Raw genomic sequence first — 57,671 nt, forward strand, 5'->3', positions numbered from 1 at the left:
TAAAGAAAGTGTTATCAAATTTGGTCACTCAGTTCATTGAACCCAATTTGTTTCCGAAGAAACAGTCTTTGCCTAAGCAAAAACTTATTGGATTATCATCAACGAGTGCCCACACAGATTGATAGGTTTATATTGTTAAAGAGCTTTTCCGCCTTTGAGCCTTGCTCAAATCGGACGGCCATTTTAGCGATTTAAGTTTTAGTGTCAACCACTTTTTTCAAAACTTATTTCAAGCATTTGCTTGGCTTAATGACCTCACCAACTCGGTAGCTTTTCTTTCGAAACCAAAGCCTCGAAGCGCTCCGTGTCAGTGAGGTCGCATTATAGAGATCACCGTCACATTGGCAACCCCTTTTTTCGCCTTTTTGACCGTTCGGTTACTATTCACCCAAAAACCGGTGAAATAGGTCATTTTACTAGCATAGTCCCAAATTTATTGGCGAATACGGTGACTTTTTCCCAATTTGTGTACTCAACTTCTTTGTTTGTATCCGTTTCTCCACCAGTCATCGACATAATGAACTTAATCATTGTACGGTCAAACCAAGAATAACGTGGGTAATACAGAGCTCCAGCAAAAACCCCGATCAAGGATGGCTGCCAAGGAGAGAGTTTTAAGAACTTCTGAACGTATACACTCCCTTGAGGGGTATCTTTACCTTGCTCTTCTTTTCTTGCTGTCAAATTGACGCAAAAAAATGCAGCCTGTCGCTCTTTTAACTGCTGTTGGTACTTAGTCACAAATTGATAGAGTTTCTTGTTCAATTTCCCATAACGAATAGACGCACCGATGAGTACCTTATCATAGCGAGAAAAATCGATTTCATTGTCCTCATGGAGATCAACAATCTCACATTCGAAATCAGGCAATGCCTTCTCTATATATAGAAGGATTTTTTTTGTCTGCCCTTCACGGGAAGAATATAGAAAGAGAGCTTTGTTCACGTGATTTCCTTAACTACGCCAAAAAGTCGGTGTTAGTAATATAAGAAGAGTAAAGATTTCAAGTCGACCAAACAACATAGAAACGACCAACACCCACTTAGCTTTATCATTTACATCGCCAAAATGCAGAGCGACCTCTCCTAAGCCAGGACCGAGATTATTTAATGTCGCAGCTACAGCAGAAAAAGCACTAAGCTCATCCATACCTGTGGCTATTAAAGCCAACATACACACGACAAAGACTAAAGCATAGGCAGAAAAGAATCCCCACACAGCATCAACAACTCTTTGTGGTAACGCCGTTCCACCCAATTTAATGGTATAGACAGCTCTTGGATGAACAAGTCGTTTTAGTTCACGCGCTCCTTGAAGGGTCAGCAGTAAAATACGAATAACTTTCATGCCCCCACCTGTAGATCCAGCGCACCCACCAATAAACGAAGAAAAAAGAAGTAAAACAGGTAGAAACAATGGCCAATCAGAAAAACCTGTTGTGGTAAAACCAGCCGTCGTTGATATTGAAACCGTCTGAAAAAGTGCCTGATCAAACGCGTCATACACAGTGTCGTATGAATGGTGATTAAGTAATATCAGAAAACAGACTAATAGCAGTAATGCCTGAATAAAAAGAAAAGCGCGAAATTCAGGATCTTTCCAATAATACTTAGGATGCACCCCACCAGATGCGAAAGCAGCAAAGTGCAGTGAATAATTACACGCGGATATCAACAAGAACACGACCGTTATCATATTAATCGCGTAGCTATCAAAATACCCCATACTGGCATCGTGAGTAGAGAAGCCACCAATAGCAATCGTCGAGAAACTATGGCTAATGGCATCAAATGGCGTCATTCCCGCTAACCAAAAGGCCAATGCGCAAGCAATAGTCAGACTTAGATATATGTACCAAAGAGCTTTTGCGGTCTCCGCTATTCGCGGAGTCATTTTACTGTCCTTTACCGGCCCGGGTATTTCTGCTCTATATAGCTGCATTCCCCCTATACCAAGGATAGGCAAAATAGCAACGGCTAGAACGATAATCCCCATACCACCAAACCACTGTAATAACTGGCGATAAAACAAAATAGCTTTAGGTAATTCATCAAGACCAACAATGACTGTCGCTCCTGTTGTCGTCAATGCCGAAAATGATTCAAAAAAGGCGTCTGGCACTGAGACACTAGGGTTATCTGCAATAAGAAATGGCAGAGAGCCGGCACTTCCTAGAACAGTCCAAAAAAGAACAACAATTAAAAAACCATCCCGCGATTTTAATTCTTGCTTATGCTGACGATTGGGAAACCAACAAACACCACCACAAAATAGTAAAACCAAAAATGTCGTCACAAAAGGGACGCCGGCACCATCACGATAGATCAACGCAACTAAAGCAGGCGCGAGCATAGTGACACTAAATAAAGCGAGCAACAGCCCGACGATTCGAATAATTGAACGAAATTGCATGAATAGACTGAGTATTAAAGCTGCGCTTTGACTTCCTAATTGAGTTTTATTTCCCAGTAAATGGGGTAATGATGGCTCTAGCACCACTTTTATTGATCATATTTTGCGTAAAGCTTTCGACTTCACGAACTTCAATTTCAATAATAAGCACAACATCTACGCCATACTCTGCATTCACTTCAAAAGCACCATATTGTGCGATTAACGACTGAGCGATAGGCATAAATCCATAGTCTAACTCCACTCTAAGTTGGGTGGTTATTTTTTTCTCAATTGTTTGAAGTTGCTTGAGAGCTTGTTGAACCCCTCCACCATAAGCTTTAACCAATCCACCAGTGCCAAGCCGAATTCCACCATAATAACGAGTGACGACTGCAGTAATTTCTCCCACACCAGACCCAGATAACTGTGCCAATATTGGTTTTCCTGCAGTACCAGAGGGCTCGCCATCATCACTAAAACCCCATTTCATAGAATCTTCAGGTCGGCCCGCAACAAACCCCCAGCAATTATGACGAGCATCGCTATGGATACTTTTAATTTTATCTACAAACTGCTTTGCCTGATCCACCGTTGGTGTATGTGCCAAATAGGTAATAAAGGTACTCTTCTTTATTTCCTCTTCAAACTGAATAGGATGAGCAGGGATTAAATAAGGTTGAATGTTCATTGTTTAACATTTCCATTTCTAATGAGCTTCAGTTTACCACGAGAACACATTCCAATGACTGAAGATCAACCCAAACGCACAATGTTAAACACTTGTTTGAAAAATGTATTGAAATTGTCCAACACTACGTCCAAACTCAAATACCTGGTCTAACCAGAAAAGAAATAGGACGACTTCCCTCTATATCCATAGTGCGACTTAATCATAAGAGAAAAGGTCAGCACACAAAGTGGATATACACACAATCCAGGATTGTATGTCACGGAGATAGACAATGATTTACCAAGCTAACACCCTACAGGTAAAAGAAATACAAGACGGAATAGCAGAATTAACTTTTTGTGCTCCGCAATCCGTTAACAAGCTAGACTTAGCAACTCTTGAGTCTCTTGATAAAGCCCTCGATGCGCTGAAAGCCCACCAAGGCCTGAAAGGCCTAATGCTCACTTCTGATAAAGACACGTTTATTGTTGGTGCAGACATTACAGAGTTCCTAGGTCTTTTTGCCAAAACTGACGCTGAACTCGATCAGTGGCTACAATATGCAAACAGCATTTTTAATAAATTAGAAGACTTACCCATCCCTACTATTTCGGTCTTAAAAGGCCATACACTAGGTGGTGGTTGTGAATGTGTACTGGCAACCGACATGCGTATTGGTGACAAGACCACCAGCATTGGCCTGCCTGAAACCAAACTAGGTATAATGCCCGGCTTTGGTGGGTGTGTGCGTTTACCTCGTATCATTGGCGCAGATAGCGCAATGGAAATTATTACGCAAGGTAAGGCATGTCGAGCAGAAGAGGCTCTGAAATTTGGCCTATTGGATGCGGTTGTTGAAACAGATGCATTGTACGAATCTGCATTGAAGACCCTTACACAAGCGATCAATGAAAAACTCGATTGGCAGGCTCGACGTAAACAAAAAACCTCAGCCTTAACGCTGAGTAAACTCGAAGCCATGATGAGCTTTACGATGGCCAAAGGCTTAGTTGCACAAAAAGCAGGGCCGCACTATCCAGCGCCAATGACTGCCGTTGTCACTATTGAAGAGAGTGCACGCTTTTCTCGTGATGAAGCATTGAATATAGAACGTCGCTATTTCGTTAAACTGGCAAAATCAGAAGAAGCAAAATCGCTTGTCGGTTTATTCCTTAATGACCAATACATCAAAGGTCTTGCGAAAACAGCAGCACAATCAGCGAATAAAAAGACACAACGAGCAGCGGTTCTTGGTGCTGGAATTATGGGCGGTGGTATTGCTTATCAATCGGCACTAAAAAATGTACCGGTCTTAATGAAAGACATTGCACAATCCTCTCTCGACCTCGGGATGGATGAAGCTTCAAAACTACTAAACAAACGTCTCTCTCGTGGTCGTCTAGATGGTTTCAAAATGGCCGGCATTCTTTCATCCATCACACCAAGTCTGCATTACGGCGGAATCGAAAACTCAGATGTTATTGTTGAGGCTGTGGTTGAAAACCCGAAAGTAAAAGCGGCAGTGCTAAGTGAAGTGGAACAGCATGTTGGCGATGACACCGTCATCACCTCCAACACCTCAACTATCCCTATCAACCTATTAGCAAAATCTCTTAAGCGACCAGAAAATTTCTGTGGTATGCATTTCTTTAACCCAGTACATCGCATGCCATTAGTAGAGATCATTAGAGGTGAACACACTTCGGATGAAACGATTAATCGAGTTGTTGCTTACGCTGCAAAAATGGGTAAATCCCCTATCGTTGTCAATGATTGTCCGGGCTTCTTTGTTAACCGCGTACTGTTCCCATATTTTGGTGGTTTCAGCATGTTGCTTCGCGATGGCGCCGACTTCACACAAATAGACAAAATTATGGAGCGTAAGTTTGGTTGGCCAATGGGCCCTGCATACTTACTCGATGTGGTCGGTATCGATACAGCTCACCATGCCCAAGCCGTTATGGCACAAGGTTTCCCTGAGCGTATGGGGAAAAACAGCCGAGATGCTATTGATGTACTATTTGAAGCGGATAAATACGGTCAGAAAAATGGCAGTGGTTTCTACAATTACACCGTGGACAAGCGCGGCAGACCAAAGAAAACATTCTCCAATGATGTCCTACCTATTCTTGCACCTGTGTGTGCAGAGCAAACCGTCTTTGATGAGCAAACCATTATTCAACGTGTCATGATTCCGATGATTAACGAAGTGGTTTTGTGCTTACAAGAGGGCATTATCGCGAGCCCACAAGAAGCTGATATGGCGTTAGTTTATGGCCTAGGATTCCCACCATTCCGTGGCGGCGTTTTCCGTTATCTTGACAGCGTAGGCATTGCTGAATTTGTTGAAATGACCAAGCAATTCTCAGATCTAGGCCCAATGTACCAGGCTCCGCAAATGCTGATAGATATGGCAGCCAACGGTGAAAGTTTTTATGGCACACAACAGCAAGGTTCTATCTAAGGAGGGATTCCCAAAATGACTAATCAAACAAGAAATGTCGTGGTTGTCGATTGTCTAAGAACACCAATGGGTCGCTCTAAAGGTGGGGCTTTTCGTCATACCCGTGCCGAAGATTTATCAGCTCATTTGATGAAAGGGATTTTAGCTCGCAATCCACAAGTTAATCCTAGTGATATCGAAGATATTTACTGGGGTTGTGTACAACAAACGCTAGAGCAAGGCTTTAATATTGCGCGAAATGCGGCCCTGCTTGCCGGTCTACCGATTGAAATCGGTGCTGTGACTGTGAACCGTTTATGTGGATCATCAATGCAAGCTCTCCATGATGGTACGCGTGCCATCATGACTGGTGATGCTGAAATCTGCCTAATTGGTGGTGTTGAACATATGGGCCATGTTCCTATGAGCCATGGTGTTGATTTCCACCCTGGTATGTCAAAAAATGTTGCAAAAGCTGCTGGTATGATGGGTTTAACCGCGGAAATGCTCGGTAAATTACATGGTATCACTCGCCAGCAACAAGATGAGTTCGCTGCGCGATCTCACGCTCGAGCTCAAGCTGCAACCTTAGAGGGGCGCTTTAAGAATGAGATCCTTCCCACTGAGGCTCATGCTGAAGATGGAACCTTATTTACTCTCGATTATGATGAAGTGATTCGTCCTGAAACTACAGTTGAGGGATTGTCACAGCTTCGTCCAGTATTTGATCCAGTCAACGGAACTGTCACTGCAGGAACATCCTCAGCCTTATCAGATGGTGCTTCAGCAATGCTTATTATGAGCGAGGAAAAAGCCAATGAACTAGGTTTAACGATTCGCGCTCGAATTAAAGGCATGGCCATTGCTGGTTGCGATCCATCAATAATGGGATATGGCCCAGTTCCAGCGACCCAAAAAGCACTAAAACGAGCAGGTTTATCGATTGAAGATATGGATGTGATTGAGCTGAATGAAGCATTTGCAGCCCAATCTCTACCTTGTGCTAAAGATCTAGGACTACTCGAGGTAATGGACGACAAAGTTAATCTTAATGGCGGAGCTATCGCTCTTGGTCACCCATTAGGTTGTTCTGGTTCACGCATTTCCACCACACTGATCAATCTAATGGAAGCAAAAGAGGCTAAATATGGCCTAGCGACTATGTGTATCGGCTTAGGTCAAGGAATTGCGACAGTCTTTGAACGACCATAACGTATCGCTTTACTCCTACCTTAATAAACGCCCTATTCATAATGGGCGTTTATTACTTTATTTACATTGGTTACTTTGCCTGTAACCAGTCTTGGAATAACTGCTGACTGTTTCCTAGATACTCCACCATCCAATCAATCATCTTATGATTGTCATCTTTGCGCCAAACTAAACAACACTGACTCAATGGGTTCTCTTCAGGTAACGTCCGTTCAATTACAACATCCTGCTCAATGAGCACTTGAGCAATATGCCTTGGCATATAACCTACCCCTAACCCATTTTTTAAACACTCGATAGCCGTTTGCCAATTAGGTAATAGTAAGCGACGTTGCTTTGGGTAATGCACGTTATGTCTTTTTGGCAAAATATTCGACGTATCATCAAGGCCAATCGCAGGAAACTGACTGACTAAGTTTTCTGTCAGTGATGACTCTTGAGCACAAGGATGATTTGGAGACATAACAAAAGCCCACTCCAACACGCCCATATCTCGCACTTCAAAATCACCACCAACAGGAACGGCGGATGTTGCCCCGATCACGATGTCTGTCCGACCTTGTGAGATCGCCTCCCAAGATCCATTATAAACTTCCATATTGATCTGTAGTTCAGCATGAGGGAAAGTGCGATAGAAATCTTCGATCAATGGTTTTATCTTATCGAGCTTCACCACATTATCTAACGTCAGCCTTAGTGTTCTTTGCCAACCATGAGCGGCTCTCCGTGTTTGAGCTGTTATCTCTTCCATTTGCCTTAACATTGCTCGAGCCTCAACAATAAAAAGCTCACCCGCACTCGTCAGCTCCACTTTTCTTGGTAAGCGCTTAAATAGAACAACCCCTAAATCTCGTTCTATTTGACGGACTCCATAACTGATTGCCGACGGAACCTTATGCAAAACTTCAGCTGCTGCTGTAAAGCTCCCCAAACGAGCAACCGTATCGATCATCTCCAAAGACGATTTTGAAAACATGACCTCTCCCTGTTAAACGAAAGCCTGTGATGAACATCAGCCTATCGTGCATCATTCTTGCTTTCAAATTTTTTGATTGATAACCGCAAAATTTAGCGTTTCATTTTCATTGAGCTGGAAAATAGAATACCTAGGTTAATAAAAGCGTAGAAAAACACTCCCATTAATTGTGAAATTTTTTGAAGAATAAAAATGAAAGTAACTAAAATCCAACTATTTTACCTCGCAGCTTTGTCTATGCTCGGCTTTGTTGCAACGGATATGTATCTTCCAGCATTCAAAGCGATGGAAGTTGATTTTGCGACAGGCCCAGAACAGATTGCGCTATCACTGACTGTATTCTTAGTGGGTATGGCAAGTGGTCAACTATTGTGGGGACTAGCTTCTGATAAATACGGTCACAGAAATACATTATTCGCCGGGATGGTGGTGTTTACTTTAGCTTCTCTTGGTTTGGCATTTAGTGAACAAGTTTGGCAACTATTGACCCTGCGTTTCATTCAAGCGCTTGGTGTATGTGCCCCTGCCGTTATCTGGCAAGCTATGGTTATCAAACGCTATGATGCAAGCACCAGTCAGCAAGTTTTCGCGACTATCATGCCTTTGGTTGCGTTATCTCCAGCTCTTGCACCTCAATTAGGTGTTCTGCTTGCTGATAATTTTGGCTGGCATTCAATTTTCGTATGTCTAACTTTTGTGGGTGTCTTACTTGCTGCAGCAACACTAGCTCAACCAAAAGAGCAAATAGAAGTAAAACAAACATCGATTAAAAATGACATTAAAGCACTGCTGAGCTCAAAAACTTATCTTGGTAATGTCATGATGTTTGCTACCGCATCAGCTGCATTTTTTGCCTACCTAACGGGTATGCCAGAAATCATGGCAAAGCTTGGTTACGATGCAAAAGATATCGGCTTGAGCTTTATTCCTCAAACTATTGCATTTATGGCAGGCGGCTACTTCGGTAAAGTTGCGGTAGCTAAATATGGTGATGATAAAGTTCTTCGTCAGCTTATCGCACTATTTAGTATTGCATCGGTACTTATTTTTATCGCATCACAATGGCAACTAAGTTCTATTTGGCCAATTCTGGCTCCATTCTGCTTAATCGCCGTCGCGAATGGTGCAATGTACCCTATTGTTGTTAACCGTGCTCTCGGCAGCGCGAAACAAAGCCCTGCTACTGCTGCTGGCTTACAAAATAGCCTACAAATTTGTGTTAGTAGCCTTGCCAGTGCACTGGTTGCGGCACTAGCAAGCCAAGTACAGGTAGTGACAGGTATTGCTATTGTTATTTGCATGGTGGGTATGTGGATAGGTTATATTGTATCTAACCGAGACCTATCAACACCGTTTACAACGCCAGATAATGCACGTGTCGTGAGTGATAAGTAACGATAGAAAACCACACCAATAAAAAAAGAGCCGCATAATGCGGCTTTTTTTTTATTATTCGACTATTTTATTTCTTTTTCACAGGACGCTGCCAGCCAGCGATTTTGCGCTCTTTCGCACGAGTAATCACAAGCTCACCTTGAGCAACATCTTTCGTCAATGTCGTACCCGCACCAACAGTTGCGCCATCACCAATCGTTACTGGTGCAACTAATTGGCTATCTGAACCAACGAATACATCATCGCCGATAATCGTTTTGAATTTATTCGCACCGTCGTAGTTACAAGTGATCACACCTGCACCAACGTTAACTCGTTGACCAATTTCGGCATCACCTAAATAAGTTAAGTGGTTCGCTTTTGATCCCTCGCCAATACGAGTATTTTTAACTTCTACGAAGTTCCCAACATGGGCATCATTTCGAAGCTCTGCGCCAGGACGAAGACGAGTAAACGGACCAACGGTACAATCCTCACCAACCGTCGCTCCCTCAATCACGCTATACGGGCGAATGATAGAGTTATCATCAATCTCACAGTCTTTAAGTACACAACCGGCACCAATCACGACGTTATCACCGATTGATACTTTACCCTCGATGATCACGTTAACATCGATTTCAACATCTAAGCCGCACTGCAACTCACCACGTAAATCAAAACGTGCTGGATCACGTAACATTACGCCTTGTTCTAAAAGCTTCTGAGCTTGCATAGCTTGATAAGCACGCTCTAAACGAGCCAATTGAGCGCGATCATTAACACCTTCAACTTCAATAGGGTTCACTGGATGAACCGCTTCAACCGCACGACCTTCATCATGAGCGGCTGCGATAACGTCAGTCAGGTAATATTCGCCTTGAGCATTTTGGTTGTTCAAACCAGATAACCAACGTTTAAGATCGCCACCCGTTGCGACTAAAACACCAGTATTACATTCTTTAATTAATTTCTGTTCGTCCGTTGCATCTTTTTGTTCAACAATCGCAACCACTGGGCCATTTTTACGAACGATTCGTCCGTATCCCATCGGGTTATCCAAAACAACCGTTAATAGCGCGATGCCACCATTGGGTTGTGCATCTAATAAATTTTCAATCGTTTCAGTTGAGATAAGTGGTACATCACCATAAAGCACTAACACTTTCTCATCATCTTCAAACTGATCTGACGCTTGATCAACAGCGTGTCCAGTACCTAATTGCTCCGCTTGCAGAACCCAATTAACTGGCTCTTCAGCCAATGTTGCTTTCATTTGATCACCTGCATGACCAAATACCAAGTGAACATTTTGAGCACCAAGGCCTACACATGTATCGATGACATGTTTTGCCATTGGCTTACCTGCTAAGGTATGCAATACCTTAGGCATATTGGAATACATGCGAGTCCCTTTACCCGCAGCAAGAATTACGGCACTGAATTTCATTGTTAAACCTGTCGACGTCAAAGTTATTTTGAGCATATTCTAAACGTGAATATGCTATTAGTTAATGCGAAGAACGAACTTCTAATACAAAACAAACAAAAAGGCGGTCTAATGACCGCCTTTCTTATATATAAAACATCGAAATAAATTAACGACGTTTCTTTGTCAGCTCGATAACACGTAGCTGAGCAATGGCTTTAGCCAACTCACTGGCCGCTTGCGCGAAGTCCATATCGCCATGCTGATTTTGAATATGCTCTTCAGCGCGACGTTTAGCTTCTTCTGCTTTTGCTGCGTCTAGTTCTTCGCCACGGATAGCTGTATCAGCTAGTACAGTCGCTGTACCAGGCTGAACTTCTACCATACCACCAGAAACATAAATAATTTCTTCGTGGCCGTTTTGCTTAACAATACGCACCATACCAGGCTTAATAGCGGTCAGCAGCGGTGTATGACCATGGAAAATACCAAGCTCACCTTCGCTACCGGTCACCTGAAATGTTTCAATTAGACCTGAAAATAATTTTTTTTCAGCACTAACAACATCTAGGTGGAAAGGTATTGTTGCCATATCGCCTCCTATTTAGCCTTATAGCTTCTTGGACTTCTCAATAGCTTCGTCGATTGTACCGCAGTACATGAACGCTTGCTCTGGGATGTCATCGTATTCACCAGCTAGAAGACCTTTGAAGCCACGTAGAGTCTCTTTAAGAGCTACGTAAACACCTGGGTCACCAGTAAATACTTCCGCTACGTGGTAAGGCTGAGTAAGGAACTTCTCAATCTTACGAGCACGAGATACAACTTGCTTATCATGTTCTGATAGCTCGTCCATACCTAGGATTGCGATGATGTCTTTCAGCTCTTTATAGCGCTGAAGTGTCGTTTGAACACCTTGAGCAATATCATAGTGCTCTTGACCAACCACTAGTGGATCAAGCATACGTGATGTTGAATCCAGTGGGTCGATCGCTGGGTATAGACCCATAGCTGCGATATTACGGTTAAGTACAACCGTTGCATCCAAGTGCGCGAACGTTGTTGCTGGAGATGGGTCAGTTAAGTCATCCGCAGGTACGTATACCGCCTGAACAGAAGTAATAGAACCCTGTTTAGTCGATGTAATACGTTCCTGAAGAACACCCATTTCTTCAGCTAGTGTTGGCTGGTAACCTACCGCAGAAGGCATACGACCTAGTAGAGCCGATACTTCTGTTCCCGCAAGGGTATAACGGTAAATGTTATCAATGAACAGTAGAACGTCACGACCTTCGTCACGGAAACGCTCTGCCATTGTTAGACCAGTCAGTGCAACACGTAGACGGTTACCTGGTGGCTCGTTCATCTGACCGTAAACCATTGCTACTTTTGAAAGCTCAGGATTTTCGATGTTAACAACACCTGCTTCCTGCATTTCAAAGTAGAAATCGTTACCTTCACGAGTACGCTCACCTACACCCGCAAACACGGATAGGCCTGAGTGCTGTAGTGCGATGTTGTTGATAAGTTCCATCATGTTAACGGTCTTACCTACACCTGCACCACCGAATAGACCGATTTTACCACCCTTAGCGAATGGGCAAATCAAGTCGATTACTTTAACACCAGTTTCTAGAAGTGCAGTTTCATTTGACTGCTCTTCGTAGCTAGGTGCCGCACGGTGAATTGCATAATGTTCATCTGCGCCAATGTCGCCACACTCATCAATCGCATCACCAAGTACATTCATGATACGGCCAAGAGTTTTTGCGCCCACTGGAACAGTGATTGGAGCGCCAGTATTTACTACTGTCAAACCACGACGTAAACCATCAGAGCTGCCCATAACGATAGCGCGAATTACGCCACCGCCTAACTGTTGCTGAACTTCAAGAACTAAACGCTCTTTTGAGTCAGTAACATTCAGAGCATCGTATACACGTGGTACTTCGCCCTGTGGGAACTCTACGTCGACTACCGCACCGATGATCTGTACGATCTTACCTGTAGCCATCGTTAATCCTCTAAACTAATTAGTTTTACCTAAGCTTTAAACCGCTGCGGCACCAGAAACAATTTCAGAAAGTTCTTGTGTAATAGCTGCTTGACGCGCTTTGTTATACACAAGTTCCAAATCATCAATAATGTCGCCAGCATTGTCAGTTGCAGCTTTCATTGCAATCATTCGTGCCGCTTGCTCACAGGCAAGGTTCTCAACCACACCTTGATACACTTGAGATTCAACATAGCGAATCAATAAGGTATCTAATAGTGGTTTCGGCTCGGGCTCATAAATATAATCCCAAGAATGAGCGCGCTGAACTTCTTCGCTATCCGATTTTGGCAAAGGTAGTAATTGATCGATCGTTGGTTCTTGAACCATAGTATTTTCAAACTTGTTGAATACTACGTACAGACGATCTAATTCGCCTTCATCATATTTCTTTAGCATCACGCCTACAGAGCCGATTAGATCTTCAAGGCTTGGGCGATCGCCTAAACCAGAAACCTGCGCAGCTACTTTAGCGCCACTGTTATTGAAAAATGCTGTCGCTTTTGAACCGACTACAGCCAGTTCAACATCAGCACCTTTCTCTGACCAATCTCGCATGTCATTCATGGCTTTTTTGAACAAGTTAATGTTCAAACCACCACACAAACCGCGATCTGTAGAAATAATGATATAACCAACACGTTTGGCTTCACGCTCCTCTAGGTACGGATGTTTGTACTCTAGGTTTGCATTAGCCAAATGACCGATCACTTTACGCATTGTTTCAGCATACGGACGAGAAGCTTCCATCGCATCTTGCGAGCGACGCATTTTTGAAGCTGCTACCATTTCCATTGCTTTCGTGATCTTTTGAGTGCTTTTAACACTCCCGATCTTATTACGAATCTCTTTTGCGCCGGCCATCGTTACTCTCCGTTAGTGGGTGACCCTAAGGCCACCAACCAATTACCAGGTCTGGGTTGCTTTGAAATCATCAACCAGCTTTGTTAGCTGAGCTTCGATGTCATCGTTGTATGCACCCGTAGCGTTGATATCTTTTACGAAATCAGCGTATTGACCATGAGCGTACGACAGTAGTGATGCTTCAAAATCTAACAGTTTGTTAAGTTCAACATCTGCTAAATAACCACGTTCTGCCGCGAAGATAACTAGTGCTTGGTCAAATACAGACATTGGAGCATATTGTTTCTGCTTCATTAGTTCTGTAACTTTTTGACCATGGTCTAGCTGCTTCTTAGTCGCATCATCAAGATCAGATGAGAACTGAGCAAATGCCGCAAGTTCACGATACTGTGCTAGTGCTGTACGGATACCGCCAGATAGCTTTTTGATGATTTTCGTTTGCGCAGCACCACCTACACGAGAAACTGAGATACCTGGGTCAACAGCAGGACGAACACCCGCATTGAATAGCTCAGTTTGTAGGAAGATCTGACCATCGGTAATCGAGATTACGTTAGTCGGTACGAATGCGGATACGTCACCAGCTTGCGTTTCAATGATCGGAAGAGCGGTCAAAGAACCAGTCTTACCTTTCACTTCACCATTAGTGAATTTTTCTACGTATGCTTCGCTTACACGAGCTGCACGCTCTAGAAGACGAGAGTGGAGGTAGAAAACATCACCAGGGAATGCTTCACGACCCGGTGGACGTTTTAGTAGTAGAGAGATCTGACGATACGCTACCGCTTGCTTAGACAAATCATCATAAATGATCAATGCATCTTCGCCACGGTCACGGAAGTATTCACCCATCGCACAACCTGAGTACGGTGCAAGATATTGCAACGCAGCAGATTCAGAAGCAGAAGCAACAACAACAACGGTATTCGCCAGTGCGCCGTGCTCTTCTAGTTTGCGAACCACGTTAGCAATAGTCGATGCTTTTTGACCGATAGCTACGTAGATAGAGAAAATACCAGAATCTTTCTGGTTAATGATTGCATCGATCGCCATCGCTGTTTTACCAGTCTGACGGTCACCGATGATTAGCTCACGCTGACCACGGCCGATTGGAATCATTGAGTCAACTGACTTATAGCCAGTTTGTACTGGTTGGTCTACCGATTTACGATCGATTACACCAGGTGCAATCACTTCTACAGGAGAAGTTAGTTTTGCATCGATAGGACCTTTACCATCAATAGGCTCACCAAGTGTGTTTACAACACGACCTAGCATTTCTGGGCCTACTGGTACTTCTAGGATACGACCAGTACCAATTACTTTCATGCCTTCTTGTAAGTCAGCATATGGGCCCATTACAACCGCACCAACCGAGTCACGCTCAAGGTTAAGTGCTAGTGCATAACGGCCATTCGGTAATTCGATCATTTCACCTTGCATCACGTCCGCTAGGCCGTGAATGCGGATGATACCATCGCTTACCGATACGATCGTACCTTCGTTACGAGCTTCACTAACAACGTTGAAAGATTCAATACGTTGTTTGATTAGATCGCTTATTTCAGTGGAATTAAGTTGCATGCTCCAATCCCCATTAAGACTGCAAGGCATCGCTCAGGCGGTTCAAACGACCACGCGCTGAGTTATCGATGACTAGGTCTCCGGCTCGAATAATAACCCCACCAAGTAGGGTCTCATCTACACTGCAATTCAGCTGAACATTACGCTCAAGACGCTGCTCAAGTTTGCTGCTGATTTCTGTGCGTTGTTCTTTAGAAAGCTTAACGGCTGAAATAACTTCAACGTCAATCTTCTTCTCGTACTCTTGTTTAAGAGCGAGGAACTCAACACAAACTTCAGGAAGAGCCTTTAATCGGCCATTCTCAGCCATCACCTTAATCAGGTTTTGGCCAAACTCATCAAACTGTTCGCCACAAATCGCGATGAATATCTCAGACAATTGTTCAGCGGCAATAGAGCCACCTAGTAAATTAGAAACATCTTCGTTTTTTGCGACTTCGGCAGCGAAAGTTAACATTTGACTCCATTGGTCTAATGTTCCTTTCTCAACCGAAAAATCAAACGCTGCTTTAGCATAGGGGCGTGCGATTGTAGTCAAATCAGACATATCCAGCCCCCCGCTCTAAAGTTTTGCAGTAATGTTGTCAAGAATATCTTTGTGCGTATCTTTATCGATCGTACGCTCAAGGATTTTCTCAGCACCAGCTACAGCCAGAGTAGCAACTTGTTTGCGCAGCTCATCACGTGCACGATTACGCTCGGCTTCAATTTCCGCTTCCGCTTGCGCAAGAATGTTCTGGCGTTCTGCCTGAGCTTCTTCGCGAGCTTCATCAAGAATTTGAGCTTTACGTTTATTCGCTTGCTCGATGACCTCAGTTGCTGTGCGCTTCGCTTCTTTCATTTGGTCAGAAGCGTTGGCTTGTGCTAGATCCAAGTCTTTTGCAGCGCGCTCGGCAGCTTGCAAACCGTCAGCAATTTTCTTCTGACGTTCTTCAATCGCTTGCATCAATGGTGGCCATACATACTTCATGCAGAACCACACAAATAGTGCGAACGAAATTGCTTGACCTAGCAGAGTTGCGTTCATATTCACAACAGCTACCCCTTTTTAGAATCAACTACAAAAATACAATTAACCGAGTGTTAATTAACCTGCTAGTTGACCAACGAATGGGTTTGCGAAAGTGAACAGTAGCGCGATTACGATACCGATCATTGGAACCGCATCAAGTAGACCAGCGATGATGAACATTTTAACTTGTAGCATAGGAGCCATTTCTGGTTGGCGTGCAGCACCTTCAAGGAATTTACCGCCAAGAATTGCGAAACCAATCGCTGTACCAAGAGAAGCAAGACCGACGATAATACCTACGGCGATTGCAGAAAAGCTCAGTAAAGTTTCCATTACTATCTCCAATTTATAGTTGTTGGCTTATGTGCCCAAATAAAAAGCTTAAAAAAAATTAATGATCACTATCTTCGTGTGCCATTGATAGATAAACAATAGTTAACATCATGAACACGAAAGCTTGAATCGTAATTACCAAAATATGGAATATCGCCCATGGAAGTGAGCCCATCCATTGTAAGTACCATGGTAGCATTGCCGCACAAAGAATGAATACAACCTCACCCGCGAACATGTTACCGAATAAACGCATACCAAGTGATAGAGGTTTCGCAAGTAGCGATACCACTTCAATCAATAGGTTAAACGGAATCATTACTGGGTGGTTAAATGGATGTAATGCTAATTCCTTTGCAAAGCCACCTAGACCTTTCACTTTGATGCTGTAATAAATCATCAGAGCGAATACGCCTAGTGCCATAGCCATGGTGATGTTTACATCAGCTGACGGTACCACTTTCAAATAAGGGATTCCGAGCCAATGCTCTGCTGGGTAAGGTAAGAAATCGATAGGAACTAAGTCCATCACGTTCATTAAAAATACCCAACAAAAGATAGTTAGTGCTAAAGGCGCTATCAGAGGGTTGCGTCCATGGAACGTATCTTTGACGTTTTCCGCGACAAATTCTACGATCATTTCTACAGCACACTGAAGCTTACCCGGTACACCTACTGTTGCTTTCTTCGCTACCTTGTAAAAAATTCCAAGGAAAATTAAACCAGTAAACCAAGAAAAAAACAGGCTATCGATATGTACATTCCAGAAACTTGCTTCTTCCGCAACTAACCCTAACTTAGCTAAAGAAAGGTTAGAAAGGTGGTGGGCAATATATCCGGATTGTGTTAGCGCTTCACCTGGCGCAGCCATAACTCATCCTATTTTTTGTTGTTAATGAATAGCACTGGCGCAAAGATATTAATACCGAGAGCCAGCAAATAGGTTAGTTTTAGTGGAACAAGTTCCACTTGCATATACATGTAGGCCACGGAAAAAAGAACTACCGTGATGAGAATTTTCAATGTTTCACCTGTGTAAAATGAAGCCGCAATACGCTTTGCAGCGCGAGCTCCACTAAACATAAATGCACAACCTGAAAATACCGCGTTGGCTATTACACAAATACCACCGCCAATAAGTGCAGAAAATCCCCATTCAGCATTAACGGCAATAGCCATTCCTGCTGCCATAAACGCAACCACGCTGGCTTGGATCATTAACAATTGCTTTGCAAGCTCTCGTCCTGGTCTAGCTAACGCAGCTACCATGTATTCATACCTCTAGTAATATCCCAGCATTACTACCTTGACGCTGGGAAATTGCCGAAAATTATACGGTGGCCCTAATTGATTGCAATTAAAACCCCAGAAAAAGTTGCATTTTTGTTTACAAACCGACAACTTTTGCACAAAAAAACAGTTTTTACATATATTGATTGAGATCAAACATCTGATTTAGCTATCGAGCTTAGCAATCAACTGCGCTAATTTATCAGAGTTATCAAGAGTAATAGTCAACTTTGACTTCCCTCCTTTAAATCTCACAATTGCCACTTCACCGCCAAGTCTTTCACTCAAATTTTGTGACATTTGTAGCGCATCAACATCTTCAGACTCGGTTTTTTTCTCAGTTTTAGGATGAAGTGCCTTTTTTACCCATTGTTCAGTTTGACGTACAGTCATTTTTTTCTGAGCGACGATATTTGCCGCTTCTAACTGCTGTCCTCCAGTCAAAACTAATAATGCGCGAGCATGGCCCATTTCTAACTGCTTAGAAATAACCAATTCTTTAACATCCTGCTCCAATTGATTCAGGCGCAAAATGTTACTTACTGATGCCCGTGACTTCCCTATAACGTCCGCGACTTGTTGATGAGTAAGAGTAAATTCATCCTGTAAACGTTCGAGTGCTTGAGCCTCTTCGATCACATTAAGATCTTCACGCTGGATATTTTCAATCAGCGCCATTGCGATCGCAGCACGATCATCCACTTTTTTGATCACGCAAGGAACTTGCTTTAAGCCTGCTTTACGCGCCGCACGCCAACGACGTTCGCCTGCAATTATCTCAAACTTATTAATATCAACCTGTCGAACCACGATTGGTTGAATAATACCTTGTGATTCGATTGACGCCGCCAGTTCTTCTAATGCTTCTTGAGCTATCTCTTTACGAGGTTGGTAAACCCCTGGTTGGAGGCTAGAAACATTCAACTCTGTTAGCTTACCTTCCGCAGATAACTCTTGAGTATGCATTGCATTTTGCTGTCTTTCTCGCGCAAGAGAGCTAGTAGAAAGTAGAGCATCAAGCCCTTTACCTAAACCACGTTTAGACATGCGACAGAATTCCTTTGGTTAGTTTTATGCAGGGATTTCTTCACGACGTAGCATTTCACCCGCCAAAGCCAAATAAGCTTTAGCGCCGGCAGAATACTTGTCGTAATACATAGCTGGCTTCCCATGACTTGGGGCTTCAGCTAAGCGAACATTGCGAGGGATAACAGTGCGGTACACTTTGCTGCCAAAGTGTTTTTTTAATTGATCTGAAACTTCATTAGAGAGCCGGTTTCGAGGGTCATACATGGTTCGCAACAACCCTTCGATTTTCAAATTTTCGTTCACTACAGCGGCTAACTTACTGATCGTATCCATTAACGCGGTTAAACCTTCAAGTGCAAAATACTCACACTGCATTGGAACCAAAACCGAATCGGCTGCGGCCATTGCGTTGATTGTAAGGAGGTTTAAAGAAGGAGGACAATCAATAAAGATGAAATCATAGTTATCACGAATGGAGGTTAACGCATGCTTTAGACGCACTTCTCGAGCAAAAACTTCCATCAATTTTATTTCAGCGGCTGTTACGTCGCCATTTGCTGCAATTAGATCGTAGTGTCCGGTCGTTTTTCGAACAACAACTTCTTCAAATGGAACATCTTCAACAAGCAGCTCATAAGCTGTAGCGTCGACTTGATATTTGTCGACGCCACTAGCCATAGTCGCATTCCCTTGTGGGTCCAAGTCAATCACCAAAACTTTACGCTTTGTTGCTGCCATAGATGCGGCTAGATTAATACAGGTTGTTGTTTTACCTACGCCGCCTTTCTGATTAGCAATAGCTACTATTTTTCCCACAAGTTGACCTCGCTTCTATTCCTTGCGCGATAAGACTACTAGATGACGCTCGCCTTCTAACTCGGGAACTTTCAAAGCTTTGATATCGGTCACACAACACCAATCAGGTAGCTGTTCAATCTCATTCTGTGGTAATTGTCCTTTCAGAGCCAAGAAACGTCCTGTTCCACTGATAGGAAGATGGTGACACCATTCCACCATATCGGTGATAGAAGCAAATGCTCGGCTTAGAACACCATCGAATTTTTCTTCCGGTTGGAAGTCTTCAACACGACTTTGAATCGGTGTTACGTTTCCAATCTTCAATTCATGGATAACTTGTTTGATAAAGCGGATACGCTTCCCAAGGCTATCCAACAAGAAAAATGTCTTACCTGGATTCATAATTGCTAATGGAATCCCTGGTAACCCAGGACCAGTACCAACATCAATAAAACGTTCGCCTTGTAAGTAAGGGCTTACAACGATGCTATCAAGAATATGTTTTACCAACATTTCTTCAGGATCACGTACTGAAGTTAGGTTATAGGCTTTGTTCCATTTATTAAGTAACCCCACGTAACCAAGCAACTGCTCTCGTTGTAGTGGCGATACTTCTAAATCTGTTTGAGCAATCAGAAGATCCAGTTTGCTTTCCAGTAAACTCATTATGCTTCCTCACTCTTTTTTAGCATGCCGTGCTTTTTAAGGTGCACAAGTAAAATCGAAATAGCTGCAGGTGTAATACCTGAAATTCGAGATGCAATACCAATGCTTTCTGGTTTCGCATCATTTAATTTAAGAACAACTTCGTTCGACAAACCTTTTACGTCACTGTAATCAAGCTCAAGTGGTAACTTGGTGTTTTCATGACGAAGTGATTTTTCAACTTCATCTTGCTGACGCTTGATGTAGCCATCGTATTTAACTTGAATCTCTACTTGTTCAGCCGCTTGTTGATCTTCTAAAGCAGGGGCAAAGCTATCAAGTTGAGTTAACTGTGTATAAGTAATCTCTGGACGACGTAAAAGATCCTCACCACTCGCTTCACGAGCCATCGGTGTTTTCAACAAAGCATTAAGTTGATCAATACCTGCTGAATTTGGGTTCATCCACGTTTCTTTTAGGCGCTGACGTTCAGTGGTAATACGTTCTACTTTTTCACTGAAACGAGCCCAACGAGCATCGTTGATAAGACCAAGTTCACGTGCTTTTTCCGTTAAACGTAAGTCAGCATTGTCTTCACGAAGCAATAGGCGATATTCCGCACGAGACGTAAACATACGGTAAGGTTCTTTAGTACCCATTGTCGACAAATCGTCAATCAGTACACCAACATACGCTTCATCACGGCGTGGGCTCCAACCCTCTTTGTCTTGACTAAACAAGCTAGCATTAAGACCGGCCATTAAACCTTGCGCTGCCGCTTCTTCATAACCTGTTGTGCCGTTGATTTGACCAGCAAAGAATAAACCACTGATAAATTTAGTTTCATAGGTATGCTTCAAATCACGAGGATCAAAGAAATCATATTCAATCGCATAACCAGGACGAACGATATGTGCGTTCTCAAAACCTTTCATTGAACGAACAATTTGGATTTGAACGTCAAACGGCAAGCTGGTGGAAATACCATTAGGGTACAATTCATGTGTTGTTAACCCTTCTGGCTCAATAAAAATCTGGTGGCTATTTTTATCGGCAAAACGCATCACTTTGTCTTCGATTGAAGGGCAGTAACGTGGACCGATACCTTCAATAATACCAGCGTACATCGGGCTACGATCTAAGTTGGCACGAATAACATCATGTGTTTTCTCATTGGTATGAGTAATAAAACATGGAATTTGACGTGGGTGATGAGTACGAGAACCCATAAAAGAAAATACTGGTGTTGGGTTATCACCGTGTTGTTCTTCTAACACTGAAAAATCGACACTACGTGCATCAATACGAGGTGGAGTACCTGTTTTTAGGCGATCCACTCGGAAAGGCATTTCACGAAGACGATCAGCTAATGCGATCGATGGAGGATCGCCTGCGCGTCCACCTGCGCTATTTTCTAGGCCGATGTGAATCTTGCCACCAAGGAACGTCCCAACTGTCAATACAACGGCTTTGGCGCGGAATTTGAGACCCATTTGAGTCACAACACCCATCACTTGATCGTTTTCAACGATCAAATCATCTACCGACTGTTGGAATAGCGTTAAGTTTTCAGTGTTCTCTAACGTGTTACGAACATAAGCTTTGTACAGAGCGCGGTCTGCCTGAGCGCGAGTTGCGCGAACAGCAGGACCCTTTGATGCATTTAATGTTCTAAATTGAATACCAGCATGATCAATGGCTTGAGCCATTAAGCCACCCATAGCATCCACTTCTTTTACTAAATGCCCTTTACCGATACCACCAATAGCTGGGTTGCAAGACATTTGGCCAAGAGTGTCGATATTATGAGTTAGTAACAGGGTTTTTTGTCCTGTACGAGCTGATGCGAGTGCGGCTTCCGTTCCTGCGTGACCGCCACCGACTACGATGACGTCAAAATTTTCGTGATAAAGCATGAACTGACCTCTGGTATTCAAGAGAGATAGGATAGAGAAAAAGGAGCCATATTCTACCTGCTTTCTGGTGGAGAGAGAATCGCTTTTAAGTTTTTTAAACAAAAGGCTTAAGAAGCTTATAGATATTAGATCTTTATATATGATCTTTTATTAGATCTATTATTAGGATCGACGATCTCTGTGGATAAGTGAGAAATGATCAACAAGATCATGGATCTTCTTACGATCATATCATGTGATCTTGCGTTGATCAGTCTGAGGATTAGCTGGGATCAAAACGGCTACTTATGCACAGGTGCTTTGGGGTTGAAAAGTTATACTTTGGATAACTATAGCTTAATAACCGGATATCTCATTATTTATCCACAGATGGATTGGGTGATAATTGAGCGACTTTTAAGTTTTTGATGTGTTAGTTATACACAATGATGGGTATTCGAGGGGAAGAGGAGAGTGCAGTGATCAATATTTTGACCACTGCTGAGAGCTAGAAATGAGTAATATGTTCCAATAACCACTCTTCAGCGGCATCTTCAGGGACACCACTTTGCAGTATATCGATAGTGAAACAGTCAGAAATGGCACGACCGCCAATATCTTCTAGTAGTTGATGAGCATGTTTTCCTGCTGCACAGAAGGTGTCATAGCTAGAATCACCAATGCCTATCACAGCAAATTGAACGTTATTCATACGAGGTGGTGTATTTTGTAACGTCTCAATGAACGATTTAATGTTATCTGGGTAATCACCAGCACCATGAGTGGAGGTAATGACTAACCAAGTTCCATCAGCTTCGATTTCTTCAAGAGAGGGATGGTTATGAATTTTTGTGGTGTGGCCTTTCTCAACCAACAAGTCACTAAGGTGGTCACCGACGTATTCAGCGCCACCTAATGTACTGCCAGTAATAATGTGGATCATGCTTATTCCTTATAGTCAAAACGCGGCTATATATGCCGCGTTTATTCGATTATTTGCCGATGCAGAAAGACGAGAAGATCCGTCCAAGAAGATCGTCTGAGCTGAACTCTCCGGTGATCTCATTGAGATGCTGCTGTGCTATGCGCAACTCTTCAGCTAATATCTCTCCAGCCATATAACCTTCGAGTTGTTGTTGGCCTATATCAAGGTGATTCGCTGCTTTCTCTAACGCTTCTAGGTGTCGACGACGTGCCATAAATCCACCTTCATGCCCGCCAGCAAAGCCCATACACTCTTTAAGGTGGGTACGTAGCGCATCAACGCCTTGGCCTGTTTTTGCCGATAGACGGATTAATGTTGGTGAATTAACGTGGCAAATCCCGAGATCTTCACCGGTTTGATCGGCTTTATTGCGGATCACAGTCATTCCCATGCTATCAGGAAGACGATCAACAAAATCAGGCCAAATTTCTATTGGATCGGTTGCATCGGTCGTTGTTCCATCAACCATAAATAATACGCGATCGGCCTGTTTTATTTCATCCCAAGCTCGTTCAATACCAATTTTTTCTACTTCGTCAGACGCTTCACGTAGGCCTGCTGTATCAATAATGTGTAACGGCATACCATCAATATGGATATGTTCACGTAAAACATCCCGTGTTGTGCCAGCAATATCAGTCACAATCGCGGATTCTTTGCCTGACAATGCATTCAGTAGGCTCGATTTACCCGCGTTAGGGCGCCCAGCGATTACCACTTTCATACCTTCGCGCATAATCGCGCCTTGGTTTGCTTCTTGGCGTACTGCTGCTAGGTTATCGATAATCGCTTGTAAGTCGGCAGAAACCTTTCCATCAGCTAGAAAATCAATTTCCTCTTCAGGGAAGTCTATGGCTGCTTCTACGTAGATTCGTAGATAGATTAGTGAATCAACAAGAGTATTGATTCGTTGTGAGAACGCGCCTTGTAGTGATTGTAACGCCGATTTTGCAGCTTCTTCAGAACTGGCATCGATTAAATCAGCGATCGCTTCTGCTTGCGCTAAGTCGAGCTTGTCATTTAAGAAAGCACGTTCTGAAAACTCACCTGGTCGAGCTGTACGAATGCCAGGTATCTGAAGAATGCGCTTAATTAGCATGTCCATTACTACTGGGCCACCATGACCTTGTAGTTCAAGTACATCTTCACCAGTGAAAGAATGAGGGTTTGGGAAGAAGAGAGCGATACCTTGGTCTAGCTGAGAGCCCTCTTGATTGGTAAAGGGTAGGTACTCAGCATAACGAGGGCGTAGGGTCTTGCCTGTCACTTCCAGCGCGACCTGGGCGGCTTGAGGACCGGATACTCGGATAATTCCCACACCACCACGACCGGGTGCAGTTGCTTGGGCGACAATGGTATCTGTAGTCATAATCGTGCCTGTTCTATTTGTTCTCGTTGGAACATCGGTCAATAAGAGATTAGCTGAATTGTAATCAGCTCAAATAAAAAAGGCGACCTTTTGGCCGCCTTTTAAGGGTTATTTCTACTTACTTAGTATGTAAGCCTTTCTTTTCCAGCGATCTGTAGATTAGAGTTTGCTGGATAAGCGTTACGATGTTCGATACCAACCAGTAAAGAACTAGACCTGATGGGAAGAACAGGAAGAAGAATGTAAACATAACCGGCATAAAGGTCATGATCTTCTGCTGCATTGGGTCTGTAACTGTTGTTGGGCTCATCTTCTGAATCATGAACATAGAAGCACCCATCAGTAGTGGCAAGATGTAGTATGGGTCTTGCGCTGAAAGGTCATGAATCCAACCGAAGAATGGAGAATGACGCAGTTCTACTGATTCCATCAACGCCCAGTAAAGTGCGATGAAGATTGGCATTTGCAGTACAAGAGGTAGACAGCCACCCAATGGGTTCACTTTCTCTTTCTTATACAGTTCCATCATTTCTTGGCTCATGCGTTGACGGTCGTCGCCAATACGCTCACGCATTGCTTGCAGTTTAGGTTGCAGCATGCGCATTTTAGCCATAGAAGTGTACTGAGCTTTAGTTAGTGGGTACATAGCACCACGAACAACAAACGTCAGTAGCATGATTGCAAGACCCCAGTTTCCAACAAAACCGTGAATCGTTGATAGCAACCAGTGTAGAGGTTTTGCGATAAACCATAACCAACCGTAGTCCACTACAAGGTCAAGGTTTGGAGCAACTGCTGCCATTTGATCTTGAAGTTTTGGACCAACCCATAGCGTCGCTTTGAACTGTGCGTTGTCACCATCAGCGATAGTTTTATTTGGCATACGAATACCAATATCACCTAGGTTACCAATTACGCGAGTGTAAAGGTTTGTGCCTGGTTCGTTGCGAGGAATCCACGCTGATGCAAAGTAGTGCTGAATGATTGCAGCCCAACCTTCGCCATTGGCAAGGTTGATAGACAGGTTGCGGTCTTGCATATCTTCAAAGCTGTACTTTTTGTAGCGCGTATCTTCAGTTGAGTATGCACCACCTAAGTACGTTGGCATCGTAATGCTGCCGCCTGAATCAGTCAGATTGTGACGCAAGTGAGCGTACATTCCGAAAGTTGCATTGGTACCAGATTTGTTTGTCACGTCGTATTCTACGTCAAGAGCGTAGCTACCACGTTTCATGATATAAGTTTTAGTGTACTGCAGACCATTGGCTGTATAAGTCATTGGAATGCGCAGCTCGTCTTTGCCATCAGCTAGAGTGAATGTATCTGCGCTAACTGTGTAGTGAGGACGATTTGTGCTGCTCAAGTCGATGCCTTGAGGACCAACTAAGCCACTTTGAGCGATATATTGATGACCAGCATCGTCTTGTAGAAGAACGAACGGGTCTTTTGAATCTAGTTCGGCACCGTATTGGTTCAGTTCCGCTTCGATTACATCACCACCAACGGTATCAATCGACAGAGTTAATACGTCTGTTGTGACAGTAATCGTTTTGGCTGAAGCTTGTTGAGCTGAAATAGGGTCAAGCTCATCAGCTAATGATGGTGCAGGTAGGGTACTGCTGGATTGAGACTGTTCAACCGGCTGAGGAGTAGGATTCTTTGCAACTTGCCATTGTTGAAACAGCAAGAAAGAAACCAGTGCTAGCGCGATAAACAGGATATTACGTTGAGAATCCATCGTTATTTATCTCTGTCTTGTTTTTGTACTGGAGGAATGGGGTCAAAACCCCCATCGTTTAAAGGGTGGCATTTTAATAGACGTTTGCTTGATAACCAACATCCTTTTACAAAACCGTGAGCTTTCAACGCTTCTATCGCATATGTAGAGCAAGTTGGAGTAAAACGACATCGTGGTCCAATAAGAGGACTAATGAACCATTGGTAAATTCGGACAAGTCCGATCGCTACCCACGAGATGGGCGAGACAGTCTTTGCCATAATTTATCAAGCAAATTAAACATTTCTTCATTGCTTAAATCTTGCGCGCTTTTCTTTGCAATAACAACAAAATCTTTGTTAGGAAGTTTATGTTGAGAATTACGGAAGCTTTCACGTGCTAGACGTTTAAAACGATTTCGACCAACGGCGGTTTTAATCTGTTTTTTTGGAACTGCTAGACCTAGTCGAGGATGAGATAGGCTATTGTTACGTGCAATGATGGTGAAATGAGGTGAGCCAGCCCTATGAGCTTGCTGGAAGACTTTTTGATAATGCTCGGGAGTTAACAAGCGTAACTCCCGATTGAACGCGTACGTACTCAAAATAAACTAATGATTATTTTGAAAGGCGCGCACGGCCTTTTGCACGACGTGCATTGATAACCTTACGGCCGTTCTTAGTTGCCATGCGTGCACGGAAGCCGTGAGTACGCTTGCGCTTTAGAACTGTAGGTTGAAAAGTGCGTTTCATGATAAATACCTTACTGATCAGTAGTTTTAGGTTCTTAAGTTAACCCGGCGTGGGTACCTAGTCTTTCTTTATATATAAAGAGGACGACCGACGCCTCTCAACAAAGAGGCGGAATTGTAATCACACTCACTATTTGTGTCAACGACTCATGTGAGTGAAATTCCGCGTCGGACGATTATACGTAGTGTGAGCAAAATCTCAAGGATCGATCGTTCGATTCGATGATCTTTATTTTTAGCCGACCTGACGTAAAAATTTTTGTAAGCGAAGATCTTGTGGATTACTGAATATATCCTGTGGAGATCCCTGCTCAATAATTTTGCCATCAGCCATAAAGATCACACGGTCGGCGACTTCTTTGGCGAATTGCATCTCATGAGTGACAACCAACATGGTTTGATGCTCTTTGGCAAGATCTTTCATTAAATTAAGGACTTCGCCCACTAATTCAGGATCTAATGCCGATGTTGGCTCATCAAATAGTAATAAATCTGGCTGGAGAGCCATAGCTCGACCGATGCCAACACGCTGCTGTTGACCCCCTGAAAGGGCGGCTGGATATTGGTTAGACTTATCCCCAAGACCGATGTTTTCTAAAATCTTCTGGGCGTGGATAAGTGCTTGTTCTTTTTTCCATCCACGAACCGTGATCAGCCCTTCTGCGATGTTTTGCTTGGCAGTCATGTGAGAAAATAATGCATAATTTTGAAAAACAAACCCAGTTTTTCGTCTTAATGCTAATAATTCTGCTTTAGTGTGACTTTCACTGTTCACCGTTACATCACCAATGGTAACCGTACCGCTATCTGCATGCTCAAGAAAATTGATGCATCGCAGTAGTGTTGATTTGCCAGTACCGCTCGAGCCGATGATAACAATGATTTCTCCTTTTTTTATCTCAAGATCAATGCCGTTGAGTACAGAGACTTCACCAAATTTCTTATGAATATTATGGAGTTTAATCATCGAGCGTATGCCTTATTGAGTTTTACTTCTGCCCAGGTTTGAACATGGGTCAATATAACGACTATTGCCCAATAGATGAGGGCGACGGCTAAAAAGGCTTCGAAAAAACGGAAACTAGATGATGCTTCCATTTGAGCTCGAGCCATAATTTCAGTTACACCTAACGTAAAAGCGAGTGATGTCGATTTGATCATATCGATGAAATAGTTCATCAGAGATGGGAGGGCGATACGCGTCGCTTGCGGTAAAATAATTCGTCGCATAGCCTGAGTGGTTGTCATACCGACAGATAGACTGGCTTCCATTTGGCTGCGATCGATCCCCATTATGGCTGCACGAATGCTTTCTGCCATATAAGCAGCAAAATGAAGCGTTAAGCCAATGACAGCGGCTGAAAATGCATCCAGTCCAACCATGAAAGGAAATATCTGCGGTAACCCGTAATAGAGTAAAAATAGCTGGACGAGTAAAGGGGTACCACGGAAAAAGCTAATATAGAGCTGACTTAATTGATTGAGTACTGGAATTTTGAATACTCGAATATTGGCTAAAATAACAGACAAGATGAGAGCAAACAGTAAACCCCACGAGGCCATTTCCATGGTGGTCGCCAAATACTTAAGCAGTATTGGTAGTAATTCCAGCATGTAGTGTAAATCAAATCCCATTAGGCTTACCTTTATAAAGAAGAGAAAAGGTGGAGTTGTCAGCGCCACCTTTGGGTATAAGAACAACGGATAAAAAGGGCAGAGGTATTACTGAGAGATATCAGCACCAAACCATTTCGTTGAGATTGCGCTTAAGGTACCGTCATTACGCATTTGAATTAGAGCGTCATTGACTTCTTTTTGTAATTGACGACCTCTTGCGTTATCAACAAATGGCCAGGCATTTTCGATCGTTTCAAAAGGTTGACCGGCTAGTTGTAGTGGCAGACCCGTTTTTTTGATCAAGGCTAGTGCTGATAAACGATCCATAACAAATGCATCAACTCGTCCAAGGGCGACATCATGTTCGATACCCGTGTCGTAGGTTTTAATCGTAATCTTTTCGTCACTATCATGATCGCGAAGTAACTGTTCAAAGTTAGAACCAAGGTTTACAGCGACCGTTTTGCCATCAAGATCGTCAATCGTCTTAATATCATCATTACCTTTGCGTACGGTAATTTGTGCACCATCGATGACATAAGGTTCTGCAAATAGATATTTGGCTTTTCTGTCGTCGGTTATCGTAATTTGGTTGGAAATAGTATCAATGCGACCGGTTTCGAGTAGCCCAAAGAGTCCGGAAAAGCTGGCAGTTACATATTCAACCTTATAGTGGTTTCGTTTAGCAATTTCATCCCACAAATCGACTTCAAACCCTTGTAGCTTGTCTTGCTTAACAAATGTAAATGGGAAATATCGTCCAGACATCCCCACTTTTACGTCGCTGATAGCTTCGGTGCTTGCATGAACGGTAGCAGCAGAAAGAGCGATAGCTGCAATGGCAACCTTAATCCAGTTTTTCATATTATGACTCCATGTAATTATGGAGATAAATACTACTGTTACTTTACTTAGTTAGATAAATAACTAAGTGCAATAACCTAGACGTGTTAGTAATAAGTTGATCGTTTTCAATACTTTTAACCCAATCAATCTCTCCAAAAAACAAAAATAGTGAGAAAAATAGGTCGATCTCAGAACAACAATTCACAGAGTTATCACCAATTGCTGGATCTCGCTAAAAACCGCTAAATGTGGATCAATGTGTGAGTAATAATGGGGCATGATGTGTGGATCACTCGAATAAGCGAGGAAATATTGTGAATAACTCAGATCTTATTCACTGGATCGTCGATCATTTGCTGGTGATCTTGGTTATCAACAGGTAAAATTATCAGTCTTTTCCGATCTATTACTTCGAGTGGGGGCACCGTGTCATCTTCGCTTTGGTTGCAATGTTTGCAACAGCTTCAAGAAGAGTTACCAGCTACAGAATTCAGTATGTGGGTACGTCCGTTACAAGCAGAGCTCAATGACAATACGCTCACCCTTTTTGCACCAAATCGTTTTGTATTAGATTGGGTCCGCGATAAGTACCTCAATAGCATTAATAGGCTATTGCAAGAATTTTGCGGTAACGACATTCCTAACTTACGTTTTGAAGTGGGTAGTCGCCCTGTTGCGGCTGTACGTGCAGTACCTAAACGTACTCCTGCTGATGTCGCAGCTGAATCATCAGCACCTGCTCAATTGCAGGCACGCAGACCAGTCCATAAAACATGGGATGATGATGAGCAGGCAATGGCGAATATCAACCATCGCTCAAACGTAAACCCAAAACATAAATTTAATAACTTCGTCGAAGGTAAATCGAACCAACTTGGTTTGGCCGCTGCTCGTCAAGTATCGGATAACCCTGGCGCAGCTTATAACCCACTGTTTCTATACGGTGGTACTGGCTTAGGTAAAACACACCTTTTGCACGCGGTTGGTAATGCGATTGTTGATAATAAACCAAACGCGAAAGTGGTTTACATGCACTCTGAGCGTTTTGTTCAAGACATGGTTAAAGCACTGCAAAACAACGCGATTGAAGAATTTAAACGTTACTACCGTAGTGTTGACGCGTTACTTATCGATGACATTCAATTCTTTGCTAATAAAGAACGCTCTCAAGAAGAGTTCTTCCATACGTTCAATGCGTTATTGGAAGGGAACCAGCAGATCATATTAACTTCAGACCGTTATCCAAAAGAGATCAATGGGGTTGAAGATCGTTTAAAATCTCGCTTTGGTTGGGGTTTGACTGTGGCGATCGAGCCTCCTGAGTTGGAAACGCGCGTTGCGATTTTGATGAAGAAAGCAGAAGATCACCAAATTCACTTAGCGGATGAAGTGGCTTTCTTTATTGCGAAACGCTTACGCTCAAATGTGCGTGAACTTGAGGGGGCGTTGAACCGTGTTATTGCCAACGCAAACTTCACTGGCCGTCCAATTACCATTGATTTCGTACGTGAAGCACTTCGTGATTTACTTGCTTTGCAAGAAAAGTTGGTGACTATCGATAATATTCAAAAAACTGTCGCGGAATATTATAAAATAAAGGTCGCAGATTTATTGTCGAAGCGTCGTTCTCGCTCAGTTGCTCGTCCTCGCCAGCTTGCGATGGCACTAGCAAAAGAGTTGACCAACCATAGCTTACCTGAAATTGGTGATGCTTTTGGCGGACGCGATCATACGACTGTTTTACATGCATGTCGTAAGATTGCCCAACTGCGCGAAGAGAGCCACGATATCAAAGAAGATTACTCAAATTTGATTCGTACGCTTTCGTCTTAATAGATGATGGTATCCATCACCTGACTTTTAAACGCAATAAAGAATCCTGATAGAAAGAGCGCACTATGAAATTTTCCATTGAACGTAGCCACTTGTTAAAGCCATTACAGCAAGTTTCTGGTGCTTTGGGTGGACGTCCTACTTTGCCAATTTTAGGCAACTTACTACTTAAAGTGGAAGACAACGTACTGTCGATGACGGCAACGGATCTTGAAGTTGAACTGATTAGCCGAGTCACCCTTGAGGGGGACTTTGAAACCGGTAGTGTGACGGTTCCATCACGTAAGTTTCTTGATATTTGTCGTGGTTTACCTGACAACGCTATCATTACTTTCCTTTTAGAGGGAGAGCGTGTTCAAGTTCGTTCTGGTCGTAGTCGTTTCTCATTGGCGACTTTACCTGCTAATGATTTTCCAAATATTGAAGATTGGCAAAGTGAAGTTGAAGTTTCACTGACTCAAGCTGAATTACGTGGTTTAGTTGAAAAAACTCAATTCTCAATGGCAAACCAAGATGTGCGTTATTACCTTAATGGTATGTTATTTGAAATTGAGGGGACGACTCTTCGTAGTGTCGCGACTGATGGCCACCGTATGGCGGTATCTCAAGTAGCTCTTGGTGCCGATTTTGCGCAGAAACAGATCATTGTTCCACGCAAAGGTGTACAAGAATTAGTGAAACTTTTAGATGCGCCAGAGCAACCTGTTGTTTTGCAAATCGGTAGCTCTAATCTTCGTGCTGAAGTGAACAACTTTGTCTTTACCTCTAAATTAGTTGATGGCCGTTTTCCTGATTACCGTCGTGTAATGCCGCAAACGACCACTAAAACGCTAGAAGCAAACTGCGATGAATTGCGCCAGGCATTTTCTCGTGCTGCAATTCTTTCGAATGAAAAATTCCGTGGTGTACGCGTTAATCTAGCAAACACAGAAATGCGCATTACCGCTAACAACCCAGAACAAGAAGAAGCAGAAGAAATGCTAGATGTTTCTTTTGAGGGCGATGCCATCGAAATTGGCTTTAACGTTAGCTACGTATTGGACGTTCTAAATACCTTACGCTGTGAAACCGTCCGCATTTCAATGTCGGATGCAAATGCAAGTGCATTGATTGAAAATGCCGATGATGACAGTGCCATGTATGTGGTGATGCCGATACGTCTATAACATGCCGCTTTCTCGACTTGTTATTCAGCAGTTTCGCAATATTAAAGCCTGTGATATCGAATTATCAGCAGGCTTTAACTTTCTTATTGGTCCTAACGGTAGTGGCAAGACTAGCGTATTGGAAGCCATCTATATGCTTGGTCATGGTCGCTCGTTTAAAAGCTCACTGACTGGGCGAGTGATTCAAAATGAGTGCAGCGAGCTATTCGTGCACGGCCGTTTTTTGAACTCGGATCAATTTGAGTTACCCATTGGCATTAATAAGCAGCGTGACGGGACAACTGAAGTTAAAATAGGCGGTCAATCTGGGCAAAAACTCGCTCAGCTGGCGCAAGTATTACCATTGCAACTTATTCACCCTGAGGGGTTTGATTTGTTGACAGATGGCCCGAAACATCGACGTGCATATATAGATTGGGGCGTATTTCATACGGAGCCATCTTTCTTTGATGCATGGGGCCGTTTTAAGCGCTTAAGTAAACAACGCAATGCGTTACTAAAGAGCGCGAAAAGCTATCGAGAACTCAGTTACTGGGATCAAGAGCTTGCACACCTGGCTGAAAGCATTAGTCAATGGCGTAGCATCTACGTCGAAAATATGAAAATTAAAGCTGAGCAAATCTGCAAAACCTTTTTGCCAGAATTTGATATTCAATTGAAGTATTATCGAGGGTGGGACAAAGATACGTCTTATCAAGAAATCCTCGAGAAGAACTTTGAACGTGACCAAGCTTTAGGGTACACATTTAGTGGTCCCAATAAGGCGGATTTACGCATCAAGGTAAACGCAACACCAGTTGAAGATGTGCTATCACGGGGTCAACTTAAGTTGATGGTGTGTGCATTGCGCGTAGCGCAAGGACAACATTTAACGGAAATGACCGGGAAGCAATGCATTTACCTTATTGATGACTTTGCATCGGAATTAGATAGTCAACGTCGTAAGCGGTTAGCTGACTGCTTAAAAGAGACGGGGGCTCAAGTTTTTGTAAGTTCTATTACTGACAGCCATATCGTTGATATGAATGACGAGAAAGGCAAGATGTTCCATGTGGAACATGGCACAATAGAGCAAGTATAAATAGCGGAAGATAATTCATGTCTGAAAATTACGATTCATCGAGTATTAAAGTACTAAAGGGTCTGGATGCGGTTCGTAAGCGTCCAGGTATGTACATCGGCGACACGGATGATGGCACCGGCCTACACCACATGGTATTTGAGGTGGTGGATAACTCAATTGATGAAGCGTTGGCTGGTCACTGTAAAGACATCGTTGTGACAATCCATGAGGATAACTCTGTTTCAGTCAGTGATGATGGTCGTGGCATTCCAACCGAATTACACCCAGAAGAAAATGTATCTGCTGCTGAAGTTATCATGACGGTACTTCACGCTGGCGGTAAGTTTGATGATAACTCGTACAAAGTATCGGGTGGTCTACATGGCGTTGGTGTTTCAGTAGTAAACGCCTTGTCAGAAAAAGTAGAGCTGACTATCAATCGTGGTGGTCATATTCACACGCAAACCTATTGCCATGGTGAACCACAAGCACCGCTAGCGGTAGTGGGCGATACAGATAAAACGGGTACTAAAATCCGTTTTTGGCCAAGCGATCAAACGTTTACTAATGTTGTAGAATTTCATTACGATATCTTAGCTAAGCGCTTACGTGAACTATCTTTCCTGAACTCTGGTGTATCCATCAAATTGCGCGATGAGCGTGAAGAAGATAAAAGCGATCATTTTGAGTTTGAAGGTGGTATTCAAGCTTTTGTTGAGCATCTTAATACAAATAAAACGCCAATTATTGATAAGATTTTCCACTTTGATTTTGAGCGTGAAGACGGTATTACCGTTGAAGTTGCGATGCAATGGAACGATGGCTTCCAAGAAAATATCTACTGCTTTACTAACAATATCCCACAACGCGATGGTGGTACTCACCTTGCTGGCTTCCGTGCGGCGCTTACGCGTACACTGAATAGCTTTATGGATAAAGAAGGTTTCTCTAAGAAAGCAAAAACAGCAACTTCAGGTGATGATGCACGTGAAGGTCTAACGGCGGTTGTTTCTGTAAAAGTACCTGATCCTAAGTTCTCAAGCCAAACTAAAGATAAATTGGTTTCCTCTGAAGTAAAATCAGCGGTTGAATCTGCAATGGGCGAAAAACTGTCAGAGTTCCTTATTGAGAACCCGTCAGAAGCTAAGATGGTTTGTTCAAAAATCATTGATGCAGCACGTGCTCGTGAAGCAGCGCGTAAAGCTCGTGAAATGACTCGTCGTAAAGGCGCATTAGATTTAGCGGGTCTTCCAGGTAAACTGGCAGACTGCCAAGAGAAAGATCCTGCTCTTTCTGAACTATACATTGTGGAAGGGGACTCTGCTGGCGGCTCAGCCAAGCAGGGGCGTAACCGTAAGAACCAAGCAATTCTTCCTCTAAAAGGTAAGATTCTTAACGTAGAGAAAGCACGTTTCGATAAAATGTTGTCTTCACAAGAAGTTGCCACACTGATTACTGCATTAGGTTGTGGTATTGGTCGCGATGAATACAACCCGGATAAATTGCGTTACCACAACATCATCATCATGACCGATGCGGACGTCGATGGTTCGCACATTCGTACACTACTATTGACGTTCTTCTACCGTCAAATGCCTGAGCTTATTGAGCGTGGCTACATCTACATCGCTCAGCCACCACTTTACAAAGTGAAGAAAGGTAAGCAAGAGCAGTACATTAAAGATGAAGATGCAATGAACCAGTATCAAGTGTCGTTGGCACTGGATAATGCAGCTCTACACGTTAACCCAGAAGCGCCAGCGCTATCAGGTGAAGCTCTAGAGAAGCTTGTTCAGCAATACAATGCTGCGATTAAGCTGGTGGATCGTATGAGCCGTCGTTATCCTCGTGCACTGATTCATGAGTTGATTTATACGCCTCGTTTAACGACAGAGCAGTGTAAAGAGACAGCGGCTGTTGAAGCATGGACGACACAACTTGTTGAACAACTTAATGCAAAAGAAGCAGGCGCAAGCCAATACAGCTTTGAAGTAGAAGTTCATGAAGAGCTAGGTTTAAGTTTACCTAAGATTGTTGTTCGTACTCACGGTGTGACACACAACTATCCGTTAAGTGCTGATCTGTTGAACTCGAAAGAGTACAGCAAACTTGCAACGCTATCTGAAGCTCTTAATGGCTTGATTGAAGATGAAGCTTACATCAAGCGTGGTGAGCGTACCCAACCTGTATCTAGCTTTGCTAGTGCTCTTGAGTGGTTAATCAAAGAGTCTCGTCGTGGTCTAAGCCTACAGCGTTACAAAGGTCTAGGTGAGATGAACCCAGATCAGCTATGGGAAACGACAATGGATCCTGAAACTCGCCGCATGATGCAAGTAACCATTGAAGATGCAGTAGGCGCAGACCAATTGTTTACGACGCTAATGGGTGACCAAGTTGAGCCTCGTCGTAACTTCATCGAAGAGAATGCGTTAAAAGTAGCTAACCTAGACGTTTAGGTTCTTTTCTCTTTGCTGGATTAGCTGATTTCAGCGTCGGAGGTGCTCACATACGCTTGTATGCTGCGCGCCACCTCCTTGAACTTAGCTTATCCTGCTGTGATAAAAGTAAACCTAAATTTATCTAGATAATGTTTAAAAGCACTGCCTTAGGGTGGTGCTTTTTTGCGTTATAGGGGCGTAGGAAATCGTGAACATAAATTATTTTCGACACATCCCTTGAAAGGGATTTGGTGCGGCCGCATATCTATAAGTGAAGAGGATGCCAATGATTGGACCTTGGAACGAGTTGGCAACGTATCGCTCAGGAGAGGATAACGAGTGCCACTGACAATTTAATTTGATTCATCACCATGTCCCCGAACTTAAAAGAAAGTCAGTGGAATGGATGAGGATCCCTTAGTCGTTGATCTGTAATACAGATAGAGTCTTTAATCGACTCATGCCTACTCTCACGACTAAGACTATTGCTTACTAGAAGGATAGCATAATGAGAACTGTAGATTTCACTCCTTTATACCGCAACGCAATTGGTTTCGATCGCCTACTTAATATGATGGAAACCACATCAGCAAAGAATACATCTGGTGGTTACCCTCCGTACAATATTGAACAGCAAGATGAAAATCACTACCGCATTACGATGGCAGTAGCTGGCTTTGCTGAAGAGCAACTTGATTTGACTCAGAAAGAGAACATGCTGATTGTTAAAGGTGAACGCCAAGCTGAAGAGGGTAAAAATTACGTTTACCAAGGTATTGCTGAACGTGACTTTGAACGTAAATTCCAACTGGCTGATTATGTAAAAGTGATCGGGGCAAGTATGGAAAATGGTTTACTCCACATTGACCTAGAACGTGAAATACCAGAAGCAATGCAACCACGTAAAATTACGATTAATGGTAGCAACCTTATAGAGAGTTAATCTCGTTGTGATTTGATAAAGAGTGAAAGAGCGCCCTTACTTTTGTGATAACAAAAGCGAAATAAAAGAGGCGCTCTTTTTTGATCTAAAATACTCGTGACGACTGAATTAATCCTCAGGCTGAATAGGCTTTTTCAATTTCTTCCGCAATCATCGCGATGCCTTTTTGCATCATTTCATCATCTTGTACGTAGTTCATTCGTAAACACTGATGAGCATGTTCCCAATCATCTTTCTGTCCGATAAAGAAATATTCACCGGGAACAATGAGTACACCACGAGCTTTCAAGCGCTTGTACAGTTCCATTGTTGTTATTGGTAGTTCATCAAACCATAGCCATAGAAATATAGCCCCCTCAGGCTTATGAATACGAAAGCGAGAATCGGTAATTGCTTGTTGCAATAACTCTACGGCACGTTGAGCTTTTTGCTTATAGAAAGGCTTTATCACTTCAGTACTTAGCTTAAGCAAGTCACCTTTTTCAATCATACGATGAGCGATTGCTGGTCCAACACTTCCAGGTGCCAAACTAATGATGCCATTCATGTTTGTCATTGCTTGGGTCGTTTCTTCATTGGCAATCACGATGCCACAACGTACCCCTGGCAAACCTAATTTAGATAGGCTCATACATAGGATGGTATTGTCGTTCCAGAAAGGTTGTACATCTTCAAAAATGATATTAGGGAAAGGCAAACCGTAAGCGTTATCAATAATGAGTGGAATGTTGTGTTGACGAGCCAATTTATCCAGCTTGTGGATCTCTTCGTCAGTGAGAACATTTCCTGTTGGATTGGTTGGGCGAGAAGCACAAATAGCGGCAACGGACTCATCCACAGTCAATTGCTCAAAATCGACGTGGTATTTAAACAAACCACCATCAAGTAGCTCAATCTCTGGATGGTAAGAGACAAAGATATCCTCATCAATACCCGCATCCCCATAGCCGATATACTCAGGTGCTAACGGTAGAAGTATTTTCTTGTGTGTTCCATCAGACTGTTTACCTGCCAGAAGGTTGAATAGGTAAAAGAAGCCACTTTGACTGCCGTTGGTTAGGCTGATGTTCTTTTCACTGATATCCCAGCCATAAGTTTCTTTTAGCAGTGCTGCTAAAGCTTTAACAAAGACATTTTTACCTTGCGGGCCATCATAATTGGCGAGTGCCGCAATGAGTTCTCCACTGGCGAGCATTTCTTCGCTGGTGTCACGGAAGTAGTCGAGCATAGTTGGAATGGCCGCTGGGTTTCCCCCTCCAAGCATGATGGCACCTGGTGTGCGTAAACCATCATTTAAGTCATCCATTAACTGGGTTATGCCAGAGTACTGATTAAATTTTTCACCGAATTTAGAGAACTGCATGCTTTGTTAAACCTAATACATTGTGTTTGCTTTCATGTGTATGGCGTCAGTGCTTTGCTGACGAATCGAGTAATCCTTGAACATACCTCAATGAGAATATGACGAAAAGCACAATTTTAAGTATTCTATAAAAAGAAAGCCCAACTCCGATGAGTTGGGCTTAAGTTAAAAGCATTTAATATGTGAAACCGAGCTTACTTTTGCAGTAACTTACTTTTGCAGTAAAGAGATATCTGCAATTTGTAGGAACAGGTTACGTAGGTTATTTAGCAGAGTTAGACGGTTGGTTTTCAACGCTTCGTCATCAGCCATTACCATTACGTTGTCGAAGAATGCATCCACTGGCTCACGTAGATCTGCCAGTTTGCTTAGTGCTTCTTGGTAGTTACCCGTTGCGAATGCCGGCTCTAGTGCTTCTGTCATCACTTCAACGCTTTCAGCTAGCGCTTTCTCAGCATCTTCTTGAAGAAGTGCTAGATTGATTTCAGAGGCGAGTTCGCCATCAAATTTCGCCAGGATATTACCCACACGCTTGTTCGCTGCTGCAAGTGCTTCTGCTGCTTCTAGCTCACGGAAGTGAGATACCGCTTTAACACGTTGGTCGAAATCTGCTGGTTTAGTTGGACGACGCGCCAATACCGCTTGAATGATGTCGATACTAAAGCCTGCGTCTTGGTACCATGCGCGGAAACGACCTAGCATGAATTCAAGTACGTCAGCTTCAACGTTAGCGTTAGTTAGTTTGTCGCCAAGTAGCGATTTCGCTTTAGCAATCAAATCAACAAGATCTAGGTTGTAGCCGTTTTCAACGATAATACGTAGTACGCCAAGAGACGCACGACGTAGCGCGAATGGATCCGAACCTTTTGGTGCTTGGCCAATACCGAAGATACCAACAATCGTATCTAGCTTATCTGCCATCGCGACTGCTGAAGAGATGCCAGTACTTGGTAGGTCATCACCAGCGAAACGAGGCATGTATTGCTCGTAAAGTGCTAGTGCAACTTGTTCATCTTCACCATCATGGGTAGCGTAGTGCATGCCCATAACACCTTGGGTATCGGTAAATTCGAATACCATTGAGGTCATTAGGTCACATTTCGCTAGCAGACCAGCACGTTGAGATTTCTCAACGTCAGCACCGATTTGCTCAGCAATGTAGCCAGCAAGTTCAGTAATGCGATCTGTTTTGTCTTTGATAGTACCAAGTTGCTTCTGGAAGATAGCCGTTTCAAGTTGCGGTAGGCGATCAATCAGTGGGCTCTTACGGTCAGTATTGAAGAAGAATTCTGCATCAGCTAGACGTGGACGAACCACTTTCTCGTTACCTTCGATAACGTGGCGAGGTTCTTTCGATTCAATGTTTGATACGAAGATGAAGTTTGGTAGTAATTTCTTGTTGTCATCGTAGACAGGGAAATACTTTTGGTCACCTTTCATGGTGTAAACCAAGGCTTCAGAAGGTACTTTTAGGAACTCTTCTTCAAACTTCGCTGTTAGCACGACAGGCCATTCAACCAGTGACGTAACTTCTTCAACCAAGTCATCTTCGAGATCCGCGACACCACCCACTGCTGCTGCTGCTTTTTGTGCATCAGCAAGGATGATAGCTTTACGCGCATCGTAATCTGCCATTACTTTACCGCGTTCTTCTAGAATCGCAGGGTATTGATCAGCAGAATCAATCGTGAACTCGCGTTCACCCATGAAGCGGTGACCACGTAGAGTACGCGTAGAAGCAACGCCTAGAATTTCACCTTCGATTAACTCGTCACCAAGTAGAATCGTTAGCGTTTTTACTGGACGGATAAATTGAATGTCTGAGTTACCCCAACGCATTGCTTTTGGGATTGGTAGGTTTGCAAGTGCTTTAGCAGCAAAATCAACCACAAGCTCTTTAACTGGCTGACCTTTTACTTCTTGCTTGAATAGTAGCCACTCACCTTTATCTGTAACCATGCGTTCTGCTTGGTCAACAGTGATGCCACAACCACGAGCCCAACCTTGAGCAGCTTTAGTTGCATTACCTTCTGCATCAAATGCAGCAGAAACAGCAGGACCACGTTTTTCAACGATTTTGTCAGCTTGGCTTTCTGCTAGGTTAGCAATTTTAAGAGCAAGACGACGAGGGGTCGCGTACCACTTAAGATCGTCAAATGCGATTTCAGCGTTGTTTAGCTCTGCAGCAAAGTTTGCGGCAAAGGCTTCTGCTAGTGAGCGAAGAGCTTTCGGTGGAAGTTCTTCGGTACCTAGTTCAATTAGAAAATTGTGCGCCATGGGTTACTTCTCCTCGTTATTCGCTTTTTGTTCTGCAGAGCGGCACATTGGGAAACCAAGTGCTTCACGCGATGCGTAGTACGCTTCTGCGACTGACTTAGTCAAATCGCGGATACGGAGGATGTAACGTTGACGCTCAGTTACAGAGATGGCTTTACGTGCGTCTAACAAGTTAAAAGCATGGCCTGCTTTTAGGATGCGCTCGTAAGCAGGTAGCGGTAGCGGCTTCTCAAGTTCAAGTAGCTGCTTACACTCTTTCTCACACTGTTCGAAGAAGCTGAATAGGAATTCAACATCTGCGTGTTCAAAGTTGTAAGTTGATTGCTCAACTTCATTTTGGTGGAAGATATCACCGTAAGTGACGTTTGAACCGTCTGGTGCTACGTTCCATACCAAGTCATACACTGAGTCTACTTCTTGGATGTACATTGCTAGACGTTCAATACCGTAAGTGATCTCGCCAGTTACAGGCTTACACTCTAGGCCGCCAACTTGTTGGAAGTAAGTAAACTGCGTTACTTCCATACCGTTTAGCCAAACTTCCCAGCCAAGACCCCAAGCACCCAATGTTGGGTTTTCCCAGTTGTCTTCTACAAAGCGAATATCGTGAACAAGCGGATCGACACCAAGAACTTCAAGTGAGCCTAGGTACAACTCCTGAATGTTATCTGGAGATGGTTTTAGAGCTACTTGGAATTGATAGTAGTGCTGCAGACGGTTCGGGTTTTCACCGTAGCGACCATCGGTCGGACGACGTGAAGGTTGAACATACGCTGTTGCCATTGGCTCAGGGCCAAGTGCACGTAGACATGTCATTGGGTGAGAGGTGCCAGCACCTACTTCCATATCTAGCGGTTGAACAATCGTACAACCATTTTGAGCCCAATAATCCTGCAGCGCGAGGATCATTCCCTGGAAGGTTTTGATATCGTATTTTTGCATAGTCAGGTTCGCGCGATTCTTCTGAATGATTTAAAAAAAATAACAATCAAGTATAACCAGATATTGTAGATGGGAGTAGCGATAATCTTGATTAATTCTTGGACAAAAATGTCGTTTAGTTGAATTTATATACCCAAGTGACTTCAAGATACCGGAACGAGTGAGTGACGCCCATGGAGCGAGTCGTTAAGTTGATTAATAAACGTCGAGTAAGAATCGAGTTTATAACACCGGTTACATAGTGTGGATAAACAGTGACTCATGAAGTCATACCTTGTGTCTATCGCAAAAATCTACCGAACATCTATAGCAAAATGCAGATGATGAAATTTAATTATAAGAGGATGTTGTTTTGTGGTTTGTAGGAGTAACCTAGGATCTTAAGCGACTTCAAACAATGAATAAAATCGTCTTGTAGCGTGACGAATGACATATTAGTGTCATAGTTGTCATGTTACTTTAATCATGTGAATGATAGCGAGAGGGCAAGATTATGCTGACACGTTACATGGGTATGACTGCAAAAAGTCAGAGCTATTTATTTACGTTGGGTTTTATGCTGACGCTACTAGGTATGGCATTAACCGACATGTGGTTACCAATGGTTGCTGGCGCAATTATTTTAGCGGGTCTAACCGTTGAATCTTGGATTCGCGTCGCACATATCATCCCGATGCATGCGGAAATGCGTGCGATGAAAAAACAGATCAATAAATTAGAGTCTGAAGTTCGTACTATTGAGTATGACCAATAGAATTAATAACGGCTGCTTCTATAGCAGCCGTTTTATTTTCACTATATTCACTATAGATTTAAAGCCTATCAAAAATGACTTACAGCCCTTTCTTAATCAAGTATTGAAAGGGTAGTTGTTCTGTTTGCGCTGCAATCAACTGATGGTCCATAAAACGGCAAAAGCTCGGAATATCGCGCGTTGTTGATGGGTCATCAGCCTTTACCAACAAAACTTCCCCATCTTGCATATTTCTGATTGTCTTCCTGACCATCATGACTGGCTCTGGGCAGCGTAATCCCTCAGCTTCTAAGGTCAGCGTGGCCTGTTCTGAATTAAATGTCATGGTCGTATCTTTATTACTCGAATTGGGGGTAGATGATACTAGTGAAGAAAAAATATTCAATAATCACTTGGCAAATGAAACAAATTGTTTTAACTTAATTAACAAGTTGGTAACAAATGGGTTGTGCGATAGTATTTTATCAGATTTGAAAGGACTGACCATCTGTTCAAATTCTGTTTGAGGTATTTTTGTACATAGATGCTTTCCCACTAGCAGCATTCACTAGCAATTGTCATGATTCTGCTACTTACTTTTTTAACCGTTATTGTAGGGATACGGATAAATATACTTCAAGTGAGAAAGGGATAAGCGACACATTTTTTACTATCCACAAAGTTACATTCCGACACTATCCCCAGTTTTCTTGGGCTTCCCCGCTGAAAGGCGGGATTTTTTTGCCTGTAATTTATGAGAAACACTATTGCTTAGTTTGAGGTGATTTTCACATAGAGTACAATTTAAGCATTATTGTATTGAAGAGTGCTGCTTTGTGGAGTTGGAAGAAGTTTATCGTCGCGATCTCAATTTACTGGTCGCGCTGCGTGTATTAATCGAAGAATGCAGTGTGAGTAAAGCGGCAACTCGTTTGAATTTAAGTCAGTCAGCGATGAGTCGAGTGCTAGGGCGCTTGCGAGTCTTGTTGAACGATCCTCTTTTTTCTCGTCAGGGTCAGCAGTTAATTCCAACCGAGAAGGCGCTCGAACTGAATGCCGCTTTGGGTGAACCTTTAGAATCTCTTCGTCAGCTTTTGTCCCCGATAGAGTTTGAGCCGTCTAAGTGCGATCAACATTTTACGATTGCGACAACTGACTATGCGATGCAAACTATTTTGCCTTTCGCTTTACCGCGTATCTATCAAGAAGCACCTAAAGTATCGATTAACTTTTTACCGCTTTATCATGACCGTCTGAGCGATCAACTTATTTATGAAAGAGCTGACTTAGCCATTTGTCGCCCGACAGCGTCTGTTGAGCCTCTGCGAAGTGAAATTCTCGGTCGCGTTGGCGTGTTATGTCTGTTATCTCGTCACCACCCATTGGCAGACAAAGCGCTTAGCCTTGAGGATTATTTGAGTTATCCCCATGCAATGATCGCGATTAGTGATGGCGTGAAAGCTCTCATTGAGCAAGCTCTTGTTGGGCTACCTCAGCGCAAAATGGTACTGCGTGCCTATCATTTAGAGGCGGCACTGGCGATTGTTGATACTATGCCTTTAATTATCACAGTTCCCGCAGATTTGGCGTATTTAGTGGCCGATCGATATGATCTTGCGGTGAAACCATTGCCTTTCCATTTTACGCCATTTGACTACTCGATGATCTGGCATCAACGTTGTGAACATTCACCGGCTCAAGAATGGCTTCGCTCAGTCTTAAAAGAAGAGTGCAGTCGATTGATTGCCAAGCGAATAGAAGATATGGGGCTCGGTTAAAATTAGGACCACGCATACTCTTTTGTATCTGATTTGGCTTAGGTCTTTGGCATAGAAATAAAAAACCGAGCGCATTGGCTCGGTTTTCTATTTGTGCTTAATAACTGCTGCCATTAATACTTGGCTACGTTAAAGCTTACAGTTTGATGACCACACGACCAGTCACTTGGCCATTAGTAATGTCTTCTGCAAATTTTGGTGCTTCAGCAAGTTCAACTTCAGTACATGCTTGCTCGAAGTAGCTTTCTGGTAGTAGTTCAACCAGTTTTTCCCAAGCAGCAATACGTTTTTCTGTTGGGCAAGATACTGAATCGATACCTTGTAGACGTACATTACGTAAGATAAATGGCATAACCGTCGTTGGTAAATCGAAACCACCAGCAAGGCCACATGCTGCAACGGCACTGTTGTAATCCATTTGTGCGAGTACTTTCGCTAATACATTGCTACCAACAGTATCAACTGCGCCTGCCCAGATTTGTTTTTCAAGCGGGCGAGCTGGTTCTGCAAATTCAGCACGGTCGATAATTCGGCTTGCACCAAGTTTTTCTAGTAGTGGACCGTTTTGTTCAACACGACCTGTTACGGCTGCAACTTTATAACCAAGTTGTGCTAATAGAGTGACAGCTACTGAGCCTACACCACCGCTTGCACCTGTTACTAGAACTTCACCAGCTTCTGGTTTTACACCAGCATCAAGTAGAGCTTGAACACATAACATTGCGGTAAAACCAGCAGTACCCACCATCATTGCTTTTTTGCTGTCTAGGCCTTTTGGTAGTGGTACTAGCCAGTCTGCTTTTAGACGAGCACGTTGTGCCATACCACCCCAGTGGTTTTCACCAACGCCCCAACCCGTTAATACAACACTATCACCAGCTTGGTAACGAGCATCTTCAGAACTGATTACGGTGCCGGCTAAGTCAATACCTGGAACCATTGGGAAGTTACGAATGATTTTGCCTTTGCCTGTGATTGCTAGGCCATCTTTGTAGTTAAGGGATGAGTAATCAACTTCGATTAACACATCACCTTCAGGAAGTTGTGTTTCATCGATTTGTTCAATGCTAGCAGTAGTACGTTTGTCTTCTTGATTTAGGATTAGAGCGTTAAACATAGGGTTCTCCAAATGGATTCAGCAATAATAATTAGGCTAGAAACAGTTTAGTCGCATATTGGCTATGACTAAAATGAAACTTTAGCATTTTATTAATGCGCATCACGCATTTATTCTGGAGCCCACTAGCAACCAGAAAAAAGCCAGCGATATCGCTGGCTATAAACTAGAATGCCACTCTGTATTACGAAAGGAAAAACTGATACGAGAGGTTATCGGTTTCATCTTTACATTGGTACCCAAGCTCTCGTAGGTGAGCCGAGAATTGAGCAAGATCGCTTTCATTTAACTCGAAGCCGCACAGTACTCGACCATAATCGGCACCATGGTTTCGGTAATTAAATAAGCTAATATTCCAATGTGTTCCCAATGTACTGAGGAACTTAAGCAGTGCGCCAGGGTATTCCGGGAATTCAAAACTGTATAAACGCTCTTTGAGTGGTTTCGAGGGTTTCCCCCCAATCATATAGCGCACATGCAGTTTGGCCATTTCATCTTCAGATAAGTCCACGACTGGGTAACCACCGTTACGTAAGTCATGGATGATGTGCTCCAACTCTTCCTGACCACCTTGCAAGCGAACACCAACAAAGATGTTTGCGAGTTGGTCATCGTTGTAACGGTAGTTAAACTCAGTGACAGCTCTGCCACCAATTAAATGACAAAAATCAAAGAATGCACCTTGACGCTCTGGAATCGTGACCGCCAATAAACCTTCACGTTTTTCTCCTAATTCACAACGTTCAGAGACATAGCGCAATCCATGAAAGTTGGTGTTAGCTCCAGACAATACAGTGCTGAGGTTTTTATCCTGCAGTTGATGTTGCTCTGTATATTTTTTAAGTCCCGCTAAGGCGAGCGCCCCGGATGGTTCAGCAATCGCACGAGTGTCTTCAAAAATGTCTTTCACCGCGGCACAAATTTCATCGCTAGAAACGGTAATGTGGCCATCTAGGTATTTTTGGCATAAACGAAATGTCTCTTCCCCGATGCGTTTGACGGCAACACCATCAGCAAACATGCTGACTTGGTCGAGCACCACAGGTTCCCCAGCATCCAGCGCTGCTTTTAAGCAGGCTGAATCTTCAGGTTCGACGGCAATGACTTTAATTTCAGGCATCAGTTGCTTGATGAGAACCGCGATGCCGGCGGCTAAGCCACCACCACCTACCGGAACAAAAATATAATCGAGGTGGCCATTTTGTTGCAGCATTTCCATGCCAATCGTCCCTTGGCCCGCAATCACAAGTGGATGGTCGAACGGAGGAACAAAAGTATAACCGTGGCAGTCAGAGAGGCGCTCTGCTTCTGCTTTTGCTTCATCAAAGTTATTGCCATGTAGGATGACATTACCACCAAAGCTTCTGACGGCATCGACTTTAATATCAGGTGTCGTCTTAGGCATAACAATGATGGTTTTGATATCTAGCTTGGTTCCCGACAGCGCCATTCCTTGAGCGTGGTTGCCTGCAGAAGCGGCAATAACACCAGCGGCCTGTTGCTCTTTAGATAAGCTAGCTACCATATTGTAAGCACCACGCAGCTTAAATGAATGTACAGGTTGGCGATCTTCTCGCTTGATTTGTACATTGTTATTAAGCCGAGCGGATAATCTTGGCATATCTTGTAGCGGAGTGACGTTAGCCACTTCGTATACCGGAGCGCGAAGAATTTGGCGCAGATAATCTGCGCCGCTTTGATTCAGGTTTTTCACCGGAAAAGAGTCCGTCATTTACCACCCCTCAAGCTTCGATTTATCGCGGACAGCGCCTTTATCTGCACTTGTTGCCATACTTGCATAAGCTTTTAGAGCGAATGAAACTTCTCTTTGACGATCAACGGGTTTCCAGCCATTTGCATCTTGCTGTGCTCGGCGAACACTCAGTTCTTCATCACTAATTTCAAGTTGAATACTACGATTTGGAATATCGATAGTGATGATATCGCCAGATTTTACTAAGCCAATAGTGCCCCCATTAGCCGCTTCTGGGGATACGTGACCAATTGATAATCCAGAGGTGCCACCAGAGAAGCGTCCGTCAGTTAACAGAGCACACTCTTTCCCAAGTCCCATGGATTTCAAATACGTTGTTGGATAGAGCATCTCTTGCATGCCCGGGCCTCCTTTTGGTCCCTCATATCTGATCACCACGACATCACCAGCTTTGACTTTGCCACCAAGAATACCCTCAACTGCATCATCTTGGCTTTCATAGACAACCGCTGGGCCTTGGAAAGTTAAGCTTCCCTCATCTACACCTGCTGTTTTGACAATGCAGCCATCGAGGGCAATGTTGCCAGAAAGAACGGCTAAACCACCATCTTGGCTAAAGGCATTTTCTTTGGTGCGAATACAGCCATTTTCACGATCATCATCAAGACGGTCCCAGCGACACTCTTGAGAGAATGCTTTTGTGGTACGAATGCCAGCAGGGCCTGCGCGGAAGAAAGTTAACACCGCTTCATCATCAGTTTGCATGATGTCGTATTGAGCCAACTGTTCTTGCATCGAAAGGCCAAGAACGGTGCGTGTTTGATTATTAATTAGGCCCGCTCTATCAAGCTCACCTAAAATTGCCATTACACCACCAGCACGATGGACGTCTTCCATATGGTATTTCTGCGTTGATGGCGCCACTTTACATAAGTGTGGAACGCGACGAGACATACGATCGATATCATCCATATCGAAATCAATTTCACCTTCTTGAGCGCCAGCAAGTAGATGTAAAACGGTATTGGTTGAACCACCCATAGCGATATCTAATGCCATCGCATTTTCGAATGCTTGTTTATTGGCAATATTGCGTGGTAGTGCTGAGGTATCATCTTGTTCGTAGTAGCGGCGGGTTAGCTCGACAATGCGTTTGCCTGCATTAATGAATAAGGCTTCACGGTCAGCGTGAGTTGCTAGCATAGAACCATTCCCCGGTTGAGAAAGACCGAGAGCTTCAGTCAGGCAGTTCATTGAGTTAGCGGTAAACATGCCAGAGCAAGAGCCACAAGTCGGGCAGGCTGAGCGTTCGATCTGTTCGCTTTGCTCATCGGAAACTGTCGGGTCCGCACCTTGAATCATTGCATCAACGAGATCGAGCTTGATGATTTGGTCTGAAAGTTTTGTTTTACCCGCTTCCATTGGACCGCCAGAAACGAAGATAACTGGAATGTTAAGGCGTAATGCAGCCATCATCATTCCTGGAGTGATTTTGTCACAGTTAGAGATACAGACCATAGCATCAGCACAGTGAGCATTAACCATATACTCAACGGAGTCGGCAATCAGCTCGCGTGATGGTAGTGAATAGAGCATTCCACCATGGCCCATTGCAATACCATCATCAACAGCGATGGTATTGAACTCTTTAGCAATACCGCCTGCTTTCTCAATTTCACCGGCGACAAGTTGGCCCATATCTTTTAAATGAACATGGCCCGGTACAAACTGAGTGAATGAGTTAACAACGGCAATGATGGGTTTGCCGAAGTCTTCGTCTTTAACTCCAGTTGCGCGCCAAAGTGCACGAGCTCCGGCCATGTTACGTCCATGAGTTGTAGTGGCTGATCTATATTTAGGCATGGTTCTAATTTCCTTATTGAGCCGCTACGTGGCTGTTGTCTGCATCTTGGGGATAGACATAATCTAGCCAGCCCCATTTATCTTCCGTGGTGCCATTGAATAGACCAAAATAGGTCTCTTGGAGATCTTTAGTAATTGGGCCGCGTTTACCCTCACCAACTTCTATTTTATCTATGCTGCGAACGGGAACGACTTCAGCAGCCGTACCCGTCATAAAAACTTCGTCGGCAAGATAAAGGGCTTCTCGGGCGATATTCGCTTCTTGTACTTGATAACCCTTGTCACGTGCTATCGTCATGATCGAATCACGGGTGATACCCGGAAGTATTGCTGCTGTCGCTGGTGGCGTGATTAATACGCCATCTTTAATAACAAAAATATTTTCGCCAGCACCCTCAGAAAGGTAACCATCAACACTGAGAGCAATGCCCTCATCGTAGCCATGACGACGAGCTTCACCGCCAACGAGTAGCGATGATAAGTAGTTACCACCAGCTTTTGCGGCAGTAGGAATTGTATTGGGGGCAGCGCGGTTCCAACTAGAAATCATTGCATCTACACCACGCTCTAACGCCTCTTCACCAAGATATGAACCCCAAGGGAAAGCTGCAATGATGAGGTCCATTTCGGTATCAACCGGTGGACAAACACCAAGACCAACATTGCCGACAAATCCTAGTGGACGGATATAGGCACTATCGAGTTTGTTTTGTCGTACTGTTTCTCGAGTTGCTTCCATGATTTCGTCAGTAGTATATGGAATTGGGAAGCGGTAGATTTTTGCCGAATTTTTTAAGCGCTTGGCATGCTCAGCATGACGAAAAATAATAGGGCCTTTAGGGGTGTTGTAACAGCGCACCCCCTCAAATACAGATGTACCGTAATGCAAGGCGTGAGAAAGGACATGAACATTGGCATCTTGCCAAGGAACCATTTCGCCATTAAACCAGATGTAGTCAGCCGTTTTTGTTGTCATTGTATTGCCTTCCTTATGCACAAACGCTTTGTTGTAAATTATTGTTAGGTAGCTCATTGCGTGCGATTTTTGTGACGTTAACTGTGCGGATGTCCCACAACTTTTCTATTTGGTTGGTCAGAAAAGAAATAGGTCGGTCACTGTCGACGATGATCTCGACACTCGCGACATGGCTTTCATGATTTTGTGTCGCCGCAACTTGTTTAATGATGAATCCACGGTGTCGAGTGACCCGAAGAACACGTTCTAGCAATACCGGTTTATCGTCTGCTTTTATGTCAAGTAAGTATCTATCCATATTAAGTGTTCTCCAGCATGTCACTGTTTGACGCACCCGGTGGAACGAGTGGCCATACGTTTTCTTCTTCATCAATGAGTACATGAAGCAAGTAAGCAGTTTTGCTTTCCAGCATCTCTTTTAATGCCGGTTCGACTTCTTCTTTTTTAGTGATGGTTTTACCTGGAATATCAAACGCTTTAGCCAGCGTAATGAAGTCAGGGTTATCATCTAAGATGGTTTCACTGTGGCGACCGTCAAAGAAGAGAGATTGCCATTGGCGAACCATGCCTAAGCGTTGGTTGTTTAAAAGCACGATTTTTACTGGGATCTGACGACGCTTTAATGTGCCGAGTTCTTGTACATTCATCATGAATGAGCCATCACCAGTAATCAGGATTGATTGGTCATCAGGTCTTGCGACTGCGGCACCCATAGCAGCAGGTAAACCAAAGCCCATGGTGCCCAACCCCGCTGAAGTAATGAAGTTTTGTGGTTCACGAGGCTGGATATGCTGCGCTGCCCACATTTGGTGTTGGCCTACATCGGTCGAGATGATCGCGCTATCGGGCATGATGTCTGATAGTTGCTTTAACAAACCTGGAGCATAGATAAGCTCACCCGGGTGATCGTAGCGCCAAGTAAATCCAACTCGTAAGCTCTCACTATGCTTTACCCAAGGTGTGAGATCTTGAGTTACTTCTAAACGTGGTAGCGTATCGATGATCTCGCCGCGAAGTGGCGCATTAGCCGTTCTAAGTTTATGGATCTCAGCGGCATCAATATCGATGTGAATCACTTTTGCGTTGGGAGCGAACGTATCAAGTTTTCCTGTGACTCGGTCATCAAAACGTGCACCGACAACAATCAATAAGTCACATTCTTGTACGATAAGGTTAGCGGCTTTTGTGCCGTGCATGCCTAACATACCTAGGTAGTGAGGATCATGTCGTTCAATGGTGCCTAAACCTTTTAGCGTACTGACCGATGGCATTGGGTTTAAGCGCAGGAATTCGCGTACGCAGTCGGTGGCTTTACCTAATTGAACCCCTCCGCCGACATAAAGCACAGGGCGTGAGCTGCTGGAAAGTAATGCTTGGGCTTGGGCAATATGTTGTTCACTTGCTGTAATTTTGTCTGGGGCGATAAAAAGAGGAAGATCTGAAACGGGAGCTTGAGCAAGTTGAACATCTTTAGCGATGTCGACAATAACAGGGCCCGGTCTGCCAGCTTTTGCTACTTCAAACGCTTCAGCTAGCGTTGGGGCGAGTTCATTGATGTCTGTAACTAAGTAACTGTGTTTAGTACATGAGAGCGACATGCCGATAACATCCATTTCTTGAAATGCATCGGTTCCGATATGTGAGCTGGCGACTTGTCCGGTGATGGCAACCAAGGGGATTGAATCCATGAAAGCGTCAGCTAAACCGGTAACCAAGTTGGTTGCTCCTGGACCTGACGTTGCCATACAAACCGCCACTTCTTGCGTAGAACGAGCCATTCCAATCGCGGCCATGACCGCTCCTTGTTCATGCCGACAGAGGATATGTTCAACCTCTCCATCATAAAGGGCATCATAGATTGGCATGATGGCTCCGCCGGGATAACCGAAGATGGTTTTGATTCCCTGCTGGTGTAGAGCCGCGACGACTAATTGAGCTCCTGTCATCGTGTGCCTCCTTGGTTAGCATCTAGGCTAATTTTTTTTGTTTTGCACTTCATGTGCGCTCCCATTCTTCCTGTTTATGATGATTAAAGTGCCTGAGCAAGCTTTAATCTGAATGAGCTTCATTTTTAACCAATTTAATTGTAAAAAAACCCCCGGACTTTTCAGTGCGGGGGTTTTTAAATTCTGGTGGTTATCTTCCGCCCACTAGACCCCGCGTGGTGTCAATAATGACCACGATAATCAGGGAAATCAGTGCATGTAAGCGAGCGGTGAAGTTCATATCATCAATTCTATTTTTGAGTTCAATTAATTTTGTTTGAATATGTTTGCACCACTAGTGGTAACACATATTTCCGTTACATGACAAGCAAAAAGTCATTCTTTTTTCACATTATCCCATCAACTGACCACGGTATATAACAAGTTCAATATAAAAAATCATGCGTAATAAGTAAACAGCGCGGATTGAAAATGGAGAAGTCGTATGGGGTTAGCAGTCGTACACAGTCGAGCTTCGGTTGGGGTTGACGCTCCTGAAGTGTTAGTTGAAGTGCATATCAGTAACGGAATGCCGGGTTTTACGCTGGTGGGGCTTCCAGAAACAACGGTGAAAGAATCACGCGATCGCGTTCGTAGCGCGATCATTAATTCACGTTTTGAATTTCCAGCAAAACGGATCACTGTCAACTTGGCTCCGGCTGATTTGCCTAAAGAAGGTGGGCGGTTTGATTTGCCGATAGCTCTAGGTATTTTGGCTGCCTCTGAGCAAGTTCCATTAGCCGCGCTGAAAGGAAAAGAGTTTATTGGTGAGTTAGCATTATCGGGTGAATTACGCGGTGTTAAAGGGGTATTACCTGCTGCGTTAGCCGCGAGTCGAAAGCAACATTGTTTGGTGGTACCTGAGCAAAATAGCGATCAAGCAGCCTTGGTTGATGATCAAACGCACCAGTCAGCAACAAGCTTGCTCGATGTTTGTGCCGATTTGTGTGGTCAGAAAAAATTGAGTTTATTTAAACACCCTATTGTCGTTAAAAAAGCGGCACACCCTCGAGACTTGCAAGATATTATTGGTCAGCAGCAAGGTAAGCGAGCGTTAGAAATTGCAGCGGCGGGTAGTCATAACGTTTTGTTTATGGGGCCACCGGGCACAGGAAAAACGATGCTTGCTTTGCGGTTGAGAGATTTACTGCCGGAAATGTCAGAACAAGAAGCGATAGAGACGGCATCGGTAGCCTCTTTGACTCAGCAAGATATTACGATTGAGAACTGGAAGCAGCGTCCGTTTCGATCGCCACATCATTCTAGCTCTATGGCTGCGTTGGTTGGTGGAGGCTCAGTTCCTCGTCCTGGAGAGATTTCATTGGCCCATAATGGGCTGCTTTTCCTTGATGAAATGCCTGAATTTGAGAGAAAAGTTCTCGATTCTTTACGTGAACCGCTGGAATCCGGTGAAATTATCATTTCTCGCGCACAAGGGAAAACACGTTTTCCGGCTCAGTTTCAGTTGGTCGGAGCATTGAATCCAAGTCCTAGTGGACACTATGATTCACGCCAGTTAGGTGCGAATCCTCAGGCTGCATTACGTTACTTGAGCCGATTATCTGGCCCTTTACTTGATCGTTTTGATATGTCGATCGAGATCCCCGCATTACCTAAAGGCACACTTGCTGAGGGGGGCGATAGAGGAGAGCCAACCGAAGTGGTTCGAGAACGGGTTGTCCAAGCCCATCAAATGATGTTGCAGCGAGGTGGTAAAGTGAATGCGCAATTAAGCAGCCGTGAGATAGAGCACTACTGTGGCTTGCTCCGTGAAGATGCTCAATTTCTTGAGAGTGCTTTACACCAACTCGGTTTATCTATCCGCGCTTATCACCGTATTATCAAAGTTGCTCGAACAATTGCCGACTTAGCGGGTAATGAAAGTATCAATCGTCATCATATTAGTGAAGCGCTTGGATATCGGGCGATGGACCGCTTATTAAAACAATTGAATGCTCAAGCGGTCTAGGGATCAGGAGAATAGGTCTAAAGGGTTAAAAGCGATAGTTCATACCGACAGAAACGATGTATTGTGACTCATCATAAAATGTCAGGTTGCTATTGCTCTGCCCATAGCCAGCTAATGATATGAGAGACCAGTTTTTCCACCCCATAATGTTTGGCCTTTCAAATGCAGCAAAAAGACTAATCACATCTTCACTACGCGCGACATGATCAAATAACTGAGCACCTTGGTCGTAGTCGCGCTTTGAATATCCAGCAGTGAGTGCGAGTCGGTTGCGTTCTACCGCAGTAAACCAACTAATTTCTAAGCCTATTTCATCGAAAGAACTCGCGTTTCCATCGGCTGAATGGTCAGTGTAAGTAAGAGCTGGGGCAAGAGTTGATTGCTTGGATAGTGGCAGAATATATTGACTTTTCATGTACCAGGTTTTGGCATCTCGAGCGAGTTCTGTTCCTACATACTCATCGTTATCTACATCTTTATCGGCATAAGCTAAATCGAGTTTGATAGGCAGTCCGGCAAGGCGAGAAATTTGCAGGCGGTATGCATTCCCATCAACGTCAGTTTCTTTTCGTGGGGCATTGAGTAAGTAGGGATCAGCCCATTCTTCACCAGAAACGATGGTGGGTAAGTAGGATATATCGACACTGGTACCTGATTGAAAATGATATCTATAGCCAAGCTCAAACGCCAGTGTACCCACTGCAATATCATCACGTGATGTACCACCATACAACTGCTGATTGAGATTGGATCCAAAGGTATAGGTTAATGTTCCAAGAGGGGCCAGAATAAATCCGGTGTCGCTACTCGCTGACTGATTGAGAGAGTTTATCGTGTCGGAACCACTGGTGTTCAAATTGGAGGTTGATGAAGCGACACCCATGTTGATTGAGATCTCGCCACTAAAACCAGCTTTAGGAGCGACTTGAGCACTGACTGGAAGAGTTAAGAAACAAAGTGAGACAAGAAGTCGTCTGTCGTTCATTCGATTTCTCCTGTTGTTCGAATGGTAATGGTATTGGGAATGGAATCCTTCCATTGCTGCTAACACTATACTGTAGCTCTGTTTTGGTGAAATTATTAAGCTGACAAAGAACAGCTTGGATGTTTGATAAGGGAATAAAAAAGGGAGCTTTCACTAGCTCCCTTTTTTATATTAATTGTTTTTTTCTAGTAAGAAGTTCACAAGAGCAAAATATTCATCCAGCGATTTGATATCTTGTGCTTGAACTAGGTACTTATTGTTCACGATAACAGCTGGAACACCACTTAGGCCGCTATCTTTGAACTGTTTGTCAAAACGTCGAACCATTGAGTCAACCGCAAAGCCGTTATATGCCGCATCAAATTTCTTCGCGTCGATGCCTTCATCTAAAAAGATTTGGCGCAGTTCAGCTTCATTTCGTGGCGCTTTGCCCATGTTATGAATGCGGTTAAACATAACCGGAACCATTTTGTCTTCCACTTTTAATGCGATCATGGTTGCGTAAGCTTTACTCATTGGCTCACCCATATCGCCACCCATGAAAGAAACATGGTTTTTTTGCAGCTTAACACCCTCTGGAAGTTGTTGTTTTAGCTGAGCAATAATAGGCTCAAAAGTATTACAGTGTGGGCAGTAGAAAGAGAAAAACTCAGTGACACCTGGTTTTTTAGACGCTTCTGTATCTAGTACTTTGTAGTGGACGCCCTCACTAAATTGGGCTGCGTGAACTGAAAGACTCAACATTAACGTTGTGACTAGGGCAAATAGCTTTTTCATTATTTTCTCCATCTATTTATTGCGGCGGTGCCTTACCATTGAGGCATCAGTGAAAGTGGTGCTTCATTTAAAGCCGCGATTTGTTCTTTAAAGGCCAATACCTGACTTTCCCAGTATTTTGGATCATTGAACCACGGGAAGGCGAGAGGAAATGCAGGATCCTGCCACCTTTTTGCCAACCATGCCATATAGTGCACCATACGTAGACCGCGTAAAGGTTCAATAAGTTTCAACTCGTTACAGTCAAAATCACAGAACTCTTGATAAGCTTCGAGGATAATGTCTAATTGCATCAACTTATCTGCTCGATCTCCGTTTAGTAACATCCATAAATCTTGTATGGCTGGACCATTACGGGAATCATCGAGATCGACAAACATTGGGCCATCACGCCAAAGAATATTGCCAGGATGGCAGTCTCCATGTAAGCGAATGGTTTTAAAGCTACTATTCCAATGCTGTTCTATTGATTTGATTAATAAATCTAAATCATTGAAAAATGCATTTTCTAAGTGCATTGGAATGAATGTTGATTGCTGCAAGATTTGTCGTGGTTGATACAAATACTCATCCAGACTCACTGTCGGGCGATGTAAAAAAGGCTGTTTAGCACCCACGGTATGAATACGGCCTAAAAATCGACCCACACCCTCTAATTGTTCGAGATTGTCGACTTCAAATTGACGGCCACCAACGCTAACAAATAGAGCAAAGAGATAGCCTTTATAGTGGTGCAGAGTTTGGCCGTTAATTCGAACAGGAGGAGCCACAGGGATTTCTGCATCAATCAACTCTAGGGTAAATTGATGCTCTTCCTCTATTTGCGCTTCGCTCCATCGTTCTGGGCGGTAAAATTTCACCACATAACGTTGGCGTTCTTCATCGGTAAATTGGTAAACGCGGTTTTCATAACTGTTAAGAGGAAGAAATCCTGATTCAGCTCGAACACCGATACTTTCTAACGCATACCACATGAAATCTGGAGTAAGAGCGTCAAAGTTGAAAGCTGTGTGTGACATAGACATTAAAGGGCTCATTACTGAGCCCTTTCCATTGTTGTGTAGTAAACGTCGGTTGGTTTACAGTTTTTTGATAAACCGACTTTCGACTGAAAGAGTAAAGTCATCGCTATCCGACAGTATAAACTGAATAGTCGAAATAGATGTATCGAGATTGTCGGGGTTGACGCCTAAACTCATCGGTAAGTTCAGTACTTCGCCAGGGGCGACTTGTATCGTTTGTTTCCCATACCAAGAGACATCCTCTAAGCCAGTAACATCAAGCTGGTATTGCTGCTTTTGTTGTGTCTTATTGATCACTTTTAAGGTGTAAGTATTTTCTATTTCACCTGAGTTATTAGTGCGGAATAACTGATTTCTATCACGCAATACACTCATACCAGCGGGGTCAACACTGGCAATTTGCACAAAGAACAAACCGATCATAATTAATAATACCGCACCGTAGCCTAGTAATTTAGGACGCATGATATTGGTGTGATGACCAGAAAGACGATGTTCTGTGGTGTAGCTGATCAATCCTTTATCATATCCCATACGATCCATGGTTTGGTCGCAGGCATCAATACAGGCTCCGCAGTTGATGCACTCATATTGCAATCCATCACGGATATCAATACCCGTAGGGCAAACCTGAACACAGAGGTTACAGTCAATACAATCACCGAGACCTAAGGCTTTATGATCGGCTTTGCGTGAACGAGGGCCTCTATTTTCTCCTCGTTTTGTATCATATCCAACGATGAAAGTGTCTTTATCAAACATTGCTGATTGGAAGCGAGCATAAGGGCACATATGGATACACATAATCGATCGCATCCACCCTGCGTTGCCATAAGTACATATAGCAAAGAAGAGAACCCAGAAAACAGGCCAAAAACTGGCATTGAAAGTAAAGAAATCGACGATGAGTGATTTGATCGGAATAAAATATCCCGCAAAAGTAAACCCTGTCGCTAGCGCAATACTGAACCAAGCAATATGTTTAGCCGTTTTTCGTAAAGCAAGATTAGCGGTCAGTTTTCCTGAGTCTTGTTTGCGTCTTTTGTTGGCGCTGCCCTCTAGTTTTTCTTCAAACCATATATAAATGAATGTCCAAACGGTCTGCGGGCAGAGATAACCACACCATATCCGACCCAAAAAGGTGGTAATGAAAAATAGCCCAAAAGCGGCGATAACAAATAAGGTAGCAAGGAGAGTAAGGTCTTGAGGATAGAGTGTGGTCCCAAAGAAATTAAATTGTTGGTTGCCAATGTCGAGCAAAATAGCCTGGCGCTCACCATAAGGAATCCAAGGGATCAGTGCAAAAAGCAAGAGGAGAAACCACCCACCGTAGCGGCGCATTTTTTGGAAAACACCTTTGCTTTCTCGAACATAAATGCGATTACTAGGGTTGAATCTATCTCCATTGGTTTTGTGAGTTTTTGGGTTAAATGTTTTTGGA

At 43.5% G+C, this 57,671-nt stretch carries 52 protein-coding genes (1 of these 52 running past the window's edge); 11 read left to right on the forward strand and 41 right to left on the reverse strand.

The features are described from left to right. Window positions 1-408: 408 nt before the first annotated feature. The 3 genes from hemG to DZ860_RS19430 are packed head-to-tail and all read right to left on the reverse strand — an operon-like array spanning window position 409 to window position 3,082. Window positions 409-945, reverse strand: coding sequence for a menaquinone-dependent protoporphyrinogen IX dehydrogenase (gene hemG / locus DZ860_RS19420; protein ID WP_120034452.1), 537 nt, complete (start codon window positions 943-945; stop codon window positions 409-411). A 9-nt stretch (window positions 946-954) separates the two neighbouring features. After that, window positions 955-2,412 carry a TrkH family potassium uptake protein gene (locus DZ860_RS19425; RefSeq protein WP_120034454.1) on the reverse strand — a complete coding sequence of 486 codons (1,458 nt, stop codon included), beginning with the start codon at window positions 2,410-2,412 and terminating at the stop codon, window positions 955-957. A gap of 46 nt (window positions 2,413-2,458) precedes the next feature. Then, window positions 2,459-3,082 carry a YigZ family protein gene (locus DZ860_RS19430; protein ID WP_120034456.1) on the reverse strand — a complete coding sequence of 208 codons (624 nt, stop codon included), beginning with the start codon at window positions 3,080-3,082 and terminating at the stop codon, window positions 2,459-2,461. Window positions 3,083-3,356: 274 nt separating this feature from the next. Between DZ860_RS19430 and fadB the strand changes: the two genes are divergently transcribed. Both fadB and fadA read left to right on the forward strand, forming a co-directional pair. Continuing rightward, a complete protein-coding gene (fadB, locus tag DZ860_RS19435; protein ID WP_120034457.1) occupies window positions 3,357-5,528 on the forward strand; it encodes a fatty acid oxidation complex subunit alpha FadB in 2,172 nt (723 codons plus the stop codon). A gap of 15 nt (window positions 5,529-5,543) precedes the next feature. Further along, the gene (gene fadA, locus DZ860_RS19440) at window positions 5,544-6,719 is read left to right on the forward strand and encodes an acetyl-CoA C-acyltransferase FadA (RefSeq protein WP_120034458.1); all 1,176 of its coding nucleotides are present in this window, start codon (window positions 5,544-5,546) and stop codon (window positions 6,717-6,719) included. Between the two features lie 70 nt (window positions 6,720-6,789). Here fadA and punR read toward each other — a convergent pair whose 3' ends face one another. Then, complete coding sequence (gene punR, locus DZ860_RS19445; RefSeq protein ID WP_120034459.1) at window positions 6,790-7,695, reverse strand: DNA-binding transcriptional activator PunR; 906 nt, start codon at window positions 7,693-7,695, stop codon at window positions 6,790-6,792. 192 nt (window positions 7,696-7,887) lie between these two features. On the opposite strand from punR, the gene punC reads away from it, so the two are divergent. Then, complete coding sequence (punC, locus tag DZ860_RS19450) at window positions 7,888-9,090, forward strand: purine nucleoside transporter PunC (RefSeq protein WP_120034460.1); 1,203 nt, start codon at window positions 7,888-7,890, stop codon at window positions 9,088-9,090. A 67-nt stretch (window positions 9,091-9,157) separates the two neighbouring features. Here the strand turns inward: punC and glmU are convergent, their stop codons facing one another. The 23 genes from glmU to DZ860_RS19570 all read right to left on the reverse strand — a co-directional run bounded on the left by glmU (window position 9,158) and on the right by DZ860_RS19570 (window position 29,304). After that, the gene (glmU, locus tag DZ860_RS19455) at window positions 9,158-10,519 is read right to left on the reverse strand and encodes a bifunctional UDP-N-acetylglucosamine diphosphorylase/glucosamine-1-phosphate N-acetyltransferase GlmU (RefSeq protein WP_120034461.1); all 1,362 of its coding nucleotides are present in this window, start codon (window positions 10,517-10,519) and stop codon (window positions 9,158-9,160) included. A gap of 148 nt (window positions 10,520-10,667) precedes the next feature. Beyond that, window positions 10,668-11,090 carry a F0F1 ATP synthase subunit epsilon gene (locus DZ860_RS19460; protein WP_120034462.1) on the reverse strand — a complete coding sequence of 141 codons (423 nt, stop codon included), beginning with the start codon at window positions 11,088-11,090 and terminating at the stop codon, window positions 10,668-10,670. Window positions 11,091-11,108: 18 nt separating this feature from the next. Then, window positions 11,109-12,512: a F0F1 ATP synthase subunit beta gene (atpD, locus tag DZ860_RS19465; RefSeq protein ID WP_120034463.1), complete on the reverse strand. Its 1,404-nt coding sequence runs from the start codon at window positions 12,510-12,512 to the stop codon at window positions 11,109-11,111. A gap of 36 nt (window positions 12,513-12,548) precedes the next feature. After that, entirely contained in the window at window positions 12,549-13,415 is an 867-nt protein-coding gene (gene atpG, locus DZ860_RS19470; protein ID WP_120034465.1) for a F0F1 ATP synthase subunit gamma, read from the reverse strand. Window positions 13,416-13,457: 42 nt separating this feature from the next. Next, the gene (atpA, locus tag DZ860_RS19475; RefSeq protein ID WP_120034467.1) at window positions 13,458-14,999 is read right to left on the reverse strand and encodes a F0F1 ATP synthase subunit alpha; all 1,542 of its coding nucleotides are present in this window, start codon (window positions 14,997-14,999) and stop codon (window positions 13,458-13,460) included. Window positions 15,000-15,012: 13 nt separating this feature from the next. Beyond that, complete coding sequence (gene atpH, locus DZ860_RS19480) at window positions 15,013-15,546, reverse strand: F0F1 ATP synthase subunit delta (protein ID WP_120034469.1); 534 nt, start codon at window positions 15,544-15,546, stop codon at window positions 15,013-15,015. Window positions 15,547-15,561: 15 nt separating this feature from the next. Next, window positions 15,562-16,032 carry a F0F1 ATP synthase subunit B gene (atpF, locus tag DZ860_RS19485; protein ID WP_120034471.1) on the reverse strand — a complete coding sequence of 157 codons (471 nt, stop codon included), beginning with the start codon at window positions 16,030-16,032 and terminating at the stop codon, window positions 15,562-15,564. 54 nt (window positions 16,033-16,086) lie between these two features. Continuing rightward, window positions 16,087-16,344, reverse strand: coding sequence for a F0F1 ATP synthase subunit C (gene atpE, locus DZ860_RS19490; protein WP_012551447.1), 258 nt, complete (start codon window positions 16,342-16,344; stop codon window positions 16,087-16,089). A gap of 58 nt (window positions 16,345-16,402) precedes the next feature. Further along, entirely contained in the window at window positions 16,403-17,215 is an 813-nt protein-coding gene (atpB, locus tag DZ860_RS19495; RefSeq protein WP_120034473.1) for a F0F1 ATP synthase subunit A, read from the reverse strand. Window positions 17,216-17,223: 8 nt separating this feature from the next. Further along, window positions 17,224-17,613: a F0F1 ATP synthase subunit I gene (locus tag DZ860_RS19500; protein WP_120034475.1), complete on the reverse strand. Its 390-nt coding sequence runs from the start codon at window positions 17,611-17,613 to the stop codon at window positions 17,224-17,226. A gap of 186 nt (window positions 17,614-17,799) precedes the next feature. Next, window positions 17,800-18,681: a ParB/RepB/Spo0J family partition protein gene (locus DZ860_RS19505; RefSeq protein ID WP_120034477.1), complete on the reverse strand. Its 882-nt coding sequence runs from the start codon at window positions 18,679-18,681 to the stop codon at window positions 17,800-17,802. 24 nt (window positions 18,682-18,705) lie between these two features. Then, window positions 18,706-19,479 (reverse strand): ParA family protein, encoded by a 774-nt coding sequence (locus DZ860_RS19510; protein ID WP_120034479.1) that lies wholly within the window; start codon window positions 19,477-19,479, stop codon window positions 18,706-18,708. A gap of 15 nt (window positions 19,480-19,494) precedes the next feature. Further along, window positions 19,495-20,127, reverse strand: coding sequence for a 16S rRNA (guanine(527)-N(7))-methyltransferase RsmG (gene rsmG / locus DZ860_RS19515; RefSeq protein WP_120034481.1), 633 nt, complete (start codon window positions 20,125-20,127; stop codon window positions 19,495-19,497). After that, a complete protein-coding gene (gene mnmG, locus DZ860_RS19520) occupies window positions 20,127-22,022 on the reverse strand; it encodes a tRNA uridine-5-carboxymethylaminomethyl(34) synthesis enzyme MnmG (RefSeq protein WP_120034483.1) in 1,896 nt (631 codons plus the stop codon). The genes rsmG and mnmG overlap by 1 nt, the downstream gene beginning before the upstream one ends. Window positions 22,023-22,509: 487 nt before the next feature. Beyond that, window positions 22,510-22,944: an FMN-binding protein MioC gene (gene mioC, locus DZ860_RS19530; RefSeq protein WP_120034487.1), complete on the reverse strand. Its 435-nt coding sequence runs from the start codon at window positions 22,942-22,944 to the stop codon at window positions 22,510-22,512. Window positions 22,945-22,993: 49 nt separating this feature from the next. Next, complete coding sequence (mnmE, locus tag DZ860_RS19535; RefSeq protein WP_120034489.1) at window positions 22,994-24,355, reverse strand: tRNA uridine-5-carboxymethylaminomethyl(34) synthesis GTPase MnmE; 1,362 nt, start codon at window positions 24,353-24,355, stop codon at window positions 22,994-22,996. A gap of 118 nt (window positions 24,356-24,473) precedes the next feature. Then, entirely contained in the window at window positions 24,474-26,093 is a 1,620-nt protein-coding gene (yidC, locus tag DZ860_RS19540) for a membrane protein insertase YidC (RefSeq protein WP_120034491.1), read from the reverse strand. A 2-nt stretch (window positions 26,094-26,095) separates the two neighbouring features. Next, the gene (yidD, locus tag DZ860_RS19545; RefSeq protein WP_120034493.1) at window positions 26,096-26,353 is read right to left on the reverse strand and encodes a membrane protein insertion efficiency factor YidD; all 258 of its coding nucleotides are present in this window, start codon (window positions 26,351-26,353) and stop codon (window positions 26,096-26,098) included. Beyond that, window positions 26,320-26,643 carry a ribonuclease P protein component gene (rnpA, locus tag DZ860_RS19550; RefSeq protein WP_243641891.1) on the reverse strand — a complete coding sequence of 108 codons (324 nt, stop codon included), beginning with the start codon at window positions 26,641-26,643 and terminating at the stop codon, window positions 26,320-26,322. Before rnpA ends, yidD begins: the two co-directional genes overlap by 34 nt. A gap of 46 nt (window positions 26,644-26,689) precedes the next feature. Beyond that, window positions 26,690-26,824 (reverse strand): 50S ribosomal protein L34, encoded by a 135-nt coding sequence (gene rpmH, locus DZ860_RS19555; protein WP_005378825.1) that lies wholly within the window; start codon window positions 26,822-26,824, stop codon window positions 26,690-26,692. Window positions 26,825-27,058: 234 nt separating this feature from the next. Then, complete coding sequence (locus tag DZ860_RS19560; protein ID WP_120034497.1) at window positions 27,059-27,790, reverse strand: amino acid ABC transporter ATP-binding protein; 732 nt, start codon at window positions 27,788-27,790, stop codon at window positions 27,059-27,061. Next, window positions 27,787-28,458 (reverse strand): amino acid ABC transporter permease, encoded by a 672-nt coding sequence (locus DZ860_RS19565; protein WP_120034499.1) that lies wholly within the window; start codon window positions 28,456-28,458, stop codon window positions 27,787-27,789. The genes DZ860_RS19560 and DZ860_RS19565 overlap by 4 nt, the downstream gene beginning before the upstream one ends. Before the next feature lie 87 nt (window positions 28,459-28,545). Continuing rightward, the gene (locus DZ860_RS19570) at window positions 28,546-29,304 is read right to left on the reverse strand and encodes an amino acid ABC transporter substrate-binding protein (protein WP_120034500.1); all 759 of its coding nucleotides are present in this window, start codon (window positions 29,302-29,304) and stop codon (window positions 28,546-28,548) included. 408 nt (window positions 29,305-29,712) lie between these two features. On the opposite strand from DZ860_RS19570, the gene dnaA reads away from it, so the two are divergent. From dnaA to DZ860_RS19595, 5 genes are all read left to right on the forward strand, one after another. Then, complete coding sequence (dnaA, locus tag DZ860_RS19575; RefSeq protein ID WP_120034502.1) at window positions 29,713-31,119, forward strand: chromosomal replication initiator protein DnaA; 1,407 nt, start codon at window positions 29,713-29,715, stop codon at window positions 31,117-31,119. A 65-nt stretch (window positions 31,120-31,184) separates the two neighbouring features. Continuing rightward, on the forward strand, window positions 31,185-32,285 hold the full coding sequence (dnaN, locus tag DZ860_RS19580; protein ID WP_120034504.1) for a DNA polymerase III subunit beta: 1,101 nt from the start codon (window positions 31,185-31,187) through the stop codon (window positions 32,283-32,285). Window position 32,286: 1 nt separating this feature from the next. Next, window positions 32,287-33,366, forward strand: coding sequence for a DNA replication/repair protein RecF (gene recF / locus DZ860_RS19585; RefSeq protein ID WP_120034506.1), 1,080 nt, complete (start codon window positions 32,287-32,289; stop codon window positions 33,364-33,366). A 17-nt stretch (window positions 33,367-33,383) separates the two neighbouring features. Continuing rightward, a complete protein-coding gene (gyrB, locus tag DZ860_RS19590) occupies window positions 33,384-35,804 on the forward strand; it encodes a DNA topoisomerase (ATP-hydrolyzing) subunit B (protein ID WP_120034508.1) in 2,421 nt (806 codons plus the stop codon). Between the two features lie 490 nt (window positions 35,805-36,294). Beyond that, window positions 36,295-36,729, forward strand: coding sequence for an Hsp20 family protein (locus tag DZ860_RS19595; protein WP_120034510.1), 435 nt, complete (start codon window positions 36,295-36,297; stop codon window positions 36,727-36,729). 115 nt (window positions 36,730-36,844) lie between these two features. Here DZ860_RS19595 and DZ860_RS19600 read toward each other — a convergent pair whose 3' ends face one another. The 3 genes from DZ860_RS19600 to glyQ form a co-directional block, all read right to left on the reverse strand. Further along, entirely contained in the window at window positions 36,845-38,092 is a 1,248-nt protein-coding gene (locus DZ860_RS19600) for a valine--pyruvate transaminase (RefSeq protein ID WP_120034512.1), read from the reverse strand. Between the two features lie 210 nt (window positions 38,093-38,302). Next, window positions 38,303-40,369 carry a glycine--tRNA ligase subunit beta gene (gene glyS / locus DZ860_RS19605; protein WP_120034513.1) on the reverse strand — a complete coding sequence of 689 codons (2,067 nt, stop codon included), beginning with the start codon at window positions 40,367-40,369 and terminating at the stop codon, window positions 38,303-38,305. Window positions 40,370-40,372: 3 nt separating this feature from the next. Then, complete coding sequence (gene glyQ, locus DZ860_RS19610) at window positions 40,373-41,311, reverse strand: glycine--tRNA ligase subunit alpha (RefSeq protein ID WP_006713780.1); 939 nt, start codon at window positions 41,309-41,311, stop codon at window positions 40,373-40,375. A gap of 493 nt (window positions 41,312-41,804) precedes the next feature. On the opposite strand from glyQ, the gene DZ860_RS19615 reads away from it, so the two are divergent. Continuing rightward, the gene (locus DZ860_RS19615; protein ID WP_120034515.1) at window positions 41,805-42,065 is read left to right on the forward strand and encodes a hypothetical protein; all 261 of its coding nucleotides are present in this window, start codon (window positions 41,805-41,807) and stop codon (window positions 42,063-42,065) included. Between the two features lie 79 nt (window positions 42,066-42,144). On the opposite strand, the gene tusA is transcribed toward DZ860_RS19615, so the two are convergent. Next, window positions 42,145-42,390, reverse strand: a complete 246-nt coding sequence (tusA, locus tag DZ860_RS19620) for a sulfurtransferase TusA (protein WP_120034517.1) — start codon at window positions 42,388-42,390, stop codon at window positions 42,145-42,147. A 490-nt stretch (window positions 42,391-42,880) separates the two neighbouring features. On the opposite strand from tusA, the gene DZ860_RS19630 reads away from it, so the two are divergent. Continuing rightward, the gene (locus DZ860_RS19630; protein WP_120034521.1) at window positions 42,881-43,822 is read left to right on the forward strand and encodes a LysR family transcriptional regulator; all 942 of its coding nucleotides are present in this window, start codon (window positions 42,881-42,883) and stop codon (window positions 43,820-43,822) included. A gap of 136 nt (window positions 43,823-43,958) precedes the next feature. Here DZ860_RS19630 and acuI read toward each other — a convergent pair whose 3' ends face one another. The 6 genes from acuI to ilvG all read right to left on the reverse strand — a co-directional run bounded on the left by acuI (window position 43,959) and on the right by ilvG (window position 51,438). Continuing rightward, entirely contained in the window at window positions 43,959-44,939 is a 981-nt protein-coding gene (gene acuI, locus DZ860_RS19635; RefSeq protein ID WP_120034523.1) for an acrylyl-CoA reductase (NADPH), read from the reverse strand. Window positions 44,940-45,123: 184 nt separating this feature from the next. Beyond that, complete coding sequence (gene ilvA, locus DZ860_RS19640; RefSeq protein ID WP_120034525.1) at window positions 45,124-46,671, reverse strand: threonine ammonia-lyase, biosynthetic; 1,548 nt, start codon at window positions 46,669-46,671, stop codon at window positions 45,124-45,126. Then, window positions 46,672-48,516, reverse strand: a complete 1,845-nt coding sequence (gene ilvD / locus DZ860_RS19645; RefSeq protein WP_120034527.1) for a dihydroxy-acid dehydratase — start codon at window positions 48,514-48,516, stop codon at window positions 46,672-46,674. Between the two features lie 13 nt (window positions 48,517-48,529). Beyond that, window positions 48,530-49,492, reverse strand: a complete 963-nt coding sequence (locus DZ860_RS19650) for a branched-chain amino acid transaminase (RefSeq protein WP_120034529.1) — start codon at window positions 49,490-49,492, stop codon at window positions 48,530-48,532. Between the two features lie 13 nt (window positions 49,493-49,505). Then, a complete protein-coding gene (gene ilvM / locus DZ860_RS19655) occupies window positions 49,506-49,790 on the reverse strand; it encodes an acetolactate synthase 2 small subunit (protein ID WP_120034531.1) in 285 nt (94 codons plus the stop codon). A gap of 1 nt (window position 49,791) precedes the next feature. After that, complete coding sequence (gene ilvG / locus DZ860_RS19660) at window positions 49,792-51,438, reverse strand: acetolactate synthase 2 catalytic subunit (RefSeq protein WP_120034533.1); 1,647 nt, start codon at window positions 51,436-51,438, stop codon at window positions 49,792-49,794. A gap of 484 nt (window positions 51,439-51,922) precedes the next feature. Between ilvG and DZ860_RS19665 the strand changes: the two genes are divergently transcribed. Further along, the gene (locus DZ860_RS19665; protein WP_120034535.1) at window positions 51,923-53,446 is read left to right on the forward strand and encodes a YifB family Mg chelatase-like AAA ATPase; all 1,524 of its coding nucleotides are present in this window, start codon (window positions 51,923-51,925) and stop codon (window positions 53,444-53,446) included. A gap of 25 nt (window positions 53,447-53,471) precedes the next feature. Here DZ860_RS19665 and DZ860_RS19670 read toward each other — a convergent pair whose 3' ends face one another. From DZ860_RS19670 to ccoG, 4 genes are all read right to left on the reverse strand, one after another. Next, on the reverse strand, window positions 53,472-54,431 hold the full coding sequence (locus DZ860_RS19670) for a DUF2860 domain-containing protein (protein WP_120034537.1): 960 nt from the start codon (window positions 54,429-54,431) through the stop codon (window positions 53,472-53,474). A gap of 171 nt (window positions 54,432-54,602) precedes the next feature. Further along, entirely contained in the window at window positions 54,603-55,208 is a 606-nt protein-coding gene (locus DZ860_RS19675; RefSeq protein WP_120034539.1) for a thiol:disulfide interchange protein DsbA/DsbL, read from the reverse strand. A 32-nt stretch (window positions 55,209-55,240) separates the two neighbouring features. Next, complete coding sequence (locus DZ860_RS19680; protein WP_120034585.1) at window positions 55,241-56,227, reverse strand: serine/threonine protein kinase; 987 nt, start codon at window positions 56,225-56,227, stop codon at window positions 55,241-55,243. Window positions 56,228-56,287: 60 nt separating this feature from the next. After that, on the reverse strand, window positions 56,288-57,671 hold the 3' portion of the coding sequence (ccoG, locus tag DZ860_RS19685) for a cytochrome c oxidase accessory protein CcoG (RefSeq protein WP_120034541.1). It continues 35 nt past the right edge of the window; the window shows 1,384 of its 1,419 coding nt (coding positions 36-1,419); its start codon lies off the right edge, out of view — the gene reads right to left on this strand; it ends in the stop codon at window positions 56,288-56,290.

The sequence above is a fragment of the Vibrio sinensis genome, from assembly GCF_003605645.1.
GTDB lineage: Bacteria > Pseudomonadota > Gammaproteobacteria > Enterobacterales > Vibrionaceae > Vibrio > Vibrio sinensis.

Excerpts from the sequence above, each read along its gene's own strand:
- mnmE (WP_120034489.1), bottom strand. The coding sequence starts at position 24,355 with ATGACTACAGATACCATTGTCGCCCAAGCAACTGCACCCGGTCGTGGT.
- DZ860_RS19600 (WP_120034512.1), bottom strand. The coding sequence starts at position 38,092 with ATGCAGTTCTCTAAATTCGGTGAAAAATTTAATCAGTACTCTGGCATA.
- ilvM (WP_120034531.1), bottom strand. The coding sequence starts at position 49,790 with ATGGATAGATACTTACTTGACATAAAAGCAGACGATAAACCGGTATTG.
- fadB (WP_120034457.1), top strand. The coding sequence starts at position 3,357 with ATGATTTACCAAGCTAACACCCTACAGGTAAAAGAAATACAAGACGGA.
- DZ860_RS19505 (WP_120034477.1), bottom strand. The coding sequence starts at position 18,681 with ATGTCTAAACGTGGTTTAGGTAAAGGGCTTGATGCTCTACTTTCTACT.
- DZ860_RS19665 (WP_120034535.1), top strand. The coding sequence starts at position 51,923 with ATGGGGTTAGCAGTCGTACACAGTCGAGCTTCGGTTGGGGTTGACGCT.
- rsmG (WP_120034481.1), bottom strand. The coding sequence starts at position 20,127 with ATGAGTTTACTGGAAAGCAAACTGGATCTTCTGATTGCTCAAACAGAT.
- DZ860_RS19595 (WP_120034510.1), top strand. The coding sequence starts at position 36,295 with ATGAGAACTGTAGATTTCACTCCTTTATACCGCAACGCAATTGGTTTC.
- ilvA (WP_120034525.1), bottom strand. The coding sequence starts at position 46,671 with ATGACGGACTCTTTTCCGGTGAAAAACCTGAATCAAAGCGGCGCAGAT.
- glyQ (WP_006713780.1), bottom strand. The coding sequence starts at position 41,311 with ATGCAAAAATACGATATCAAAACCTTCCAGGGAATGATCCTCGCGCTG.
- DZ860_RS19560 (WP_120034497.1), bottom strand. The coding sequence starts at position 27,790 with ATGATTAAACTCCATAATATTCATAAGAAATTTGGTGAAGTCTCTGTA.
- gyrB (WP_120034508.1), top strand. The coding sequence starts at position 33,384 with ATGTCTGAAAATTACGATTCATCGAGTATTAAAGTACTAAAGGGTCTG.
- acuI (WP_120034523.1), bottom strand. The coding sequence starts at position 44,939 with ATGTTTAACGCTCTAATCCTAAATCAAGAAGACAAACGTACTACTGCT.
- rpmH (WP_005378825.1), bottom strand. The coding sequence starts at position 26,824 with ATGAAACGCACTTTTCAACCTACAGTTCTAAAGCGCAAGCGTACTCAC.
- fadA (WP_120034458.1), top strand. The coding sequence starts at position 5,544 with ATGACTAATCAAACAAGAAATGTCGTGGTTGTCGATTGTCTAAGAACA.
- DZ860_RS19570 (WP_120034500.1), bottom strand. The coding sequence starts at position 29,304 with ATGAAAAACTGGATTAAGGTTGCCATTGCAGCTATCGCTCTTTCTGCT.
- mioC (WP_120034487.1), bottom strand. The coding sequence starts at position 22,944 with ATGATCCACATTATTACTGGCAGTACATTAGGTGGCGCTGAATACGTC.
- glmU (WP_120034461.1), bottom strand. The coding sequence starts at position 10,519 with ATGAAATTCAGTGCCGTAATTCTTGCTGCGGGTAAAGGGACTCGCATG.
- DZ860_RS19675 (WP_120034539.1), bottom strand. The coding sequence starts at position 55,208 with ATGAAAAAGCTATTTGCCCTAGTCACAACGTTAATGTTGAGTCTTTCA.
- glyS (WP_120034513.1), bottom strand. The coding sequence starts at position 40,369 with ATGGCGCACAATTTTCTAATTGAACTAGGTACCGAAGAACTTCCACCG.
- atpB (WP_120034473.1), bottom strand. The coding sequence starts at position 17,215 with ATGGCTGCGCCAGGTGAAGCGCTAACACAATCCGGATATATTGCCCAC.
- ilvD (WP_120034527.1), bottom strand. The coding sequence starts at position 48,516 with ATGCCTAAATATAGATCAGCCACTACAACTCATGGACGTAACATGGCC.
- DZ860_RS19565 (WP_120034499.1), bottom strand. The coding sequence starts at position 28,458 with ATGGGATTTGATTTACACTACATGCTGGAATTACTACCAATACTGCTT.
- tusA (WP_120034517.1), bottom strand. The coding sequence starts at position 42,390 with ATGACATTTAATTCAGAACAGGCCACGCTGACCTTAGAAGCTGAGGGA.
- recF (WP_120034506.1), top strand. The coding sequence starts at position 32,287 with ATGCCGCTTTCTCGACTTGTTATTCAGCAGTTTCGCAATATTAAAGCC.
- atpG (WP_120034465.1), bottom strand. The coding sequence starts at position 13,415 with ATGGCCGGCGCAAAAGAGATTCGTAATAAGATCGGGAGTGTTAAAAGC.
- atpA (WP_120034467.1), bottom strand. The coding sequence starts at position 14,999 with ATGCAACTTAATTCCACTGAAATAAGCGATCTAATCAAACAACGTATT.
- yidC (WP_120034491.1), bottom strand. The coding sequence starts at position 26,093 with ATGGATTCTCAACGTAATATCCTGTTTATCGCGCTAGCACTGGTTTCT.
- DZ860_RS19460 (WP_120034462.1), bottom strand. The coding sequence starts at position 11,090 with ATGGCAACAATACCTTTCCACCTAGATGTTGTTAGTGCTGAAAAAAAA.
- DZ860_RS19650 (WP_120034529.1), bottom strand. The coding sequence starts at position 49,492 with ATGACAACAAAAACGGCTGACTACATCTGGTTTAATGGCGAAATGGTT.
- atpE (WP_012551447.1), bottom strand. The coding sequence starts at position 16,344 with ATGGAAACTTTACTGAGCTTTTCTGCAATCGCCGTAGGTATTATCGTC.
- atpD (WP_120034463.1), bottom strand. The coding sequence starts at position 12,512 with ATGGCTACAGGTAAGATCGTACAGATCATCGGTGCGGTAGTCGACGTA.
- yidD (WP_120034493.1), bottom strand. The coding sequence starts at position 26,353 with ATGGCAAAGACTGTCTCGCCCATCTCGTGGGTAGCGATCGGACTTGTC.
- DZ860_RS19670 (WP_120034537.1), bottom strand. The coding sequence starts at position 54,431 with ATGAACGACAGACGACTTCTTGTCTCACTTTGTTTCTTAACTCTTCCA.
- ilvG (WP_120034533.1), bottom strand. The coding sequence starts at position 51,438 with ATGACAGGAGCTCAATTAGTCGTCGCGGCTCTACACCAGCAGGGAATC.
- punC (WP_120034460.1), top strand. The coding sequence starts at position 7,888 with ATGAAAGTAACTAAAATCCAACTATTTTACCTCGCAGCTTTGTCTATG.
- DZ860_RS19680 (WP_120034585.1), bottom strand. The coding sequence starts at position 56,227 with ATGTCACACACAGCTTTCAACTTTGACGCTCTTACTCCAGATTTCATG.
- dnaN (WP_120034504.1), top strand. The coding sequence starts at position 31,185 with ATGAAATTTTCCATTGAACGTAGCCACTTGTTAAAGCCATTACAGCAA.
- mnmG (WP_120034483.1), bottom strand. The coding sequence starts at position 22,022 with ATGCTTTATCACGAAAATTTTGACGTCATCGTAGTCGGTGGCGGTCAC.
- DZ860_RS19500 (WP_120034475.1), bottom strand. The coding sequence starts at position 17,613 with ATGGTAGCTGCGTTAGCTAGACCAGGACGAGAGCTTGCAAAGCAATTG.
- DZ860_RS19425 (WP_120034454.1), bottom strand. The coding sequence starts at position 2,412 with ATGCAATTTCGTTCAATTATTCGAATCGTCGGGCTGTTGCTCGCTTTA.
- DZ860_RS19615 (WP_120034515.1), top strand. The coding sequence starts at position 41,805 with ATGCTGACACGTTACATGGGTATGACTGCAAAAAGTCAGAGCTATTTA.
- DZ860_RS19430 (WP_120034456.1), bottom strand. The coding sequence starts at position 3,082 with ATGAACATTCAACCTTATTTAATCCCTGCTCATCCTATTCAGTTTGAA.
- atpH (WP_120034469.1), bottom strand. The coding sequence starts at position 15,546 with ATGTCTGATTTGACTACAATCGCACGCCCCTATGCTAAAGCAGCGTTT.
- punR (WP_120034459.1), bottom strand. The coding sequence starts at position 7,695 with ATGTTTTCAAAATCGTCTTTGGAGATGATCGATACGGTTGCTCGTTTG.